Origin of the sequence: Halobacillus sp. SY10 (assembly GCF_045401165.1) — a bacterium.
Classification (GTDB): domain Bacteria; phylum Bacillota; class Bacilli; order Bacillales; family Halobacillaceae; genus Halobacillus; species Halobacillus aidingensis.
The window spans coordinates 3,550,064-3,607,734 of sequence record NZ_CP174345.1 but is presented as its reverse complement, the minus strand read 5'-3'; the positions used below and the strand labels follow the sequence as shown (position 1 = coordinate 3,607,734).

Sequence of the window (57,671 nt, the reverse complement as noted above, 5' to 3'; positions counted from 1 at the left end):
AGAACGGTACATTCAAACCGGATGAAGCGATTACCAGATCTGAAATAGCAGCGATTATTAATAGAGCTTTTGAATTCAGCAATAAAAACAGTTCTTACCGCTTTAAGGATATGGAATCTTCTCACTGGGCCTACGATGATGTTTATGCCTTAGCTTCCAACTCTATCACTTCAGGATATAATGACAATACATTCCGTCCTAACAAGGAAGCAACTAGAGCTGAATTTAGTGCTTTCTTGTATCGTGCTTTGAACTAAACTATCTCACAAAGACCTATAACTCAAATGGTTGATCGGGGGGGGCATTTCCACTTCCGGTCTAGTCATATGGTAAATCCTAAAGTTCATATCAAAATATTAAACATTCCGGTAAAGCCCCCACTTCTTATCACTCAAGAAGTGGGGGCTTTAGTTGTTGAAATCCACTTTTAGCGAGCTGGCGTCCTAATTGAGGGTGCTCACACGCTTGTTAGAAACGCAATTACCTAAAAAAGCAGCTTTAGACAAGCTGCTTTAAGATAAGCTATTTTTTTAAGTTAGGATTTTCTTTTTTGGCTTCTTTTACTTCAGTTTGGCGATACCCACCAGCAATGTCGGCTTGCTTAAATTCTTTTGGATAAATGACTTCCTGTGCGTCTGATGGTTCCTCCCCATTACCTCCTATAGGTTGATACTGTGCTCTTTTGGACATAGTGTTCATCCTTTCTATTGGAATTGGGTTATGTACATAATTTACCCTCTCAAAAGACCTGATAAACACACATTTGTATTGGTCCCAAGTCTATAGAAGAAATGAGCCCATATATGACGTTAGGATAGGTGAAATGGTATATATATGATTGATCGTTTTGATTGATATATGGAAAAAAGCGATCGTTGTCATAAATAATCCGATCATCAGTCCTTTGCCGATCCGCCACTAATAAAACGTTTAGCTTTCGAAACACTAAGAGCGAAGGGAGGGATCACATCATGGCGCAAGGAAATAAAAAACTTTCAAATAAAAATGCACAAATTCATGATCGTAAAGAAGAGAAGCAGCCAAGGCCAAAACGATAATAGGATGAAAATTGACTAGCGGATAGTAAATTTTTTGTTTTAGAAAAAAGAGGGCGGAACACCAGAGGATAGGATCCATGGTGTTCCGCCCTTATGCTTCAATAGAACTGAATGTTAAAGTGATCCGTTATATGGTTAACTGGATTTCTCCAACACCAAATTCTCTTCCTTCGCATTAGCAGTTAGTACACTCACGATACCCATAATGACAAAGGCCGCAGCAGCACTGAAGAACATGGCGATAAAGATATTTCCTATTAAGTTAAGAGACGTAAAGGTGACATACAAGGAAGCCCCCGTAACGACAGCGGCGATGGCGCCATATTGGTTTGCTCGCTTCCAGAAATACCCGAGGGTGATCGGTGCGATGATTCCGGATATGATCGCGGAAAAGCTGAATTGGATCAGAAAGGCCAGGGACTCTGGTCGCTCTAATGAGAAGTAGAGAGACAAGAGTCCGACGACAATCAAGGATCCTTTCGCTACTTTCAATGATTTGTTGTCTAGTTCTTGTGCAGACAGTTTTTTGGATGAAAGGATTGGCGCAACGACACGGTACAGGTCGTTGCCGATACTTGTCGTAATTCCTAAGTACAGGCTGTCAGTACTGGATAAGATCGCAGAGATGATTCCGACGATCATGATGGCTGCGATGACACTTGGGAAAGCCTCGATGACATAGGTCGGAATCGCTGCATCAGCACTTTGCAAGCTTGGGAAGAGCACGCGGGCGGCGAGTCCACCGAGGACCATCAGCGTAGAAATGATGCATAGCACGAGCCCTGCAGATAATGTGAATGGAGCCAGGTCTTCCTCTTTTTCAATCGAAAGGACCTTGTTCAACAGGTGTGGCATTAATACGAAACTGAATAGGAGGAACTGTACAGCCATGATGGCGAGCGCACTGTTATACGGACCGCCGTCGGCAATGGCAGCCGTCAAATTCGGGTCGATGCTATGCAGGCGGTCGGTCAGCACACCGAAGACGTTCCATCCTCCACCGATGGTCCAGAAAAAGGAAACGACGATGAAGATCGAGGTGATCGCCATCAGAATTCCCTGGATGCCGTCGGTAATGATTTGTGCGAAGGCACCGCCAAGGCCGATGTAAAGAATCGTAATAGCAACACCGATGATGATGCCCCAGAAATAGGGGATACCGATGACGGTTTCAAAAATGGTCGCAAGCCCGACATTTTGTCCGACGATATAATAAACATTGAATAAGATCAGTAAAGAGACGATGGCTTGCAGGGCTTTCGAGTTATAACGTTTTCCCAGCCACTCCGGAAGTGTCGACACGTGACCGAATTTTTTCCCGTAACGCCAGAACGTTTTGGCAAAGAGAAGAAGGCCGACCCAGGAAACACCAAAGCAGCCAAGGGTGTACCAGAGTACGGCGGTCCCGTGTTCATAGGCAAGGCCTGGGACTCCGATGAATAGGTTCGCACTGGCGTAGGAGGTGGCAAAACTTGCTCCGACAAGCCAGGGGCTCACCTTTCCACGGGCGGTAGCGAAACCGGACATCGACTGGCTGTGTGCCCGTCCTTTTTTACCCACCCACGTCACAGCGGCAAAGTATACAGTTAATAAAATAATGACGGTCCATAATAATACACTGGAACTTGTAAGCATCGTTTATCGTTCTCCTTTCTTCGTCGTGTAAAAATTCTTCCATATGAATAGGCCGAGTAACCAGAATAAAGCAACAGCGATGAAATAAGTAAGGATCATATTGTTTCCTCCTGTTTTTTGAAAAATGGCAATGGGTGTGGCCCGATTTCACTAATTTCCATTTCGACTTTTAGGTTATGTGTTAAGGCGGCTTTTTCTGCCAATACATGTGTCAAAAGAGAAGGTCCTTCTTCAAGGGCAACGACGCCGACCACATAGGGCGTATGTTCCTGCCAGGCAGGATGTCCGGCCCGATGAATCACGCTCCATGTTTTCAAAATCCCCCGGCCGGAGGCTTTTTTCCATGTTAACGAATCATGAAAACAATGGGGACAGTGTTCGCGAGGGTAGAAGATCCACTGTTCACATTTGTCACATTGCTGAAGGCTGAGGTGTCCGGCTTGGATGCTTTCCCAAAAAGGCTGACTAACGGGTGTAATCGTAGGGCCGGGCAAAGATATGTTTGGTAGTTGGCTCATCTTTCTCCTCCTAACACAAGGGCTGTTGTTTCGCTTAATGTGGCTCCGTTTCCTGTCACAAGGGCCTTTCTGGCATTAGGGATTTGTCGGTTTCCAGCTTCGCCTCTCAATTGATGGACGGCTTCCACGACATGCGACATGCCGCCCGCCAAGTCCGCCTGGCCGAAGCCCAACTGGCCGCCATGCGTGTTCAATGGATAGTCACCGTCATGACCGAAACTGTGGTTTTTGACAAACTCTCCGAATTCCCCGGGCTTACATAGACCCGCACTCTCAAGGGTTGTTGCAACAACACTTGTATAACAGTCGTACAGTGAGAAAAGGTCAATGTCTTCCACGTTCGTCCGCGCTTGTTCAAGCGCTCTCGGGATTGAATAATTGAATGGCAAGGCGTCTATGCTTGGTGCCTGACTGACCGCCCGGTGGGTGATTTTTTCACCAGCTCCTTTCAGATAGACTGGTTTATGCTTCCCTTTTGCAGCTTTCTCCGCAGATGTCACGACGACGGCTGCTCCACCGGCGACAGGCATGACGATCTCAAGCAGGTGAAGCGGATCGGCTATAATTGGAGAGGCGAGAATATCTTCGACTTCAACGGGCTTGTTATAAAAAATTGCATCCGGGTTCAACTGGGCATTTTTTCTGTGCCAGTAGGCGATCCTTGCAAAATCCTCCTGGGTGGAACCGTACTCTTCCATGTGCTGTCTTTTTAAGAGCGCATAGGAAGTATTGGCTCCCGATGCACCGAAAGGCACATCAAACTCGCGGATGGGATTGCGGTTTGGGGATCGTAATGTTTCTCCTTTTTCATTTTTATTGGCTAAAACGCAGACCACTGTTTCGCACATGCCCGCCTGGATGGCTGCGGCGGCTCTCCAGATCATCCCAGGGCCTGTCGCTCCACCGAGATCGACCGTATTGGACATCGTGGGATCGATTCCTAGATATTCGGAAACCGTCGCCGGCACATGCTGCGGGGTATCCCCGACTTGTGGTCCGACGAGGAGGCCATCGACGTCTTCCTTGGAGATGCCGGCGTCCTGTATGGCGAGGCGGACGGATTCTGCAATCAAACTTAAGGTTGTTTTTCCTTCTGAATAACGGACGGGCTTCAGTTCACCGATGCCGATGATCGCCCCTTGGGGTTGGTTGGCCATTACACGAACTTCCTTTCTGGTAGTTGACGAAATGATTGTAGGCATGTTGGGTTACGTAAGGATGCTTCGTTTTTCACTTCATCTCCTAAAGTGGCTGTTTTGGCTGCTCCTTCGACTCTTTTTCCATTGATGGTATGAGGGATTTCCTCCACTTGATAAATCCGTTTCGGTACATGACGGGGAGAAGCTTTGGTCCGGATCTGCCGCCGTATTTCTTTTGCCAAGTCTTCCGTCAGATGTTCCGTAACGACACAAAGGATGATTTCTTCGTCGTTATCTTTCGGTAATCCGAATACAACGCTGTCTTTGATTTCTTTGATATGATCGACGACACCGTAAATTTCAGCCGTCCCGATGCGAACGCCTCCTGGATTTAATGTCGTATCGGCACGTCCATATATGATGAACGATTGGTCAATGGTTTGTTCGGCTAAGTCCCCATGTGTCCAAATCCCTGGTCGTTTGGAAAAATAGCTCTTGCGGTAGCGTTCTTCTCCACCTTCACCGAAAAAGGTGAGCGGCATGCTTGGGAATGGTTGCGTGCAGACAAGGTCGCCCTTTTCTTCGTAAACAGATGCTCCTCGGTCATCCAATACATCCACCGCCATTCCTAACGCTTTACACGCGATTTCGCCTTGCTTCAGAGGGTGAACCGGAGAGCCCATCACAAAGCAGCCGATGATTTCTGTTCCGCCGGAAATGGAAGCAAGGAACAGATCTTGTTTGATTGTTTGGTAGATCCAGTTGTATTGTTCAGGTGCTAAGGGAGCCCCGCAGGATAATAGACTTTTCAAAGAGTCGAGCGAATGACTGTTTTTCAAATCGACTCCTGCTTTCATCAATGTATCTAAATACTTAGGGCTTGTGCCGAAATGGGTGATGCCGACTTCATCGGCAATGTCCCACAAATGGGTGAGGGAATCCTGCCTTACGGGAGAACCGTCATACAATAGAATCGCCGCTTCACTGGCTAACCCTGAAACGAGCCATGGATACATCATCCAGGCGGTATTGGTGTACCAGAACAACACATCATCTTGCTGGACATCGCAATGCAGCTGGTGTTCTTTGACATGTTGCAGGAGCGTCCCGCCGACCGAATGGACGATCGCTTTCGGCAGCCCCGTCGTTCCTGATGTATATAAAATATATAAGGTGTGGTCAAAAGGCACGGGTTCGAACGACGGCTCTACTGCATCATTGTTGCAAAGCTCATCCCAGGAGAGAGACTGGAGTCCTTCTATAGAAGTTTCGCCTCCGAACGTGACGAGTGCAGATAGTCCATCCAAGTGCTCTGTCGTCTGTTTGATTTTGTCCACGATATCGAATGATTTCTGCTTATATTGATAAGAGGTTGCAGCAAATAATACCTTCGGCTTCACCTGACCAATGCGATCGACGATTCCTTTCGTGCCGAAGTCAGGGGAACAGGAGGTCCAGGTTGCCCCGAGTGAAGTGGTTGCAAGTAAAGCGACCAACCCTTGGATATCGTTCGTCGTGACTCCGGCGACACAATCGCCTTTTTGCACACCTAACTGTTTTAACCCTTCCTGGGCTTTAGCTACGGATTGCCTCAATTCTTCTAAAGTAATGCTTCGATGAACCCCTGTCTCATTCGCTTCATAGGCCACGGTCCGATCAAGAGAACCGCGCAGGAGGTTTTCGGAGAAATTCAACCGTGCTTCCGGAAACCATGTACTATCAGGCATCGAAGGTCCAGGGATAAACACACGGTCACCCTTCTCTCCGATAATTCCTGAATAATCCCAAACGGCTGACCAAAATTCAGAAAGGTGGGAAACGGACCAGCGATGGAACCGTTCATATGGAAAAAGCGGCTGACCGGTAGATTCAGCAAAAGCTTTGATATGTGATTGTTCTATTCTTTCGCTCGTTGGTTCCCAAAGATAAGGGGAACGCTGAGCTGTAATCGATGTAGTCATTGGATTTGTCTCCTTTCGAGTCATGAATGAGGAACGTCAATGAAGAGGGCCATGCCCTGTCCGCCACCGCCGCAAAGGGAAGCGATGCCTTTTCCTCCGCCACGTCGTTTGAGTTCATGGGCAAGAGTCAAAACAAGTCGGAATCCAGTGCCACCTAAAGGGTGACCAAGAGCGATCGCACCACCGTTAACATTGACGCGGTCATAATCGATATCAAGATCCCGGCAGCTGGCGATCACCACACTGGCAAACGCTTCATTGATTTCAAACAGATCGATATCGTCCGTCGTCAATTGATGTCTGTCTAATAATTCTTGGATGGCTTGCGATGGTTTCGTTTGTAAACTTGGATCTGGCCCGGCAATTTCGGACCAATCGATGATTTCCGCCAACGGATCCTGACCGAGTGATTCTGCTTTCTCTTTCGTGGTAACGATCCCAACGCTTGCCCCGTCTGTCATTTGAGAAGCATTGCCTGCCGTAATCGTGCCTTCGTTGGAAAAGGCGGGGGAGAGGTTGGATAACTTCTCTACTGTCGTTCCTTTGCGTACGCCTTCATCTTTTTCAAGCAAACATGAAAAAGGAGCGATTTCCGGCTGCAGCCATCCCTTTTCTTGAGCCTCTGTTGCTCGCTGCTGGGAAAGAGCGGCATATTCATCCTGTTCCTCTCGACTGATTTCATAGGAGCGGTTTTTCTCATCGGTAAGTGCACCCATCGATACATCCGTTAAGGCGCACCATAAACCGTCGTTTAGTAAGGTGTCTTTCAGCATGCTATGACCGAGTCCTGAAGAAGCCCGTACAGGAGCGGTGTGAGGTGCGTTCGTCATCGAGTCGAATCCGCCGACGACGTATAATTCTCCTTCATTCAATTGCAGTCTTCGGGAAGCATCTGCGATGGTAGCGATCCCGCCTAAGCAGACATTGTTCAATGTGATGGCAGGTGTATCGATCTCCACCCCTGCCTTATAAGCGACTTGCCTGGCAGGATTTTGGCCGCCCCCAGCCTGGATCACTTGGGCAAGCAGCACACCATCCGCCTGTTTGGCTATCGGATTTTTCTCAATTAACGCGTTTAACGCGTGCGATCCAAGTTCTGTTGCGGATTTCTTTTTCAAGGCCCCTTTCCATTTACCGAACGGGGTTCGAATGCCATCTAAAAGTACGATACTCATCTATGTAGCCACTCCTTTTTTAAAAATAGAAAGAGCCCTCTTCACAAAAATAAGAAGAGGGCTCTTGGCTCTTCTTATCTTCCAGGATCATCTCCTGCAGGAATTAGCACCTTTTCAAGCGGTTGCTTGATGGTTGCCGGGCGTCAACGGGCCAGTCCCTCTGCCTCTCTGGATAAGAAATAAGTATTCAATTGGAAAATATAAAGCCTCTCTATCAGTGATAGAGAGGCTAGAGATTATGTAAATCTCTTATCTTCCTGAGCGTTCACTCAGTAGGATTTGGCACCATGCTATGAATATAGCGGTTGCCGGGTTTCACAGGGCCAGTCCCTCCACCTCTCTGGATAAGATGTTCTTTCGTTATTTGGTTAAGTGCCATGTTAGCAAGGCAAAGCGCAGGTGTCAATAAATTTTGTAGAAAAGTGTGAAAATTTATTTTATTTAGCGTATGCTCTCAAACGTATGAGAAAACAAATAGATAGCTTAACAGCAGTGGTTTTCACTAGTATTTCGTATCTTTTTAGGTTATAAATGTGTTTATGTTTTTGAAGACTTATGTTTTGATTACCACCTAGGTTTACTCATAATTGCAAAGTCGTTTTTTCTAGGAGGAGCAGGAATTTGGATCAATAGTGTAGTAAATATTTAGTACAAGAATTTAACTCTTGTCATCCTCGCTATTACTAACAGTCAAAAGAACCTGACAAGAGAGTTTAGAAGTGAGGAAAGATATCAAATAAGGGGGCATACACATGGCAGAAGTATCTTCGATGAAGCAGGCCGTTGATGTTTTACTTAAAAAGGGATTATCCAAGCGGGACATCCTAACCAATGTAGATAACAGCCATTTCCCGTTTGAAGATGAAGAAGTTGTGATGACCTTTATTGATCTACAAATTGAGTGTTCCTCTGATGATGAATTTGGCAAGTTGGTGGAGTATTTATATGGATTTAATGATAAGCAATAATTGTTTTGTTCGTTCAACTCTTAAATTATATTAACTCTAGGCGGAAAAAAACTAGGAGGAAAGCGCAGCTCTTTTGTTTAGTAAAGAGCTGCGTTATTTTTAGTTAAGTAGTTCTAAGAGATTATTATATGAATAGGTAGATCATCACACTCTTATTAACAAATAATTAGTGATTGAAACGTTACAAGTTGATAACGCGCAAGCCTACGTTTTTATAGCACTTACCTTACGGATTTGATTTAAATTTTTCATACATAAATTGAGATGTTTTGTTATGCTTTTTGGAATTACCATCATATCATTAACTATTTCATAAAAAAGGCAGGTTATCCATTTGTGGATAACCTGCCTTTTTTATAGTTTCAAGCCGCTCCTGCTCTTAAACCGGCGTAATAACGTATGACTTTCTACACGGGTAATTCCTTCTAATGCGTATAATTCATTATTAATAAAAGATTCAAGCTCTTTGAAGTCTTTGACGAGCACATGCATATGTAAGGTGCTTGGTCCTGTCATTTGATAGCAACTGGCGACATAAGGATTGTTCGCGAGGTTTTCGGCTACCTCAACGAGGGATCGGGGCTCACAGTCGACTTCGAAAAAAGCAGAAACTTGTTTACCGACTTTTTCACTGTTGACCACAGCTGTAAACTTTTCAATTATGCCACAGTCAATCAGCTGGTTGACGCGTGAACGAACAGCAACACGGGATAAATCGAGAGTTTTCCCAATCTCCGTATAGGAAAGGCGTCCATCCTCAATCAATAATTCCAGTATTTTTTTATCTACTTCATCAATCTTCATCGAAGCGTCTTCCTGCATAACTTCCACCTCACTTCTCGACTAAAGCTCAGCCTTCAAAAATTTTACCACTAAAATAGTCCCCATTCAAACAAAGCAGGGAGAACCCGTAGAGAAAATAAAAAATTCCAATAATTTTGTCATTTGGGGTTTTAATTTTCTGAATATTGGATTATACTCAACTACAACGAAAAACCGTTTGTTAATTAAAAATCCGTTTTTGATTAACTTTCGAAATCTGTGAATGGTTATTCATTATTTTGCGGAGGGTTTTCGAAGTCGATCGCTTTCAAGTGATTTATTAAAAGAGGAGGGATGAAATGCTTGGTTTAATTGTGAAACGGATACTTCAATTGGTTTTATTACTGTTTGGAATTTCTTTTCTAGTTTTCATGAGTATGCACCTGGCTCCCGGAAATCCAGCGACTATCATAGGAGGGCCGACTGCTACGGAGTCGGATCTTGAAGCAATCCGAGCAGAGCTGGGACTCAATAAACCTGTAATGGTTCAATATTTTGATTACATAAGAGGAGTCTTACAAGGGGACCTGGGATACTCTTTCCAAAACAATCAATCTGTTTCTGAGTCGATTGTTACCCGTTTTCCACAAACGTTGAATCTAGCCGTCGCAAGTATGGTTGTTGCTGTAATCATCGGAGTACCGGCCGGAATCATCTCGGCTATCAAACAAAATTCATGGTTTGACGTCTCCAGCACTACAGTGGCCTTAGCGGGAATATCGATACCAAACTTCTGGTTAGGAGCCATGTTGATTTTGATCTTTTCTGTGGAGCTGCAATGGTTACCGGTTGGAGGACTGAATGCGCCATTTTGGACGATCGAAGGGATGAAGCAATTGATACTTCCTGCAATCACACTAGGTACAGCTTCAGCAGCCATGATTGCAAGAATGAGTCGTTCAGCCATGTTGGAAGTCATACGAGCTGACTATATTAGGACAGCAAGAGCCAAAGGTGTCAAGAAAAATGTGGTCGTATGGGTGCATGCTTTAAGAAATGCGATGATCCCTGTCATAACAGTCATTGGCCTGAATTTTGGATTCTTATTAGGAGGCACCATCATTACAGAGCAGGTCTTTGCCATCAATGGAGTTGGGAGATTGATGATTGATGCTATAGCTGCAAGAGATTTTCCCGTTGTACAAGGGACTGTTCTTTTAGTAGCGACGTTGTTTGTTGTCGTCAACCTGTTAGTCGATATCATTTATGCTTTCGTTGATCCAAGGATCAGTTATGACTAAAGAAAGGGGGGAGTACATTGGCGGAATCAAATGCTGCAGCGAGTGAACAAGTTCTTGTGAATAAGAAAAAAGTGAAGAAAGAGAAAATGGCGGTGAAGACGGCCAAGCGGTTGCTGAAAAATAAACTGGCTGTATTCGGGTTGATCATCATTACGATTCAGGTGATCCTGGCTGTATTTGCTCCTTTGTTTGCTACCTATGATCCTATCAAACAAAATTTAACGAATGCTGAATTAGGGATAGGGTCTGAAGGTCATTGGTTAGGTACCGACAACTACGGCAGGGACGTGTGGTCAAGGATTGTTTTCGGAGCAAGGATTTCCTTATTAGTCGGGATAGGATCCGTTGGGTTGGGGTTAATCGGAGGAATAGCTCTTGGTCTCGTATCCGGGTATTTTAAGAAACTGGATGGAATAATTATGAGGTTTGTAGATTTACTATTCGCTTTTCCCGGCATTTTGTTAGCGATGCTCATTATTGCCATGCTCGGTACAAGCCTTGTTAATGTAGTGATTGCCATCAGCATATGGTCGATTCCTACATGTGCAAGAATCGTAAGAGGGAGCGTCCTTTCAATTAAGAAGCAGGAATACATTCTAGCGATGAAATCTTTGGGGGCGAGCAACACCCGTATTTTGATAAAACACGTCCTTCCCAATTGCACAGCACCGATTATCGTCTTCGCTACGATGCGTATGGCAACGGCCATTCTATCGACCGCTGCCTTGAGCTTCCTGGGGTTAGGCGCACAGCCACCGACAGCAGAGTGGGGAGCCATGATTGCCGCAGGCCAGGACTTTATGTTCACATCTCCGCACCTTACCATCGTTCCCGGTATCGCTATCATGCTTGTTGTTTTTGCTTTTAATGTAGTGGGAGATGGTTTGAGAGATGCGCTTGATCCAAATATGGAGCTAGATCAATAATGAGGAGGAATGACAGTGAAGAAGTTTCGTTTGTTAAGTTTGTCGGTATTCGTTTTAATTATGATGGTGTTGGCCGCGTGCAGCAGTGAGTCCAGTTCGGAAGGCGGGGAAGGCGGATCAGGTGAAGGAGCTCCACAAGAACTCACTTATGCAACAACATCTGATGTCGTAGGTCTGTCGCCGATCGATACCAATGACTCCGTTTCTTCTGCAGTGATTGAACAAGTCTATGAAACTCTTTTTGTACGTGATCCTGAAACGATGGAGATCAAGCCCCATCTTGCAGAATCCTACGAGAATCCAGATGATCTGACATGGGTGATTAAGTTGAAAGAAGATATTACTTTCCATGATGGGACACCTTTCAATGCAGAAGCTGTCAAATATACATTTGAAGAGTTCAAAAGTGAAGAGCGAGCTGCTCCTCGTGCCTCTTTGCTGGAGCCGATTGAGTCCATCGAGGTACAAGATGAGCATACGGTTGTCATCAAGACAGCAGAACCTTATGGACCGCTTTTGGCTGCCCTTTCTCATACGAATGCTTCCATTGTCAGTCCTGAAGCAGACGAGGCTGGAGATTTAAATCAGAACCCAGTCGGAACAGGGCCTTTTGTTTTTGAAGAGTGGGTTCAAGGGGACCATGTCTCTCTTTCAAAGAATGAGGATTACTGGCAGGGAGCCCCTCAGTTAGAGAAGGTGACGATGAAGGTTGTACCAGAGTATTCCACAGCTGTTTCCATGCTTCAAACAGGGGAAGTGCAATTTATCGATGCCATACCAACAGAACAGCTCCCTCGTTTAGAATCTATGGAAAATGTAGAAATTCAGCAGAAAGCAGGGACACCGGTTTATTATTTAGGTTTTAACATGAACAAAGAACCATTCAATGATATAAACTTCCGTAAAGCTGTTTCCCACGCTGTCGACCGTGATGCTTATGTAGAACAATTGAACGGATTAGGTGTACAGAACAACAGTATCATTGGTCCGAAAGTGTTCGGTTATGACGAATCTGCTTCCGAAGAGGGATATAGATATGATCCCGAAAAAGCGAAACAATTGTTTGAAGAAAATGGTTATGAAGGGCAGGAGATTACGCTGCTTGCTGCCAACCGCGATATGTATATGAAGATGGCTGAAATTGTTCAGGCACAGCTGACAGACGCAGGTTTGAATGTGAGCATTGAAACAATGGAATGGGGCACATTTTTAGATACGACTGGGGAAGGAAACTTCGAAATGACCTTCCTGGGATGGTCTAATAGTACCGCAGATGGTAGCGAACTGCTCTACCCGAATCTGCATTCAGACAATATTGGATCCTCCAACCGTATGGCCTATGACAACAGTGAATTTGACCAGCTTGTGAACGAATCCCGGATTACAGTTGATCAGGAAGTTCGCCAGGAGAAGCTGCACGAAGCGAATGTCATGGCCGTGAACGATGGGGTCTGGGTACCGATGCATCATGGTGTGGTTACTGCTGCTTTTGACTCTTCTGTCAAAGGTTTGGAACTTGATCCGACAGGTCAATGGTCTCTTTATAATGTAAGTAGAGAGTAGGTGTAGGATGGAATCTTTATTAGATGTCAAAAACTTAGTCACCTCTTTCCGCACAGCTGATGGGAAACTCCAGGCTGTGCGGGGTGTTTCTTTTTCTGTCCATAAAGGAGAAACGTTGTGTATCGTTGGAGAATCCGGGTGCGGCAAAAGTATTACCACATTATCCGTGATGGGCCTGCTCCCTGATAATGGAGAGATTAGTGAAGGGGTCATCACTTTTAACGGAGAGGACCTGACAAAGAAAAAAGAAGAACAGATGAGAAAACATCGTGGAAACGATATTTCGATGATTTTTCAGGAGCCGATGACAGCTTTGAACCCGGTATTTACGGTAGGCTATCAAATCATGGAACCTTTGCACCTTCACACAAAACTGGGAAAAAGGGACAAGAAAAAAAGGGCCATTGAGCTTTTAAATCAAGTGGGGTTATCCAACCCGGAGAAAGTCCTTAAAAAGTATCCCCATGAATTGAGCGGGGGAATGAGACAGAGGGTCATGATTGCTATTGCTTTGGCTTGCAGTCCCTCTTTATTAATAGCCGATGAGCCTACGACTGCGCTCGATGTAACCATCCAGGCGCAGATCTTAGACTTGATTGACGATTTAAAAGAAGATTTAGGAATGGGCGTTATGATGGTGACCCATGATATGGGAGTTGTCGCAGAAGTGGCCGATCGGGTCATGGTGATGTATGCAGGCGAAGTGGTAGAAACGGGGACGGTCGAGGAGATTTTCGAAAGCCCACAGCACCCTTATACCAAAGGTTTATTAGCTTCTGTACCAAATGTGGACGACGAAAGCCACCATTTGGAGGCTATTCCGGGTACCCTTCCTAATTTGAGTGAGAAAATCTCGGGGTGTCGTTTTCATCCAAGGTGTCCTTATGCCATGGATAAGTGTAAAGAGAACGAACCTCCGCATTTTCAGGTTTCTGACCAACACCAATCCAAATGCTGGTTACACGAGGAGGTAGACACCAATGAGTATCGGAACAAAGCCTATTCTTGAAGTCAATGAAGTGAAAAAGTACTTCCCGATTAAAAGCAGCTTTTTAAAGCGGACCATTTCCAATGTTCAAGCAGTGGAGAACGTATCTGTGGATGTTATGGAAGGGGAGACATTGGGTGTCGTTGGAGAATCAGGGTGTGGCAAGTCAACCTTTGGAAGAACCATTCTTGGCTTGGAAAGTTTGACAGACGGTTCGATTAAATTCCGAGGGGAAGAAATCGGTGGGCTGTCTGAAAGCCAGTTGAAAAAGTATAAAAAAGAGATGCAGATGATTTTTCAAGACCCTTACGCTTCCTTGAACCCGAGACAGCGGATTGGTGATGCCCTGGAGGAAGCTTTTATCATCCATACGAAGCTGAATAAAAAGGAAAGAAGGGAAAGGGTCAAAAGCCTATTGCTGGAAGTTGGCTTGAAAGAAGAGCACGCGGAAAGATACCCTCATGAATTCAGTGGTGGACAGAGACAACGTATTGGAATAGCGAGAGCCGTTTCGCTAAACCCTTCACTGATTGTATGCGATGAAGCCGTATCGGCCCTTGATGTCTCCGTCCAGGCACAAATCATTCAGCTTCTTAAACAGCTGCAGACCTCCCATCAGCTGACTTATCTGTTTATTTCTCACGACTTAGGTGTTGTGAAACATATTTCGGATCGTGTGCTGGTCATGTATTTAGGAGCGACAGCAGAGCTTGCTCCGGCAGAAAAGCTTTTTTCAAATCCGTTACATCCATACACTCGGGCGCTTTTATCAGCGATTCCAAGGCCTGTCGTCGGTAGGAAAAAAGAGCGGATCCGCTTAAAGGGAGAACTCCCGAATGCGGCAGATTATCCAACGGGCTGTCCGTTTCATACACGCTGTCCGCTGGCACATGAACGCTGCCGTCAGGAGCGGCCGGAGTGGAGGGAAGTGGAAGAAGGGCATTATGTCGCCTGTCATGAAGTATAAAAAGATTTGGAAAACAACTTAAAATGGAAAAAGCATGCATGTCCAGGAAAGGAGCACAAGTATGAAGCATTTCGATCATCTTTACAATCCATATGAAACGCCGAGGCACACAACAATGGCCCGGAACGGCATGGTTGCCACATCTCAACCGTTAGCCTCCCAGGCCGGCCTGACCATTCTGCAGAAAGGAGGGAATGCCATTGATGCGGCAATCGCCACTGCTGCTGCATTGACTGTCGTCGAACCGACATCCAACGGCATTGGTGGCGATGCGTTCGCACTCGTCTGGGTGAAAGACAAACTATATGGTCTGAATGGAAGCGGCCGTTCCCCTTCCTCTCTTTCTATGGAGGAATTGAAAAGAAAGGGGCATAAGGAAATTCCGAAATATGGTTTTGTCCCTGTAACCGTCCCGGGTGCGCCAGGTACTTGGGTGGAACTGTCTGACCGCTTCGGAAAACTTCCATTCAAGGAACTGCTTGCTCCGGCCATTCGCTATGCAGAAGAGGGGTATCCAATCACCCCTGTGCTCGGAAAGTTTTGGGCAATGGCGGCTGAGAAGTTCAAAGGGACCTTGACAGGCGAAGAATTTTCTCATTGGTTCGACACTTTTGCTCCAAATGGTCGTGCACCAAAAATCGGGGAGATATGGAAATCTGAAGGTCATGCAGACACTCTAAGGAAAATCGCTGATTCTAAAGGAGAATCTTTTTATAAGGGTGAGCTGGCAGACAGAATCGACAAGTTTTCCAAACAATATGATGGCTACATATCGAAAGAGGACTTAGCAGATTATAACCCTGAATGGGTGGAACCGATTTCCGTGAACTATAAAGGGTACGACGTATGGGAAATCCCTCCGAATGGCCAGGGTATTGTTGCTTTGTCAGCACTCAATATTCTCAAAGGGTTTGAATTCCCGGAAAAAGAAACGAAAGGTACGTACCATAAGCAAATTGAAGCCATGAAGCTTGCATTCTCAGATGGTGAGAAGTATGTGGCGGATGAAGGCTATATGGACGTCAAAGCAGAAGAATTGCTGGATGATGAGTATGCCTCAAAAAGAAGAAAACAAATTGGGGAGTATGCCTGCGTTCCTGAAGCGGGGACACCTCCTAAAGGGGGGACCGTCTATTTAGCCGCAGCTGATTCAGAGGGGAATATGGTTTCCTTCATTCAAAGCAATTATATGGGCTTCGGTTCAGGTTTGGTCGTGCCGGGCACAGGAATCGCCTTACAGAACCGTGGACATAATTTCTCCTTGGACCCTGGCCATGCCAATGCGCTTGAGGGAGGAAAGAAATCTTATCACACCATCATTCCTGGTTTCCTCACAAAAGGAGCCCATCCGGTCGGCCCCTTTGGAGTCATGGGAGGTTTTATGCAGCCTCAAGGTCATGTTCAAGTGGCTATGAATACAATCGATTTTCACTTGCATCCCCAGGCTGCACTGGATGCACCAAGGTGGCAGTGGATGAAAGAAAAAACCGTATGGGTAGAGCCGCATTTCCCTAAGCATGTGGCAGAAGCCTTAGCGAGAAAAGGTCATAACATAGAAGTGCAGTTGGAGTCAGGAGCTTTTGGAAGAGGGCAGATCATCTGGCGCGACCCGGATACAGGGACCTTATATGGGGGAACGGAATCTCGTACGGACGGGACAATCTCTGCTTATTAATGGAAGGAAGATGGGTTAGAAAGGAGTTGAGCACATGCAGCATTGGAATCTCTTTATCGCTTTTTTTAGAGTAGGAATGCTCGGCTACGGTGGAGGACCATCTTCTATTCCGCTTGTCCATAAGGAGGTTGTCGAGAAATATAAATGGCTGGATGATGATGATTTCAGTGATGTTCTCGCTTTAGGTAATTCCCTTCCAGGACCGATCGCTACGAAAATGGCGGGATATATCGGTTATAGAGTTTCAGGAATTGTCGGCATGGTAAATGCCGTATTAGCGACAATCGTGCCGACTATTCTCATTATGATTGTATTAATTACTTCACTCAACAGCTTCCGGGACCAGCCGTGGGTGAACGGAATGACTCAGGCCGTCGTCCCTGTGGTGGGAGTCATGCTGGCCAAGCTGACTTATGATTTTTTCAAAAAGGCGAAAATGAATATAGGGTGGGGCACTACGCTTGTTCTCGGAGGGGTCTCCCTCATTCTTATTGAGTGGGTTGGTGTTCATCCCGGGATCATTATTTTTGTATTGCTTTTGTATGCTCTTCTGAAGCCGCAAAAACAAGAGGAAAGCCCCCCTCTTAAACGTCAGGAGCGATCGTCCTAATGGTATGGAAAATCTTTATCGCTTTTTTTATTCCAGGTATTGTCGGTTACGGCGGGGGGCCTGCTTCCATTCCGTTGGTTGAAAACGAAGTGGTTGATCGGTTTGGTTGGATGTCAGTTACGGAGTTTAGTGAAATGCTCGCAATGGCCAACGCCCTGCCAGGACCTATCGCTACAAAAATGGCTGGGTTTATTGGATATCAGCAAGCGGGTATCTTAGGTGCTGTGGTCGGCGTCTTTGCCACTGTGGCTCCTTCCTTAATATTAATGATCCTATTGATGAGCCTTTTGGCCAAATTCAAGAATTCACCGAAAGTAAAAATAATGACCAACTTAATTCGTCCCGCGATTGCTGTCTTACTTGGACTCATGGCTTTCCAGTTTTTCAAAACCTCTTACGATACAAGTGGATTCTTTCAAATGGGCTTTCTTATCGCTGCAAGCTTTCTTTTTTTAGAGAAAGTGAAAGTCCATCCCGCCTTTGTTATCCTGGGGTCTCTGGTTTATGGAGCTATATTCTTAGGTGGGTGATAGGCCAATCGTATATTAAATGTGTTTCAGGAAGGGAAAAAGCGTAGTATCACTTTCACAGATGATACTACGCTTTTTTTGTTTTTGTTAGGGTGTATCAAGAGCTGATTGTCGTTTAATCAAGTATAAAAGGCTTTTATCATGAGAGGAGATACGGTTAATGAGGAAACTTTTGCTCACAGGCTTTGAACCATTTCTCGATTTTCCCATCAACCCGACCCACCACATCGTGGAAAAACTGAATGGAAAAGAGTTGAATGGATATCAGATAGAAGGACGGATTCTTTCTGTTGATTATAATAAGTCCGGCCGTGAAATTTTAGAACATATCCATGACGTTGAACCTGATGCTGTCCTTTCACTCGGACTTGCTGCCGGACGTTACAAAATTACCCCTGAGCGAATTGCCATCAACTGTAACGAAATCAAGGAAGAAGATAACGAAGGGAACACGCCTGATGGGGATCCAATCCAAGAAGAGGGACCGGATGGGTTGTTTTCTACACTGCCAATAAAGAGCTTTGTTAAAGACTTACAATCAAAAGGGTATCCGGCTGAGGTTTCAAATACTGCCGGGACTTACCTATGTAACCATGTGATGTATCAAGCGCTCTATCATTTCCATGTGAACCATCAACAGGTTCCTTCTGGTTTTGTTCATATTCCTGCGTCTCATGAGCTGGCAGTTCAGCACGGGAAACTTCCAAGCTGGTCCCAGACGGATTTGACCGATGCCGTCAAACATATCATCCAATTGATGCCTTAAGTGTAAGGAAGAGTCTGGTTGAAGACCAGACTCTTTTTTTGAGTATGACTAAGAAACACCGTGAATCTGTATGTAGTGAATATGTAAGAGGTTAATGAGGCCATACTAGCATATGAATCCAGCTTGTTGGATGCATATGCTTTTTTGTGCGTCTTTCATTACTATACTGAACGGGATGTGGGCAAGGGATGGAAAATGTTTTCTGCTATTACAGGAAGTCTATTAATTTTGGAAACTCATGGACTCCAGTCGAGCGCATTGTCCACCAGGATAAAGTGTTGTTTGATTACTGTTCAGCCAATAACTTGAATGTTACCAAAAGGTTGAGTGATTTGGGATATTTAGGTTCACCATTTCAACGCCCTGAATTGATGCAAATTAGAAAAATATTAGAAAAACCGAAGAATAAAGCAGATTTACTTCTTTTTTATAGTATTGCAGGTTTGAGAACAGAGATGAAATCGAACGCTAAGTTGCTTTTAGAAGTAGTGGACATCTTAGGGAAGGTACATTTTTATAGAGAAGGGTTGAGGCTTGATTCCAAAAGGTTTGAACTATACATGAAGGGCGCTGGAAAGAGTGAGGTAGAGATACAAGGACAAGCCTTGACTCCTCCAACAGATAAGAGGGAAGCGTAAAGAAATTCCACATTGGTTTTGTTCTATAAGTAAAAACAACCTGCCCGGAGACAGGTTGTTTCCATTAATATTAGCTTGCTTTCGAGCGCGTGTAGTGCTGCTGATGAATATAATCATTAAAGTAATTGTTCGTCTCTTTCACGATCACTTTATAAAGAAGCAATAAAGCGATTAAGTTGGGAATCATCATCAACGCATTCGCCATGTTGGCAAACGCCCAAACAAGGTCAAGCTGCATGACGGCACCCATGAAGGTTGCAGTAATGTAGATGAAACGATATGAAACGATGTAGCGCAAACCTAAGAGGTATTCGAAACATTTCTCTCCGTACATGTACCATCCGACAATCGTGGAAAAGCCGAAAAAGATGACGGAAAAAGTTACGATGTATTCGCCTATCGTTCCTAGTGCATGTCCGAATGCTGCACTTGTAAGCGCGCCACCGTCGAGGCCAGTCGCGTGGTGAACGCCTGAGATCGCTCCACCGGACGGATCCCAGAATCCGGTCATGATCAAGACAAGCCCTGTCATAGTACAAACAACGATAGTTACGATGAATGTACCTGTCATGGCAACGAGCGCTTGTTTTACCGGATGATCGGTTTTGGCGTTTCCAGCGATCAATGCGGCCGTACCTAAACCAGCTTCGTTTGAGAAAATGCCTCGTGAAACACCGCTTCTGACAGCTTCCATGACGACAACACCGGCAAATCCACCAGCGGCAGAAACTGGACTGAATGCGTATTGGAAGATCATTTCAAAAGCAGGGACAATCGCCTCGTAGTTGGCGATGATAATGAATAAAGCCCCGCCAATATACAAAAAGGCCATGATCGGAACAAAAAATCCTGCCACAGTACTGATTCGCTGGATACCTCCGAAAATAATCAGACCCGTCAAGATCGCAAGAACAGCACCTGTAAACCAGCCATTGATATGAAAGCTTTCCGTCATAACATCAGAGATGGTATTGGATTGAACGCTGTTCCCAATTCCTAAAGCGGCAAAGGCACCGAATAACGCAAATGCGACAGCGAGCCATTTCCACTTCTTGCCGATGCCTCGTTCTACATAATACATCGGTCCACCGGAATATTCACCGTTCTCATTCTTCACTCGATACTTCATTGCAAGGAGAGCTTCGGAGTATTTGGTCGCCATCCCTAACAAGCCGACGATCCACATCCAGAAAATCGCCCCGGGGCCGCCAAGCGTCAAAGCGGTAGCGACACCTGCGATATTTCCGTTTCCGATGGTCGCTGATAGCGCTGTCATTAAAGTTTTAAAATTACTAATATCCCCTTGGGAATCCTGGGACGTTTCTGTCTTATCCTCTTTCGTAAAAGCGAGTTTAAAGGCGTAGAACAGCTTGCTGAACTGCAGCCCCTTTAACATAATGGTCAAAAACAACCCTGTCCCGAACAACAGGATCAAACTGGGGGTTCCCCATAGCACATCATTGATTTGGTTCAATACGTCTAGCATCATTACCCTCCTAATCATGTTGTAACCGTCTATGTAGGGCGGTCTTTGATAATGTCCATGTTCTACCCTATCATGTTTTCGTCCATAAACGTTCGTTGAAACAACAAAATATAAGCGCTTACATTTGTGTGGAATGAACAAAAGAAAAGGGAAGGAAAAGCAAGACCGGTCATTTTAAAACCTTCAGAGTGTTTCGCGTTATAAACCTTGGTAGGAGTGGGAATAGGTTTAAAGGAGGTGGCAGGATGTCGAACCAAAAGTCAGATAAGGAAAAATACGTAGAACTTCACATAGGGAAACACAACATTTTTTTCAAAAAAACGTACGACATTTTTTATACCATCAATGATGTGCTGATTGGGGTCTGTTTTCTGATTGGAAGTATCTTTTTTTATTTCGAACATTTGAAAAACATTGGAGTTACTCTCTTTGTTCTCGCAAGTATCCTAATGCTTATTCGTCCGACAATCCGCCTTGTTCATCATTTTCATATGAAGAAGGTTTATGGAGAGCAGTATGAAAAAACACGCGGTTCTTAACCGTCCATGTTAAGAAATGGAATTGGTGAATCAAGCAAAAGCGCAAAATGACCGGTAATCCGTAGTTGTCTGACTCTGTTCCAAATGAGCGATCGGCATTCTTACAGCAAATGATTCAGGAATTACAATGTTTTCAACACTGAGGGGCTGACACCATAAGTGCTACCCGCTTCTTTCTTTATTTGATTGCAGATTGTTTTAGAAATAGAAAAGCACAGCTGTTCACGTTCGTACGTGGAGGCTGCGCTTATTAATAGATGGAAGAAAGGTCCGGGGGCATAAGTACAGCCCCTGATTACTGACATTAGTTCTTCCTAGAAATATACTCTTTCACAACTTCATAGACATAATCCTGGTTCGCTTCCGCCGTATCCGGATTATATTCACCATCATTCGTTTTATTATTGGATAAAATGCGAACGCCTAGGTAAGGTACATCATAAGCTTTGGCAATCTGTGCGCCAGCGGCTCCTTCCATCTCTTCAACAGAAGTTCCGAAGTTTTCATGGAACCATTGGATGCGGTCGACTTCATTGTTCCAGACGTCTGCAGAACCAATCGTACCCTCTACGACTTTTCCTTCTTCGTGAGTATTCTTGACCGCTTTTGCTGCTTTCAGCAATTCCTTGTCTCCTTCAAAATAACGGATGTTTTCTGCATCAGGATCTTCGCCGGCACTTCCTTCTGATGCCATGAGGTCCATTGGAATCCACTCTTTAGGGGCGATGCCTTCTCCATCTTCTCTATGTCCTGTTTTTAGTGACCCAATGTTGACGGTTCTTTCTCCTAAGACGATATCAAAAACATGCAACTCAGGATCGTGACCACCTGATGTTCCTTGGTTGATGATGGCAGCCGGGTCGAATTTTTCTATAGCGATCGCTGTAGCGGCGGCTGTATTTTCCATGCCTTTACCTGTTTTCATGACAATGACAGGATAATCATCGACTTTCCCTTTATAAAAAACAAAGTTTCCGGATGTTTCTTCTTCTACATCCTCAAGCTTTGCTGCGAAATTTTCTGCTTCAATAGGCATCGGGCCCTGGATAAGGATCGGTTGCTGGTCGTTTTCTTCAGCGGATGCTTCACTTTCCGTGGAACTCTGGCATCCTGCCACGAAGGAAAAAATAAGAGTGATGAATAGTAAGAATGCGATGTTGCGAATGTTTTTCATGAGTAGCTCTCCCTTGATGTAGTACTCAATCACATCGGTGTACATCATTTCTCCCAAATAAAAAAGCCTGAAAAGGAGATGTTCTACCTTTCAGACTACAAAAAGTCAAAGCATGAGTTAGCGGCATCGCTAAAAATAGCTGCTTCTGTCCCGCAGCTTTATTGCTTTAACTCGTAGTCTGGTTCTTTCAGTGGGAACCAGGTAGAGACGCTCAGACCTTATTACTGAGAATATACGAGTACGATATGTAATTGGCTATGTTGCTACTATAACAAACACAATTGAAATGAACAAGAATAAAATGAACATTATATTGACTTTAGTTAAAAATGTTCGTTTTTATTGGTTATTTAGGAGAATTTTAGGTGTTTTTAGAAAAAATATATGTTATAAACGAATATAGGGGTGTGGAGTTTGCTGGGAGAGACTCGTATCCTCTGCCGGAAAATCACCTTCTTTAAGGTGGCAATTCTGTGAGCTGCAGTACTCCTATATGAAAGCGATTTAAAAATATTGATTGACACCGCTTACATAGGTGTGTACAATCAGAGATACAAGTTAAAGATGTGACGGAGATATGGAGACTCACACGGAAACCGGACGTTTATCGTTCGGATATTCAGTGTGGGTCTCTTTTTTTTCGTTCCAATCTTTCTAGAAAATAATAAAGGAGTTTTTTATATGTCAGCATTTGTTGCAGAGCTGATTGGCACGATGATTTTGATCATCTTTGGTGGCGGCGTTGTCGGTGGTGTTGTATTGAAGAATTCAAAAGCCGAAGGGTCCGGCTGGATCGTCATTACGATTGCCTGGGGGCTTGCCGTTACGATGGGTGTTTATGCTGTAGGTGGATTTTCCGGAGCACATCTCAACCCGGCGGTTACCTTAGGTTTTGCCTCTATTGGTGATTTTCCGTGGTCGAAGGTTCCGCTTTATATTACGGCCCAGATGATTGGAGCGTTCATCGGAGCAGGCATTGTTTTTCTTAACTACCTGCCACACTGGAGAGCGACAGAAGACAAAGGGGCTAAACTCGCCGTATTTTCTACAGACCCGGCGATTCGCAGTCCTTTTTCAAACTTAGTCACAGAGATGATCGGAACATTCGTCCTCGTGATGGGGCTGTTATTTATTGGTGCGAATGAATTTACAGAAGGACTGAATCCACTTATCGTCGGGGCTCTCATTGTAGCCATCGGGATGTCCATTGGCGGAACAACCGGTTATGCGATTAACCCGGCACGTGATTTAGGGCCTAGGATCGCCCACGCTTTACTTCCGATTCCCGGAAAAGGCGGATCAGACTGGGGTTATGCCTGGATTCCTGTCGTCGGTCCAGCAGTGGGAGGAATCTACGGAGCCCTCTTTTATCAGGCGATATTCATGCAGGAATTTTCCGTAGCCTTTTGGATTTTATCGATTGTTATTGGAATCGTTATCATAGGAGCAGCAGCTTCAGAATTGAAAAAAGAACAAACCTACAGTGAGAAGTTAGAAGAAAAAATCAGTTAATTCTTATAAGGAGATGATAGATATGCAAAACCAGTACATTCTTTCCATTGATCAGGGGACAACGAGTTCACGGGCGATTCTTTTCGATAAAGCTGGAAAAATCGTCGAAACCGCACAAAAAGAATTCGAACAATTTTTCCCGAAGCCGGGCTGGGTCGAACACGATGCGAATGAAATATGGACATCCGTGTTAGCGTGTATCGCTGATGTGTTAAGAAAATCAGATGTGAGTGCCAATCAAATTGCAGGTATTGGCATTACCAACCAACGCGAAACAGCCGTGGTATGGGATAAAAACACAGGGAAGCCGATTCACAAAGCTGTTGTCTGGCAATCCCGTCAGACGGAAGACATTTGTAAAGAGCTGCGAGCAGCTGGTCACAATGACCTTTTCCGTGAAAAAACCGGTTTGCTGTTAGATCCATACTTCTCTGGAACAAAGGTAAAATGGATGTTAGACAACGTTGAAGGAGCAAGAGAGAAGGCAGAGAATGGGGATCTTTTATTCGGAACGATTGATACATGGCTTGTGTACAAGCTTTCTGGAGGTAAAGCTCATATCACGGACTACTCCAACGCCTCCCGTACGTTGATGTACAACATTTATGACTTGAAGTGGGATGAGGAACTTCTGGACATCCTAGGTGTCCCAGCGTCCATGCTTCCAGAAGTGAAACCATCCTCAGAAATTTATGCTCATACCGTTGATTATCATTTCTTCGGCCAGGAAGTACCGATTGCAGGAATTGCTGGTGACCAGCAGGCTGCTCTATTCGGACAAGGTTGTTTTGAAAAAGGTATGGCGAAAAACACATATGGCACAGGCTGCTTTATGCTAATGAATACAGGTGAAGAAGGTGTCGCTTCTGAACACGGTCTTTTGACAACGCTTGCGTGGGGCATTGATGGAAAAGTGGAATATGCGCTTGAGGGCAGCATCTTTGTAGCGGGATCTGCGATACAATGGCTGCGCGACGGATTGCATATGATTGAAAGCGCTCCAGAAACAGAAGCTTTAGCTACATCCGTAGAGTCCTCAGACGGTGTATATATGGTCCCTGCATTTGTAGGGCTCGGAACACCGTACTGGGATAGCGATGCCAGAGGCGCCATGTTCGGACTGACTCGTGGAACGACCAAGGAGCACTTCGTCCGCGCAACGTTGGAATCCCTCGCATATCAAACGAAAGATGTGCTCGATGCGATGATTGCCGATTCAGAAATAGATTTGAAAGCGCTTCGTGTCGACGGTGGAGCTGTTAAAAACAACTTCCTGATGCAGTTCCAAAGTGATATCCTCGGCGTACCGGTCGAGCGTCCGGTCGTCCAGGAAACCACCGCACTCGGTGCAGCCTTTTTGGCAGGTCTTGCGGTCGGGTATTGGAAAGATAAAGAAGAGATTAAGCAGCAGTCTGAAAATGACCGTACGTTTACGGTGGAGATGAGTGAAGAAGAACAGCAAAGCCTTTACAAAGGCTGGCAGAAAGCTGTTGAAGCAACAAGACAGTTTAAATGATTGTATTAAAGCGCAGGGAGACGGGCTTTCTTTCCCTGCGCTTTTTTGTTTCCTATACACATAGCTCTCCACACGCCCTATATTTTCCCCGGTGTGTGGAGGAAAATATAGGGCGTTCTAGTTGTTATTCGGTTCAGGGTAGAAAGGTTTGCAGGGTCCTGTTTTATAAAATGAGAAGGCGGGGAAGTTAATAGGAAAAAAAGCCTTTGCTCTGCCAAGCAGGCGTCACTTATATTTCATTCCTATTATCATGGTGGCTGGCGTAAACCTTGAGCGCTTCAACCAACCCTTTCCTTTCCGCTTCATCCAAATCCATATTGATCCCATAATTGTACCCAGCGATTTTTTTCTTCCAAACGACAGTCCCGGGTAGGTGGAAAGATCGTTTATTCAGGTGAAAGCTGATAGACAATTTGACCTCATGTCCATCACTATGAGGGAGATCTAAGTTTGTATTCAACTTCATTCCGTTTGGGCTGATATTTATGATCCGGGCCTCACCTTTTGAAGTGTTTACCTCTTTCCTGCCAACTCTATGAATCCGGAAAAAAGCGTTGAGCGGTTCTTTGAACTCATAACGGAAGTAATCTTTTCTCTTATATCTCATACTGATCCCTCCCCGTCTGTTTAGTTCACCATTATATGTTCATCATACGTTCCTGCAATAAGTGTGACAAGGTATGGATGTGGCGTTAAGGTGATGAAAACACGGGTATAGATAAGGGGAAATGGAAGTGATTTAGAAGTGAAACCGTTTATGAGATAATGAAAGAGAACCGTCGATTTGATAGGATATGTTAATACAACCGATATAAAGGAGTTTTCGTAATGGCAAAGTTTGTTGGATATGTTGGAACATATACGAAACAGGATAGTAAAGGTGTATATCAATTCACGCTGGATACAGACAACAAAGCATTGAAAGATGTGAAATTAGCTGCTGAGCTGGGAAACCCGACGTATGTAACCGTGAGTGACGATCAGAAAAACCTATATGCCGTTACAAAAGAAGGAGAAAACGGTGGCGTTACGGCTTTTTCCATTCAAGAGGAAACGGGTGAATTAACAAAATTAAATATCCAAACCGCTGCTGGATCACCGCCGTGTCATGTGAGTGTCGATCATGATAAGAACACGGTGGTAACGGCGAATTATCATACAACGAATATTGTCTCTTACTTAACAAATGAAGATGGATCTTTGAATCCAGCAACTACCGTGGTTGAACACGAGGGGACCGGTCCGCATGAGCGCCAGGAAAAACCTCACATGCATTATGCAGGTTTCACACCAGATGAAAAATACGTGATCGCGATTGACCTTGGAAGTGACCGGGTCATCACTTACGCTGCTGATCAAGGGGATCTAACTCAGGTCCAAGTATTCAACACAGCGCCAGGCAGCGGACCAAGACACATCACATTCCATCCGAATAAAAAGTATGCGTATGTGATGACAGAGCTGAGTTCAGAAGTTCTTGTGCTTCATTATGATGAGAAAGACGGTAGTTTCACAGAACAACAAGCGATTAAAACGATTCCAGAAGACTTTAACGAAACGAATGACGGAAGTGCGATCCATATTTCTTCAGATGGACAATTTGTTTACGCTGGAAATCGCGGACATAATTCCATCGCTGTATATAAGGTGGATCAAGATTCTGGCCAGTTAACGTTTATCGAATGGACTTCAACAGAAGGGAATTGGCCGCGTGACTTTGTATTGGATCCTTCTGAAGAATTTTTGATTGCTACAAACCAGAAATCAAATACGATGACATTGTTTGAAAGAGACAAATCGACAGGGAAGCTGTCTCTCGTTCAATCGGATGTCCATGTTCCGGAACCGGTTTGTGTAAAATTCATCGCGCATACTTAATTCGCTTAAAGGTGAAGTAGGATTCAGCGCTCTTCATAAAAGTCAGCCTTGTTTGTGAAGACAAGGCTGACTTTTTCTTATAAGAAGGTGATCAAACATGATCCTATACATAAGAATTCTCGACCCATTAGGTTGATCCTGATGGGTTTTTTAATGCTTAAGAAACACAACTTCATTAAAAATTCAGAAAAATTGTAGAAATCTGAACAGTTTTATTATAGAATAATTGTATCTTCAGATTGTATACAATCTTTTAAAACAATTGGTGGTAGAAAATATGAGCAAACAAAAGAACGAAGAAATAGCCTATGAAAAAATTAAGCGCGCCATAATGTTAAAACGGCTCGTCCCGGGTCAACGCGTCACGGAAGAGTGGGTCGGTAAGGAGCTGAACATGAGCCGTACGCCGATTCGAGCCGCTTTTAACCGCCTTGAGAATGAAGGGCTGATTCAACTGGTTCCGCATCGAGGGGCTTTTGTCTGTGATCCATCCGATAAGGAGCTTGAAGATGTGTTTAATCTCCGAATTGTGTTGGAAAGCTATGCCGCGGAATTGGCGGTCCATCAAATGACGGAAGAAAACTTTCAGGAGTTGGAGCAACTTTTGAAGGAAGAGGAAAAAGCTTATGAACAGAAGGATTATGAAGAGTTTTTACGGGTCAACGCACAGATTCATGCTTACCCGGCGAAAGTAGCCGAAAATAAATTCCTGCTTCAAGAAATTGAAAAGTTGAACCTATGGTCCGACTGTTATCTCATTTTAAGGGATAACTTTTATTCAACAGAGATGGATCAAGTCCTGTCGATTCCAGAACACCAGGAAGTGATTGCAGCCTTGAAAAAAAGAGATGTGGCGGCAACGAAAAAAGCGATTGAAGCACACATGCTTTCTACACTTAACGATCTTTCTGAACGCACATCCATATTTAATTAAGGAGGATTTGTAATGACAAAACATGCTTCAATACAAACAAATATCCCAGGACCAAAAGCGAGTGACCTGTTGGAGCGTCGGCACCGTATCGTGCCGGATGCCGTCAGTTACGGGCTCCCGACATTCGCTGAAAAAGCGGAAGGAGCAAAAATTACAGATGTGGATGGCAACACGTTCATTGATTTCGCCGGAGCCATCGGGACGATCAATGTCGGTCACTGCCATCCGACAGTAAAGCAGGCCCTGCATGATCAAGTGGATCAATACATTCATACAGGTTTCAATGTGATGATGTATGAGCCTTATGTAGAGCTTGCAGAAAAGCTTGCCGATCTTGCTCCTGGAGCTCATGACAAGAAGGTTTTACTACAGAACAGCGGAGCGGAAGCCGTTGAAAATGCAGTAAAAATAGCAAGAAAATACACAGGCAGACAAGCAATCGTCACTTTTGAAAACGCTTTCCACGGTCGTACTTTAATGACGATGTCGATGACGAGCAAAGTGAAGCCTTATAAATTCGGCTTTGGACCTTTTGCACCGGAGGTTTATAAGGCGCCTTTCCCTTATCCTTACCGCAAACCTGAAGCGATGAGCGAGGAAGAATACTGTGAACATTCCATTGAAGAGTTTAAAAAATTCTTCCTGACAGAAGTAGCTCCAGAGACGATTGCAGCGGTCGTAATGGAACCTGTTCAGGGAGAGGGAGGATTTATCGTTCCTGATCCTCGATTCGTCCAAGCCGTTAAAGTGTTGTGTGAGGAACATGGCATCCTTTTTGTCGCCGATGAAATTCAAACAGGTTTTGGACGGACAGGTAAATATTTCGCTATCGACCATTCTGATGTGGTTCCAGATTTGATTACCGTTTCTAAATCACTTGGAGCAGGGACACCCATCAGTGGTGTAATTGGCAGAAGTGAAGTGATGGATGCTTCGGGTCCTGGCGAATTAGGAGGTACATACAGCGGGAATCCACTTGGCTGTCGGGCGGCCATAGCCGCAATCGATGTCATTGAAAACGAGGGATTAAATGAGCGCGCGGATAAAATCGGCGAAATCGTGAAAGAAAGATTTTATCGATTGTCTGAGAACCTGGACTGCATCGGAGAAGTCCGTGGCCTTGGAGCGATGATTGCCATCGAGATGGTAGAGAATAGAGAAACGAAAACTCCGGACAAATTGCTTACGCAAAAGATCATCGCAGAAGCACAAAGAAATGGATTGCTTGTGTTGGGCGCGGGATTGTACGGAAATGTCATCCGCTTCCTCATGCCCCTTGTCATTACGGATGAAGAATTGGAAGAAGGATTGGATCTTTTAGAAAAAGCAATGAAGAACTGTTACGAACCCCAACATGTGTAAAGGAGGTCTAACCATGAATATTGTCATTGATGGAGAAAGCGTACAAACAGAAAAAACTTTCGATGTTTATAACCCGATCAACCAAGAACGGCTGGATTCCGTACCGGATGCCGGGGAGAAAGAAGCCAAACAATCGGTGGAAGCGGCTCACCAGGCTTTCAACCAATGGAAGCATACCACCTCGGATGAACGGTCAGCCTTTCTCAAGCGATGGTTTCAGTTAATTGAAGATCATACAGATGAGTTGGCAGAAATCATGACAAAGGAACAAGGGAAACCGCTCAAAGAAGCAAGAGGAGAGATAGGTTATGCCAACAGCTATATTTCTTGGTTTGCCGAGGAAGCGAAGCGGATTTATGGTCAAACGATCCCGGCGTCGAAACCGGACAAACGGATTCTCGTCCAGAAACAGCCTGTTGGCGTCGTAGCCGCCATTACACCATGGAATTTCCCTGCAGCGATGATCACAAGAAAAGTGGCCCCGGCCATTGCAGCGGGATGCACGGTGCTGATCAAGCCAGCTGAGCAGACGCCTTTAACAGCGATACGGTTGGTTGAATTAGCCAATGAAGCAGGTGCCCCTCCAGGGTTGATTAATATTTTGACAGGGGATGCGGAAACGATTAGTAATGTTTGGTTGTCGGACTCAAGAGTCAGGAAGCTTTCTTTTACAGGATCGACCGAAGTCGGGAAATTGCTGATGAAAAAGTCGGCAGACACGATGAAGCGGATTTCCTTAGAACTCGGTGGACAGGCTCCTTTTATCGTCCTTCCAGATGCCGACTTGGATAAAGCCGTCGCAGGGGCTGTTGCTTCGAAATTCAGAAATGCGGGCCAGACATGTATTTGTTCCAACCGTTTCTTTGTCCACGAGTCCATCGTTGAACCTTTTATCGAAAAGCTGATAACAGCAGTAAAAGCTTTAAAAGTGGGAGATGGTTTAGATCCCGCAACAGATATCGGTCCTTTAATCGATCAGGGAGCCTATGAAAAAGTCATTCGTCATATCGACGATGCGGTTGAGAACGGAGCAGAGCTAGTGACTGGAGGAGCAGGAGATGCTTCAGATGGAAGCTTCTTCATTCAACCGACCATCTTGAAAAATGTAACGGATTCGATGCTTTGCATGAAGGAAGAAACGTTTGGTCCTGTCGTGCCGATTACTTCTTTTACGGATGAAGAATCAGCTGTCGAACGAGCCAATGATACGCCGTTTGGGTTAGCTGCCTACTTGTTTACGGAGAACATAAGTAAAGCGCTCACGTTATCAGAAGCTCTTGACTATGGCATCGTTGGAATGAATGACGGAGCCCCATCTGCAGCGCAGGCGCCATTCGGAGGTTTTAAAGAGAGCGGGATGGGTCGTGAAGGCGGGCCACAAGGAATTGAGGAATATCTTGAAACGAAATACATTTCGTTGGGACTATAAATTTAACAACTAGAAAAGGAGTTTTTCAGATGTATAAACCAATAGATTCTTCCCTATCTCCACGTTTTTGTGGATTGAGTACATTTATGAGGTTGCAGGCGGTCAGGACGGAGGAAGATGTGGATTTTGCGGTTTTAGGCGTTCCATTTGATACAGCAGCTTCCAACAGGACCGGGCAGAGAGGTGGACCTCAACACATCCGTAAATCCTCTGTATTGCTTCGTCCTTACAATCCGGATCAGGATATTAACATTTTTGATTATGCCTCCGGTGTGGACTATGGCGATATTGATGTCATCCCGGGGAATGTCCATCGCACGTACGACAACATTGTGGAAGGCTTGGAACCGCTCCTCGACAAATCCGTAACTCCTATCATTTTAGGCGGGGACCATTCCATATCATTAGGCAACCTCCGCGCCTTCCATAAGAAATATGGCAAAATGGCTTTTGTTCATTTTGATTCCCATGGAGATACTTGGGACAACTATTATGGAGAGAAGTATATGCACGGGACACCATTCCGAAGAGCTGTAGAGGAAGGCCTTCTGGATATGGATCGTTCGATTCAGATTGGTTTAAGAGGCCCGCTTTATGGACCAGAAGACATTAAAGATGCGGAAGGTTTAGGCTTTGAAGTGTTGACGATGAATGACGTTCGGCGAATGGGTGTAGAAAAAGTACTACAGCGGATTCACGAGAAGATCGGTCCGGATCATCCGGTGTTTGTCAGTTTCGATATTGACTTCGTCGATCCCGCCTATGCACCGGGAACAGGAACACCTGAAGTGGCTGGCCCGACAAGTTATGAAGCGTTGCAATGTGTACGAGGACTTCATGGCCTTAACCTTGTAGGGTTCGATCTAGTAGAAGTCCTGCCGACACATGATGCGGGAGAAATCACTGCAGGTCTAGCTTCTGCGGTCGGTTACGAAATGATCAGTCTTGTAGCGATGAAGAAGAGAGCCGAACAAAAGGCTTTGACCAGATAACCAATTTTGAGAAGGGGGAATTTCTTTGCACTCGCAGGAAAAAGTAGACGACTATCATGTAGAAACGTACTCACCGTCTTTCTCAAAAAAGGATTATATGATGTTTATTGTTCCATCGGTGATTGGTGCTTTGCTTTTCTTAGCACCAATCTACTACGATGGGAAAGTTACAATCGGAGTCGGCATCATGGCCGAATTCTTTCAATCCTTTTTTGAAGGCTATCTTTATATCTTTATGACAATTATTTTGGCGCTGTCTGCCCTTGGGGCCATTTATACAAAAGCTGCTAAACCCGGCTGGATCATGAAATCCGAGTTCCTCCAGTCCTTGTTTAACCTTCATCCTTTTTGGTTGACCATCCGGATCATGGGAGCAGTGTTTGCCGTTTGTACGATCTTCCAATGGGGACCAAGCTGGCTGTATGCCGACATTACAGGCGGAACTGTCCTTTATTCTTTGATTCCTGTGCTTACCACATGGTTCTTATTTGCAGGCTTACTGATGCCGCTCATTTTAGAATTTGGATTAATGGAGTTCATCGGGTCCATTTTCCGTAAAATTATGTATCCACTTTTTAAACTGCCCGGTCGGTCCTCCATTGATGCTTTTGCTTCATGGATGGGAAGCGGAACGGTAGGCGTCCTTATTACAACGAGACAATACGAAGAAGGGTTCTACACGAAACGGGAAGCTTCTGTCATCGCGACAACCTTTTCGGTTGCTTCCATTGCCTTCAGCTTAGTTGTCATCACGTTTATTGGACTTGAACATCTCTTTATTCCGTTCTATGCCACCATCGTCGTCGCAGGTTTTGCCGCCGCTGTCATTTGTCCGCGCATTCCACCTCTATCAAAAAAGAAAGACGAATATTATGAACCTGTTGGAAAGCAGATCAGCGAAGCTGTACCTGAACATACATCAAACTTCCAATGGGGTCTTGAAAAAGCACTCGAAAAAGCACAGAAAGTCCAAGGGTTTAAGCATATCGCTAAAAAAGGTGTCCATAACGTTGTCGATATCTGGTTTGGATTGTTGCCACTTGTGATGGCACTTGGAACTCTTGCTTTGATCCTGGCTGAATTCACATCGGTGTTCACATATCTTTCTTACCCGGTTATATGGCTTTTGAATCTACTGCAGATTCCGGCTGCTGCTGAAACAGCACCGGCGATCCTTGTCGGTTTTGCAGATATGTTCCTGCCTGCCGTTGTCGGTAGTGGGATTGAAAGTGAACTTTCCCGTTTTATTATAGCTGCTGTGTCCGTTACTCAGCTGATTTATATGTCAGAAGTAGGGATTTTGTTAATCAAGTCGAAAATTCCTGTTGGGTTTCTCGACCTTGTCATCATTTTCATTCAACGAACGTTGATTACTTTGCCAATTATTGCTGTTATGGCTCACCTGTTCTTTTTCTAACATTGCAGGAGTGAGGAGAGGATTGAAATGTCAGAAGAGAATCATCTATATATCAATGGAACATGGGAAAAAGGAGAAGGGAAGAAAAGAACCCTTATCAACCCCCATAATGGACAAGTTCTGCGGTCGTTGGCTGATGCCTCAAAGTCCCAGACGGAAAAGGCTTTGCATGCAGCAAAGGAAGCTTTTGATCAAACCGGCTGGGCAACGAATGTTAAGCTGCGGGCAGATTTTTTAAAGAAAGCAGCGGACGAGATTGAAAATAGCGCGAATGAAATTGCTGAGCTGGAAAGTTTGAATACTGGGAAGCCCATGAGAGAGTCGATCATTGATATTGAAGATACGGTGACATGCTTGCGCTTTTACGCAGATTTTGTGGAAGAACAAGATATGAAAGATATCGATATGGAAGACGGTACAACAAGTAGGATATTGCGTGAGCCCATTGGAGTATGTGCTTTGGTTGTTCCCTGGAACTTCCCGCTTTTATTGGGGATGTGGAAGATTGCCCCCGCTCTCGCTGCAGGGAATGCTGTCGTATTCAAACCTTCTGAAGTCACGCCTCTATCCATTCTGAAGGTGGTCGAAATTTTTGACCGGATCGGTCTTCCTGATGGAATTTTCAATATTGTTTTAGGGGACGGAGATCCAGTAGGAGATACACTGATCACCCATCCTTTAACAGATAAAGTATCGTTCACTGGTGGATCGGAGACAGGGAAAAAGATCAATGAAAAATGTGCCCGTGCATTGAAAAGAGTGTCCCTTGAACTCGGAGGAAAGTCCCCATTGATCGTCTTCGATGATGCCGATGTGGAGGTCGCGGTCGAATGGATTTTGTTTGGAGGATTCTTCAATCAAGGGGAAGTTTGTGTAGCCTCCTCCAGAATTCTTGTACAGGACTCCATTTACAACGACGTGTTAGCGAGATTAAAAGACAGAATAAACGAAATCAATGTAGGAGACCCCATGAATGACTCGACAGAAATGGGACCGCTCATCAATCAATCTCACTTTGATAAAGTCACGAGATATCTGGAAAAAGGTGTGGAAGAAGGAGCAACTTTATATGGAGGAGAAATCCTTGACCAAGAAGGGTATTACATACGCCCGGCTGTGTTTGCAGATGTAAAACAGGAGATGAGTATTGTCCAGGAGGAGATCTTTGGCCCCGTCATTACTATTCAGCCATTTAAAGATGAGCAGGAGGCTGTCAATTTAGCTAATGATACAGTTTACGGGTTAGCGGCAGGGGTACTGTCCGTTGATGTAGAACGCGCTGAAAGTGTAGCAGCCCGGTTACAGGCAGGAACGGTATGGGTGAACAATTATCATATTCCATACATTGAAGCTTCATGGGGTGGTTATAAACAGAGCGGCATCGGAAGAGAACTTGGACCGGAAGGATTTTACGCATTCACAGAAGTCAAACATATGAATGTCAATCGAACGTTAGCATCTCCTGAGTGGTACTCCTAACTTTGTCCCGCAGGATTCAGAGTTCCTGCATCCTGCGGGGATTTTAAGAGAGTTCGATATTTTTTTAAGAGTAATTTACTGAAAATTAAAAATAAAAGGTGGTTATATAATGGCTAGTTGGATAGAGAATTTTGGCAATGATAATGTCCGTCCGACCCCGAAGAATGCAAGAACCATGACTTTTTTCAAAACGTTCACCTTATGGCTGGCAGCAAATGTCGTCATTACATCTGTTTTAACAGGAATGCTATTTATCCCAAGTATTTCTTACACGACAGCCATGTGGGCCATTTTATTAGGTTCATTGATTGGAGCGATTCCGCTTGTCCTCACGGGATTAATAGGTACGAGGACGGGATTACCGACAATGGTCATGAGTAGAGCAGCTTTCGGGCAGAGAGGAGCGGTGCTGCCGGCAATCGCCAACTCGATTGTTCTTGTAGGTTGGAGTTGGATTCAGGCTTATATGGCTGGTTTAAGTTTGAATTATGCCGTTGAATACACAACTGGTTATAGCAATATCAACTTATTCGTTATCTTGACCGAACTTTTGGTTGTTGCCATTACGATCTATGGTCACCGTGGTGTGGAGCAGCTTGAAAAATGGGTGTCCATAGCGATGCTGATTCTTTCGTTTGTCGTTTTCACCAAACTGTTTACCACGTATGAAGTAGGTTCTTTGCTGACGATTCCATTGAGTGAAAATCCTGAAGTGACGGCTATCATCGCTTTTGATATCGTTGTTGCGACCGCTTTCTCCTGGATGTCTTCAGTTTGTGACTTCAACCGGAACTGTACATCAGAGAAAAAGGGGATGATTGGCACTTATGCCGGATATATTTTAGCTTCTCTCATCGCTATGGGGCTGGGCGCAACTGTAAGCGGTTTCAGTATTTTGTCTGGTATGGAACAGACATATGATCCTACGATTCTATTGTCACAATATGGATTCGGCCTAGTCGCTGCCATCGTCGTCTTTTTCTCTGTTCTATCAACAAACGTCATGGCCCTTTATAGTGCGACGATGTCCTTTATGACGGTTATTCCAAAGGTAGGTTTCTGGAAGCCTGCTTTAGTGATGGGGATTTTATGTACGCTTGGTGCTTTACTCAAAGATACCTTGATGGCCAACTTTTATAATTTCATCTTGTTGATTGCAACAATGTTCATTCCTGTGTTTTCCATTATTTTAGTGGATTATTTCATCTTGAAGAAAGCCCGCTATGATGCTGAGGATATCTATTCGAATGCTAAAGGGATCTATATGTACACGAAAGGTGTCAATATCGCGGCATTTTCCGCTTATATTCTTGGTGCCGTATTTGCCTATGTGTTTACTTACGTTATGCCACTCGCAATCGGTGCAACTATTTTGACTTTCCTATTTTCAGGTGGACTGTACTGGATATTAATGAAACTCATGTATCAAGGAGTTGGACAGGTGAGAGAAGAAGATGATGTAAAGAACGTAGGAGGACTATAAAAAATGAAGGTTCAAATGGCTTTAAGTCAACGAGAATTTATACCTGGGGATAAAAAAAGCAATATCCAAAGGATGGAGGAAGACATAGAGCTTTGCAAAAGGAAGAAGCCGAGGACCAATCTTGTTGTTTTTCCTGAACTCTCGGCGACCGGTTATTTTTTGGAGCCGGCGCTAAGAGATGTAGCGGAAGAAAGGTTCGGTTCTACTTTTCAACGGATGTCTACTGCAGCAAAGAGGGAAGGCCTCTATCTCCTTTATGGATATGTTGAAAAAGATACATCGGATCATCTCTATAATTCTACGATGTTACTGGACCCGAATGGGCAATGCATTGCCCATTACAGGAAAATTCACCTCACACCTTTTGAAAAAGAATTCTTTAAAGGGGGAGATGCTCCTGTAGTCGTGGACACGCCGATTGGCAGAATCGCATTACTTATCTGCTGGGATTTGGCATTTCCTGAGTACTCCGCCTATTTATCCAAGGAAGGAGTCGAGTTAGTTTTGGCTCCAAGTGCATGGGAGTCTCCTTACGAGGGGCCATTTGCAAGGTTTGCTTCCGCTCGGGCTATAGATACTACAGCATATGTTGCGACTTGTAACCACAAAGGCCAGTCCGGGAATTTATCTTTCTTCGGACAATCCAGAGTTTACAATCCTGATGGAACAAAAGTAGCTTTATTTGAAAATATCCAAGAGAAATGGATGGTATCTACCATCGATTACGATGTAATCAAAAAGTGGAAGCAGCGTTTCTTTACGATGAATGACGACCGAAGAACTGACGTATTTGAAAGGAGGGAAAGCTATGCAAATCAAAAAAATCGTTGACCTTTCCATTCCTGTCACATCCAAAACCCCTGTGTATCCAGGAGATCCTAAACCTCATCTAAGTGCAGCAGCCAATATAGAAGAACATGGGTACAATGTGAGCAAATTGAATATAGGCTCACACACCGGTACACATGTGGATGCCCCCTACCATATCACAAAGGAAGGCAAAAAAATTGATGAAGTGTCTCTGACTCACTTTGCCGGAGAAGGAATTGTTCTGGATGTAACACATAAAAATCCAGCGGAAGGCATTACAATAGAGGACATTCGTGGTGACTTAGAAAAGCTTCGTTCAGGAACAATTGCTTTGTTCCATACGGGGTGGGATGCTCATTTAGAATCTGAACTCTATTATAAACACCCTTACCTAACCATTGAGCTTGTTACCGAACTGCTAAACAGAGGCGTGCGAACGTTTTTTATTGATGCGTTGAATATCGATCCTCCAGATGGAAGCAGCTTTCAAGCTCATGAAGCGATCACCGGCTTGAATGGGATTATCGGCGAGAACTTTACCAACTTTGATCAGATTGATTTTGAACATCCTTTTGTAACCGCCTTTCCATTGAATATGCCCGGGATAGATGGGTCACCTGTTCGGGCAGTCGCAATGGAATTTGAATAGTGCTTAAGCAATTGTTTGTACGAATACTGGTCGCGGTGTATGAAATATGCTTTTATCGATCAAGCGCAACTCATTTTCGAGGTGCGCTTTTTTGAGCTGATTTTGTACTCTTAAAAGATATGTTTTCTATACTTCATAGACAAACGATATTTTTTGTCATTTATTAGGGTGATTTTGGACATTCCCTTATAATTAGCTACTACTATACCGATATAACCAGGAGTAAAGTCTTGGTTGAGAGGAGGTTTATGTGGGTGGAGCATGTGAAAACAACATTATTAAGTTTTCGTCAATGGATTAAAGATACACCTTATTATCCGTTTCTATATAGAGACTTGAATGAAACAATAACCAAACTAGAGGAACCAATTCATGGAGAAGAACGATGAAAGAAGCGAAAACACCTGCAAAAATGAATTATCATTATAATCAAGCGAAGATTGATCCTTGAGAAACCAGGCTTTTGGCCAGAAGAATAATGAAGATGATTTCTGCCATCTCCGTCGGTGTTTGACATTGTTTCGCATGAAAAGAGGTAGAGTTCATATAAATGGTTTTTCCGGAAAGGGAGGGAGTTGAAAATGACGATGCGGCAGATCCTTTTTTTAATCAGTTGGGCCGTCTTTGTTTTGTATGCTGTATTTTTCGCTCCAGAAGGCAACCAAGGGTATCTCGATCAATTATTGACCATGGATGATCCGGATCCTTTTTTATTGATGGTGTTTAGTTTTCTTGGTATTTATCCACTCGTTTTTACTGCCTTGCTTCTACGAGAAGATGATAGCCGCTTGCCGTTATGGCCTTTTGTTCTGGGAATGTTCATGTTCGGAGCCTTCGCCTTAATGCCCTATTTCTTTTTATCAAAAGGAAATCATACAGGAAAAGGAAGGGCTCCAGGGTGGTTATTAAAGGGACTTTATTCCCGCATTTTTTACATGCTTTTGATTACTGGAACCGTTGCTTTATTTTTGTATGGCATGACGCAAGGGAATTTTAAACTCTATCTTGAGGCTTTTCAAATTTCACAATTTGTCCATGTCATGACCATCGATTTTGTTGTGTTGACGATATTGTCTATTTACGTCATGTATTGGAAGGAATGCAGAAATGGGAGGTCGAATCAAAAACATTGGTTCGGTATTGTCCCGATTTTAGGAGCACTCCTCTATATGATGCAGAAAAATGACTAATAGAACCTTTCAAATCTTCACTAAGGTTGTACAAATATGTTTTAACAAGCACTGTAGGGGGTAACTAATTCCTATAAATATATAAAACGTCAAATTTCTACAAATTACTGAAATAATCACGTTCTTATAAAAGGAGGTAGAAATTTATGAGAGAAGATATGCTTAGAGTGTTGGATCAGAGAGATCATCTAGTGAAAGAGAATCAACGACTTCAGGAGGAGCTGGAGCAAGAGCGTATGAAGGTTCTCAAAATGAAACAAGAATTAGAGAAACAACACGAAAAACAAACTCTTTCCACGATGGGAGCATAAATATAAGGATGAGACTCAAACGGATGAAGCTGCAGTACTTCACTGGTTTGAGTTTTTTTATGCGAGTGGGAAGGACCGTACTTTTTAATCACCACTTGGATGAACAAGCTCGTTGTCTATAATTCTATGGGGTCATACCTTTTTAGTACGTCTGTTTTAGTCGGGGACGAGTAAATGTGAATGCGCTATATCTATTGTTTATGTTGAATAATGAGGAGAGGAAGAACATATCGTGTTCTTCCTCTTTTTTTTTACCAAGCGTCATTCTAAATGATATAAGAAACGGTTTTATAATTATGTTAGACTACCAATATATGTTAGGAGGGGGCTTATGGATAAGATAAAAATAATTCTCATCGTCTTAGTTGCCGGCCTTGCCATTTATGCAGGAACATTACATAACAAACTTAAATCATACCAACAGTTTGTGGATTGGGCAGAATTCACACCTGCCTCGATTATGCTTGATGAGAATTACGTATTTTATGAATTAAATTCGATCATTAAAGAATCGATTGAAAAGGAAGAAATGAATAGTGACACGTTCCAAACACTACAAAATACTTATTGGAATATAAGAGACCACCTTGAAACTCTAACTCAAATGGCTAATCAGTTGGAAGGTGAAAATGTCAACTGGAATCATATCTTCGAACAAATTTCTACGGTTATACACACATTGGAAAGAATGGACAAAGAGAACAATGAAAGTGGAAAGTTAAGTGAAGAACAGGCCGATTTTTTGAATGACGTTTTGACCCTGAATGATAGAATGTACAAGGTATTTGGTGAGTATAAATCCATTTCGAATAAGGAGCGGAAGGACCTTGGCCGTGATTATTGGGTGGATTACATCAAAGATATTGAACGGGAAACAAAAGGGATAGTGGTTAAAGGTATTAATCATCATTAAAAACCATTAAGGAAATGAAAGGTATGGTTTGGCATATACTGGTTTGGATTGAATGGTAGAAAACGAGGTAGAATGAGTGATCCAGAACGGATCAGCTATTCAAGGAGTGGAAAAGATGCAGGGTGTAATAGCTATTGTCTTTTTTATGATTTTAATCGTAGGAATCATGGGTCAAAAGAGCGCAAAAGACAAAGAAAAGTATAGGGAGTTAGAAAAGAGAATCGAAAAACTTGAGGAAATAGCTAGGAAATAAAGAGGAGGAAGTCTATGGCGAACTATCCGTCCATCCAACAAATTTACACACACTTGCATGCCCACCCGGAAACGAGTTGGCATGAAGAGAAAACCACCAAATACATAGAAACCTTGTTAGCTGAAACGAGCTTTAACATTCACCGTTTTGATGATTGTACGGGTTTAGTAGCAGAACTTGGTCACGGGAAACCTTGCGTAGCAATCCGTGCAGACATGGACGCTCTCTGGCAGGAAGTGGACGGAGAATTCACAGCTAATCATTCATGTGGTCATGATGCTCACATGTCGATCGTGCTCCATGCTCTTTTTGCATTGGAAGAGAGAAAAGCAGATTGGAAAGGAACGTTACGAGTCATTTTTCAACCTGCGGAGGAAACAATCGAAGGGGCAATTGCCATGGTCGAAAAGGGAGTGGTGGATGATGTTGATTACCTTTTCGGCTTGCACTTGAGACCGATCCAGGAGTTGAGGTCAGGAGAGTTTGCACCAGCCATTCAGCATGGGGCCGTACGGTTCCTCGAGGGACGGATAGAAGGAGAAGATGCTCATGGAGCGAGACCGCATTTAAATAAAAATGCCATTGAGTTAGGCGCAGAATTGGTTCAGTTGCTTAATAACATCCACGTGGATCCTATGGTCCCACACTCGGCAAAAGTGACTTCGTTCCACAGCGGAGGAAAAAGTACAAACATCATTCCAGGTCGTGCGACGTTTTCCATCGATGTAAGAGCCGAGGATAATGAGATCATGGATGAATTGACGGATAAAATAAAATCAGCCTGCCATGCACTATCAAACTTGCATGGTACGGGTGTTCAGGTAGACGAGAAGGCACAAGTTCCTGCGGCTGTGATTAGCGAAGAAGCAGCAGGTTATTTGGAACAAGGTATTCTTAAGGTCAGGGGAGAAGATGCCTTAAAACGAGCCATTCAAACGACCGGAGGAGACGATTTCCACTTTTACACGATCCGAAAGCCGGAGTTGAAGGCTTCGATGCTTGCTGTGGGTTGTGATTTGAAGCCAGGGCTGCATCATCCGCATATGACATTTGATCAAAGCGTCATGGCTGATGCTTCTCGTGTGTTAGTAGAGACACTACTAGACGTACTTAAAGAGTGAGGTGTGAAATAAATGGAGAACGCAAATGATGATCGACATTTTTCTTACCCAAACTTGTATATGAGTCTAGCTGAAAAGACCTTTGAGAGATTAGGGAAGTCTTCTTATTATATACTGACGATAAAAAGATTTCTTGTAAATAAAAGGCAAGGTCCGTATCAATATCAAGTGATTGTATTGGAAAAGGATCAGGAAATTGCTAATGTCGTAATTGAATCCGAGGATAAGAAGCAATTACTTACGAAGAGTAAAAAGACAGGTATAGCTTTATTATTCAAGCGAAGGCCTAAGGTTAAAATTGAGGATGTGTTGATGGTTCATTACAAACAAGACCGTAAGAAATCTACACCATGGGAAAAAGAATCATTGAAAAACCTGTGTAAAGTCTATAATGAGGTGCTGGAAGAAAAGGAATACTAGATTGTTTCTGTTGGAAAGGCATGTGGTAAACACTGTAAGAAGATAATCTTTTCCAAGGGAGAGATGTAAAAGAAATGAAAAAGACACAATTAGGTAAATCTGATTTACAAGTCAACCCGATTGGACTAGGCACAAACGCCGTTGGAGGCCATAACATTTATACCGATTTAGATGAAGAAGCGGGAAAAGACGTGGTCCGCACAGCATTGAATCATGGAATGAATTTCTTGGATACAGCATTCATCTATGGGCCTGAACGTTCCGAAGAACTGGTTGGAGAGGTCATGAAAGAGTATAAAAGGGATGAAATTGTTCTCGCAACGAAGGGAGCGCACCAATTCAAGGAAGAAGATGTCGTTTTTAACAATGAACCTTCCTTTCTGAAAAAATCAGTGGAAGACAGTCTTCAGCGATTGAGCACGGATTATATCGACCTCTACTACATCCATTTTCCTGACGAGGGAACACCGAAGGACGAAGCTGTGGGTGCATTGAAAGAGTTGAAAGATGAAGGGAAAATACGGTCCATTGGTGTTTCGAACTTCTCGGTTGAGCAACTGAAAGAAGCGAACAAAGATGGCTATGTCGATGTCATTCAAGGGGAGTACAACCTGTTCAAGCGCGAAGCGGAAAAGGAAATGCTGCCTTATACAGCGGACAACCAAATCTCATTCGTTCCCTACTTCCCGTTTGCATCCGGTCTTCTCGCTGGGAAATATAATGAGAATACAACATTTGATGATTTTCGTGCGAAGAACCCTCTTTTCCAGGGTGATAACTTTAAACAGAATTTAGCCAAGGTGGATCAATTGCGTCCTATAGCGGAAGAGAAGAGAGTGGAGGTTCCTCATATTGTATTGGCCTGGTACTTGAATCAACCATCTATTGATGCTGTCATTCCAGGAGCGAAGCGTACGGAACAGGTGGTCGATAACTTGAAGACGTTGGATGTGCAATTGACCGATCAAGAAGTTTCAAAAATCAGTGAGATCTTTTCTTAAGTATTGATGACTCCAACAAGGCTGGCATGCTTTGTCTTCACAGGGAATTGAAAATATAAGAAGTTTAAATCAAAGATAGAACCAAACGTCCATCTCTATTTTCAAAGAGGTGGACGTTTTTAAATGAAAAATCATGTGTAATCACACTACTCTTCATATCATAGCCCCATCACCATAAGGAGTGAATTTGGTAAAGAGAGTGTAACGGAAAGGAAAGATAATCGTCTTATTGTATACAGGTATAAAATACCATATCCCATACTGAAAACTTTCCGAATGGGAATGTGGAATTTAACGAGAGGTGATAAAGGTGAAATGGTGGGTGGGACCTTTGATGGTCTTGTTCCTAGTTGTAGGGTGTGCTGCCTTTACCAGTAGTAGTAGTGGTGGTGCTGGTGGTGAATCATCGAATGACATTCCAGACCATATAGGTTCTCCGAACTCGATGGATGTGCCAAACTTTAAAGGATGGTCAACAGAAAAGATCAGTGAGGAATCAGGATATGAACCTTTTACAGGAGAGTTCTTCAAGGGAATCTACCTAACCACAACGTTCTTTATGGTTGAACCCGGAGAGAGTGTTGGGACGTTTGAATCCTTTCCTAACCAGAAAGTGCGCGTCCAACTTGTAGAAAGAACACGTGAATTAGAGAAAGTTGACATGGTAAAGGAAGAGATTTTCAGGAATGGTGAAAAATTGACTGTGGAGCTACCAGAGAAAAAGGGGGCCATTTACACATACAGCCAGGAAGCGCTGAGTGAAAATGATGAAGTGTTAGATACGGACGTATCCCTTTTCTATGTGCCGCGGGAAGAATTCAATGCTCGGATGTACGTGGAGGAAGACTCGTATGGAGTGGACGAAACTATACAAATCAAAGTGGAGAACTGGGGACCGACTCAGTTAACATTTGGTAAAGGCTATTCCTTAGAAAAACAAAGTTTCGGAGGATGGAGAAGTATTAACAAATATGAGGCTTTTGAGGATATTGGTTATTTTCTCGACCCGCATGGTACATCCATACAGGAAATCGATTTGGAAATGCAAGACGTAAAACCGGGTACGTATAGGGTTGTGAAGACTTTTGATGCGGCACATACTGACATTACGGAACAATTAGCTGTTGAATTTAATGTTGAAGAATGATGGAGTGCATGTGGTTGTGTACTCACGGTGGATGAACAGAATAAAGAAGAGTTCCTCCATCGAACTCTTCTCCTGCCGGTGTTTTGATTGCTTGATTCCTGACGTTTTTTAAAAAGTTATCACAGTGAGTTTACGTTGATTTTCTAATGTAGTTCGTACCTCTACTAGCTATTCCGAACACCCACCTTGATCTAAGGTGGGTGTTCGTTATTCTTTGATCATATCCTCGTTATTCTTGATCATCTGAGTGACCGCTTCCTTCGGATCAAAGACCTTCTCCCCTTTCAAAAATTCCAGATGTTCTTTATGGGTAGCAAGGGTCCTTTCAATCCCATCCGGATCCTTGAAATGTACCATTTTTGGACGGATTAATTCATAGATGGTGCGTCCGATTTCCATTGTGAACGGATTTTCTGTTTCCTCTAAAATGGCATAGTGGAATTCTAAATCGATGTCCACAAGCTCCTCTGGAGACAAGTCAGGCGACATACGTTCCACTTGCGAATGATACACCGCTTCAATCTTCTCTAAGTCTTTCTTTTTCTTCGTAATGACCATGTTCATCAACAACATTTCAAAATGCTGGCGGAACTCGATGAGCTGCTCGACATTATGACTATGCATGATCAAGCTGAAGATAAGCGGGTTCATCGTCAGTTTTGAAGAGTTATCTGTGATGAACATTCCTTCTCCGCGTTTGATTTGAATGACACCAATCGATTCCAGGATTTTAATTGCTTCCCGGACAGGTGTCCTGCTCACTCCTAATTGTTCAATCAGTTCCATTTCGGTCGGTAATTTATCTCCAGGTTTCAGCTTCCCCTCAATTAAATAGTCCTTGATTAAAGAAACAATCCCCATCGTCTTTGTTTGATTCGGGTGAATTCTGTTAAATGTAAGATTCAATAAAAACATCCTCATATAAAAGTATTTTAATATTTCAGAATTTTCCACAGAAGGCATTTACATTGAATGAATATTCAGATAATATACTATATAATACATCATACATATGATGTACTCGTCAATAGCTTTTATTTTTCGGTCATGTATGAAGATGATCTTCATTAAAGTTCAGGAAAAATTAAGGAAAGGAGGAGAAAGATGATAGAAGTCATTGAAGCGCTGATTCAAGCCACTTCAGAGGACCGGGTCACAACTAATGAGACGATACTGGCACAGCACGGGAAGGATGAAGCTTACTCAGAACCGAGGAACCCTGATGTGGTCGTCTTTCCGGAAACGAAGGAGGAAGTATCAGCAATCATTAAAATAGCCAATGAATACAAGGTGCCTGTGGTGCCATTTGGCCTGGGTACAAGCCTTGAAGGACATGTCATCCCGTACCATGGTGGCATCAGTCTTGATTTCTCATCAATGAACCGTCACATTGAAGTCAAACCTGATGATTTCCTTGTAACCGTGGATCCTGGTGTAACACGGTCGCAGTTGAATAAGAAGTTAAAGCCTTATGGTCTTTTCTTTTCTGTCGATCCAGGGGCAGATGCCACCCTTGGGGGAATGGCCGCTACGAATGCAAGCGGAACGACGTCTGTGAAATATGGGGTGATGAAAGACCAAGTGAGAAGCTTAGAGGTGGTGCTCCCAAATGGGAAGATCATCCAAACAGGGACACACGCCGCGAAGTCTTCCTCTGGATACCATTTAAGCACCCTCTTTGTAGGGTCAGAAGGAACTCTCGGCTGCATCACAAAACTTACGCTTCAGGTCTACGGAATTCCTGAAACCATCGTAGCTGCCCGTGTATCTTTCAAACATCTGAATCAAGCGGTGGAAGCTGTGATTCAACTGTTATCTGCAGGTATTGAACTTGCAAGGGTGGAGCTTGTTGATGAGGCATCGATCAAACAAGTGAACGAGTCGAATGATAAAAACTTCAAAGAATCCCCGACCTTATTCATCGAATTTCATGGCAATGAAGCCAGTGTCCAGCATGACATTTCTTTTGCTGAAGAGTTATTAGCTGATGCAGAAGGCATGGATATCGAGTTCGAAAAAGATGTGAAAGGCAGAAATGAGCTGTGGGAAGCGCGCCATAACCTCGCTTATTCTTTTGTCCATGGACACCCGGGAAAGAAAATGATGGTCACAGATGTTTGTCTGCCGATCTCGCAGTTAGCGCTTGGCATCCAACATGCACGCGAACAAATGGATGCGCTTTCATTGGATGGTGCTTTACTTGGTCATGTAGGGGATGGAAATTATCATGCGTTACTCATGATTGATCCTGACAATGTGGAAGAGAGACGGAAAGCGGATCTCTTCAATGAAGCGATTGTCCACCATGCCCTTCAAAGAGGAGGAACATGTACGGGAGAACATGGCGTAGGAGTCGGAAAAATGAAATACCAGCAGTTGGAACATGGGGATTCACTTGAGGTGATGCACCAAATCAAACAAGTGCTTGATCCGAATCAAATCATGAACCCTGGGAAGATCTTCGACAGGGTATAGGGGGCTGAGTAATGAAAAAAATTTCGTTCTGGTTGGTTTCTCTTTTGTTCTTGATGGTTTTGGCTGCATGTGGAAGTGATGATGCTTCTTCTGATGGTGGCGAAGAAGCGTACACGCTTCAGGCTGGTCATTCTTTACCAGAGGATCACCCTTATCATTTAGGATTCCTTGAAATGGCAGAAAACGTTGAAGAACGAACAGACGGACGGGTGAAAATCGAAGTGTTCCCGAACAGTGAAATCGGAGCAGAGCGCGAACTTACGGAAGGGATGACACTTGGAACGGTAGACCTTGTTGTTTCATCAACCGCTCCTGTCACGAACTTTGTTCCAGAACTCGGAGTTCTTGATGCTCCTTTTATCTTTAAAAATCGTGACGAGGCGGTCAGCGTCTTAGAAGGGGAAGTGGGAGATACGCTCTTTTCCAAAATGGAAGAGGAAGGAATCATCGGACTTTCCTGGGGGGAAAATGGCTATAGGCATGTGACGAACAGTGTGCGTCCGGTTGAAAAACCTGCCGATCTTGAAGGGCTGAAAATCCGTACCCAGGAAAACGACATTCACTTGGCAGCTTTTGAAGAATTAGGAGCGCAGCCGACACCGATGGCTTGGACAGAGGCATTGACGGCCTTGCAGCAAGGAGTTGTAGATGCCCAGGAAAACCCGGCCATTGTCGCCGACCAGTTCAAACTTTATGAAGCCAACCAGGAATACATGACATTAACCGGCCACGTGTATTCTGTTGCCATTTATATGATGAGTCAGCAAACATACGATGAACTTCCGGAAGACCTCCGCGACATTGTTATGGAGGAAGGTCAGAAGGCCGGGGCGATGGAACGAGACATGATTGTAGAAATGGAAAAAGAGTCTCTTCAAACATTAAAAGATGAAGGGATGCAAATTATTGAAGAAGTCGATACCCAACCATTCCAAGATGCAGTAAAGCCTGTTTATGATCAAATCGAATACCAGGACTTATTGAACCAGATTCTTGATGCACAAGAGTGATGGGGAACTGGGGGAAGAGATCCCTTCCCCTACCTCTTCATCCAGAGAGGAGGAGTTATCATCCAATTATTCTTAAAGTACATAAACCTGGGGATGAAACATTTCCTGAACCTTTTGCTGGCTGTATTGACCGTTTCTGTATTTATGCAAGTGGTTTTCCGTTTTCTTATTGAACAACCGCTCGCATGGACCGAAGAGCTGGCCCGTTACTGCCTCATTTGGATTACCTTCCTGGGGGCGGCTTATGCCATGTCATTACGGGCACATCTAGGGGTGGAGTTTTTCGTGAATTCCTTTCCATTACTAGGTAGAAAAATCATGGCCGTCATTGCATCTGTCGTCAGTCTTTCGTTCTTTTTTATTCTTGTCATCTATGGATTTCAGCTTGTTAGCAAATCGACGAGCCAAACTTCACCTGTTCTAGATTTACCGATGGGCTTTGTATATCTTGTCATTCCAATCAGCGGCATTTTTCTTATCATTAATTTACTTGCCAATACGATTGCAGATGTGTTGAAAAAGGAGGGCGAATCGAATGACGATCCTGCTCTTTAGTATCTTGATCCTCCTTTTTTTAATCAATGTTCCAATTGCTGTCACGCTCGGGATGGCGGCGACAATCGTCTTCCTTATAGAAGGAAACTTATCGATCATTGTCATTGTTCAGCGCATGTTCAATTCGGTCGACTCTTTTCCATTATTAGCGGTACCCTTTTTCATTTTAGCTGGAAAGCTGATGGAAAACGGCGGGATATCCAGACGATTGATCCATTTTGCTAATGTCATCGTCGGCAGAGTCAAAGGTGGATTGGCCATTGTTTCCATTGTTGCCTGTGCTTTTTTCGCGGCTATTTCGGGATCAGCTGCGGCTACTACAGCTGCCGTTGGTTCTTTGTTGATACCGGCGATGGTGAAAAAAGGCTATGACAAAAGCTTTTCGACCGCTTTGCAAGCAGCTGGAGGAACGGTAGGAATCATGATTCCTCCGAGTGTCCCCCTTGTTCTTTACGGGGTGACAGCTGGTGTTTCGATCAGTGATTTGTTCCTTGCGGGTATTGTTCCAGGAGTGTTGGTCGTCGGTTCCTTAATTGTTCTTGTCTTTTTCATTTCTGTAAAAGAGGGATATGGAGGCGGAGAGTCTCATTCCTTCAAAGAGTTTTTGAGAGCATTTGCGGATGCGATCTTAGCTCTGTTGATGCCTGTCATCATCCTTGGTGGCATCTATGGTGGGATTTTCACAGCGACAGAAGCTGCGGTTGTGGCGGTCGTTTACGGGTTGATTGTCGGCGTATTCATTTATAGGGAAATCAAACTTCCGGACTTGACGGAGATTTTCTCTTCTTCTGTTGTCATATCAGCTGTCATCATGTTCATCATCGCGGGAGCTTCTGCTTTCGGCTATTACTTGACGCGTGAACGCATCCCCGCTCAATTGACGGAGGCGATGCTCGGAGTGACCGATAATTGGATCATCGCTCTCTTAATCATCAATCTATTACTCATATTCGTCGGGATCTTTTTGGAGACTTCAGCAGCCATCATTATCCTGACACCGATTCTCGTTCCGATTGCCAACGCGATGGGCATTAACCTTACGCATTTCGGCATCATTATGATCGTCAATTTAGCCATCGGCTTTATTACGCCTCCTGTGGGCGTCAACTTATTCGTCGCTGCGAATATTGCGGGGACCAAATTTGAAAAGCTGGTCCGTGCGATCATTCCGTTCATCATCATTATGATTATCGATGTTCTAATTGTTTCCTTTTTACCATTCTTAAGCCTATGGTTCATTCAATAAAAAGACGAGGAGGGATTATGTGAAAACTTATCGATTAGCTGTACTGCCAGGAGATGGCATTGGTCCTGAAGTCGTGGAGGAAGGAATGAAAGTCTTGGACGCTTTAACCAAAGCAGATTCGTCCTTCCAGTTAGAGACCACATCCTTTGAATGGAATTCGGAATATTATTTGAAGCATAACCGCATGATGCCGGAAGACGGTCTGTCGACTTTGAAAGAGTATGATGCCATCTTCTTTGGAGCCATTGGTGACCGTCGTGTTCCTGAACACATCCCGATCTGGGACCTGATCATGCCGATCCGTAAAAACTTTCATCAATATGTGAACCTCCGCCCGATTAAACAATTGCCTGGAGTTCAGAGTCCCATTCAAGCGGATGGACCTATAGACTTCTACGTCTTCAGAGAGAATGCGGAAGGGGAGTACTCCAACATCGGGGGTCGGTTATATCAGGAAACAACTGATGAACTGGCGATTCAAAATACGGTGATTACGAAAAAAGGGGTTCAACGCCTGGCCCGTTATGCGTTCGACTATGCTCAGAAGAACGATGTTAGAAAGATTGTGAACGCAACGAAATCCAATGCGATTGTCCACTCGATGAGACTGTGGGATGAATCAGTCAAAGAAGTGGCCACGAATTACGAAGGCATAGCTGTCGATGATGTCTATATTGACGCCTTGGTTGCCCATTTAGTCCAGCGTCCGGAATCGTTTGAAGTCATCGTCGCTTCCAATTTATTCGGTGATATTTTGACAGATCTCGGAGCGGCCCTTGTCGGTGGATTAGGGTTATCACCGTCCGCGAACTTGAATCCAGAAGGCGATTTTCCATCCATGTTTGAACCGATCCATGGTTCTGCTCCTGATATTACTGGAAAACAAATCGCCAATCCGATTGCGCAAATATGGTCGGCCGCTTTAATGTTGGAGCATTTAGGAAGGGACGACTTAGCGTCGGTTGTGATGAATGCCATTGAACAAATTATAGAAATGAGGACAGCTTTGACTCCTGACATGGGAGGGAATGCGAAGACGTTTGAAACCGGAGATGCCATCGTCAAACAAATCTACCATCAGATGTAGGAGGAGAATCGATGAATTTTCAAAATAAAAATGTTGTCGTGACAGGGGCCAATGGTGGAATGGGGCAAGTTATTACGAAGCGGTTTTTAGAAGAAGGAGCGAAAGTAGCGGCTTTGGATCTGCGTGTCGATGAGGTGGAGAAGTGGAAAAGCGAATACGGCGATCAATTCGAGGTCATTTCCGCTAACCTTACAGAGGAAATAGAAGTGAGGGAGGCCGTCGAAAAAGCGACGGAATTCCTGGGACCTATCTCCATATTAGTGAATACTTTAGGAATCGCCCAGCCTGCGACACCGATTGATGAAGTGGAAGTCGCTGATTGGAATCGTTTATTGGCTGTGAATACGACTTCTTTATTCCTTATAAGCAAAGAAGTGGTAAAAGGAATGAGAGAGCAACGTGCTGGTGTGATCACCAATGTTGCTTCCATTGCTGCTGAACGTCCCCGACCTGGTTTGAATGCCTATGTCACATCAAAAGGAGGGGCGTTAGCTTTTACGAAAGCGCTCGCCATTGAACTAGCCGAATACAAAATCCGTGTGAATGCGATCAATCCTGGCCCGTCAGATACGAGTATGCTAGGGAAATTCAGCCCTGAAGGCGGAGACGTCGATCAGGTGAAAGAAGATACGTTTAAGAAAAGCGTCCCTCTAGGTGAGTTGGTGACACCTGAAGATATCGCAGAAGCCGCGATGTATTTAAGCTCTGACGGTGCACGGATGGTGACAGGAAGTGTCTTGAACGTTGACGGAGGAAGAGGCCTTTAAAAAGAGGAAGGGGTGAAGGTATGAAGCACATGTATGTAAGTGGTGAATGGGTAGAGAGTGAGGATAAAAGAACGGTAGCCACGAAAGATCCAGCGACACAAGAAGTCATTGCAGAAGTACCAAGAGGCGGCAAAGAGGATGTTCATCGAGCTGTGCTTACCGCAAGGAAGACCTTTGAATCTGACGAATGGCAGAATTTTGCCGATGAAGAGCGCGGAAGGATTCTTTTTGACATGGCAGGGAGAATTAGAGCAGCGTCTGAAGAGTTGGCTCAACTGGAAACGAAGGATACAGGAAAGCCGATTTCTCAAGCCAGAGGTGATGTGGAAGCTGCCGCACGCTACTTTGAATATTATGCAGGCATGGCTGACAAAATTTTTGGTGAAACCATCCCTGTCCAGGCGGATGTATTGGATTACACGGTGAGGGAGCCTGTCGGAGTGACGGCCCATATCATCCCGTGGAACTACCCGATTCAAATCACTTCAAGAAGTACGGCCGCTGCCATTGCCACAGGAAATACTGTCGTCGTAAAACCGGCGGAAGATACGCCTCTCACAGCCTTGAAACTTGCGGAACTTTTTGATGAAACCTCTTTGCCTAAAGGAGTGTTCAATGTCGTTACGGGCTACGGAAAAGAAGCCGGGGATGCGTTGATTCATCATCCCGAGGTCAACCATATCACCTTTACCGGCTCTGTCCAGACGGGAAGGCTCGTCATGGAAGCAGGTTCAAAGAATATCGTTCCTGTCACGTTGGAGCTTGGTGGAAAGTCCCCGAATATCGTCTTTGAAGATGCCAACTTGGATGAGACCGCAAAGTGGATCGTCAAATCGATTGTTCAGAATGCCGGCCAGACGTGTTCGGCTGGGTCACGCCTTCTCATACAAGAAGGGGTAAAGGAAGAATTTTTACAACGAATCCAGAAACAAATGGAAAGCTTAAGTCTTGGGAGAGGGTTGGACGATCCTGACTTGGGACCCGTTTTGTCGCAGAAGCAATACGAGCGGATTGAAATGTTTCTAGACATTGCGAAGAAGGAAAACGCCTCGTTTGTAACAGGAGGCAAGCGTGTCCATGTGGATGGATGTGAAGATGGTCATTTTATTGCTCCGACGATCATTGATGGACTCGATCCCCACAGTGAAGTGGCGCAGGAAGAAATATTCGGACCAGTTCTCAGCGTGTTCACTTTTAAAGAAGAACAAGAAGCCATACAACTTGCCAATGACACCCCTTATGGATTGGTGACAGGTGTGTGGACGGAAAACATCGGACGAGCGCACCGTCTAGCCAGGAAAATAAGAGCCGGACAGGTATTCATCAATAACTATGGAGCTGGCGGAGGCATTCAGATGCCTTTTGGTGGCTACAAAAAAAGTGGCTTTGGCAGAGAGAAGGGGCTTGAAGCTCTGAAAAACTATACGATTTTAAAAAATGTCGCAGTCAAGATGTAATCGCAATTTTCTTTGATCACCCTATGAATCAATGAAAACTTTTATCTTGGAAGTTTTCAACTCTATAAAAAAAGGAGATGGGGTCTTGGAAAAAGAAAGGAAGAAAAAACAGGATGACCGGTTCAGAATTGCCAACAGGGAAGCACTGATTGGAGTCGCTCTTGCTGTGTTCAACTTCATCTGGTGGTTTGCTTTCGCTTACGGTTTAGGAGATCGAACACCTGAAGACTATTCATACGTCTTCGGGTTACCTTCCTGGTTCTTTTACAGTTGTGTTTTAGGATTCATCATCATGGCTTTACTCGTCATTTTTGTTGTGAAGGTCTGGTTTGTGGAAGTTCCTTTCGATGAAGAGGAAGGTGAACGAACATGAACACACCGGTCGTCATTTCACTCGCTATTTTCCTTGTTTTGATTTTTGCCATTGGCTTTTGGTCGAGTCGTTCTCTTAAAAGTGCGACGGGAGATTCTTTCCTTCAGGAGTACTTCCTCGGAGGCAGGCAGCTCGGAGGATTTATCCTCGCCATGACGATGATCGCTACATATGGAAGTGCGAGCAGTTTTATCGGTGGTCCGGGTGTAGCCTATACTCAAGGCTTCGGCTGGGTGCTCCTTTCCATGTCCCAGGTAGCTACCGGTTACTTTGTACTGATGATTCTCGGTAAAAAGTTTGCCATCATGGCCCGTCGATATAAAGCGGTCACGCTCATCGACTATTTGAAAGGTCGCTATCAGAGCAAGTGGGTCGTATTGACCGCTGCTTTCAGTATTATCGTGTTCCTTTTTTCCGCTATGGCTGCCCAGTGGGTCGGCGGAGCGCGTCTGATTGAATCTCTTACTGGTTTGAATTATACGACTGCCTTGTTCATCTTCGCGGTCTCCGTTCTCGTCTATGTCATCATCGGTGGGTTCAAAGCGGTTGCTCTTACCGATACGGTCCAGGGTGTCGTCATGTTTGGGGGCACGCTCATCTTGCTGATTGCGACGATCATGGCAGGTGGTGGAATCGACAACATCATGGCAGACCTTACGGCAGAGAACCCGAACCTCGTCACTCCATACGGTGCCGATGGTGGGTTAAGCCCGACTTATGTATCCTCCTTCTGGATTCTCGTCGGTATCGCTGTTGTCGGTTTGCCGCAAGTAACCGTTCGTGCCATGGCCTATAAAAACTCCCGTTCCATGCACCGCGCGCTTATTATCGGAACAATTGTTGTAGGGTTCATCATGTTGAACATGCACTTGATTGGTGTATTCGCACGTCCGATCCTTCCTGGTATTGAAGTGGGAGACAAAGTGATGCCTTTGATTGCCCAGGAAGTGCTGCCGCCATGGCTTGCCGGTATTGTTTTAGCTGCTCCAATGGCAGCCATCATGTCCACGGTGGATTCCTTGCTGCTCCTTGTCAGCTCTGCTGTTGTGAAAGATGTGTATTTAAATTACATTAAACCGGATGCTTCGCATACACGAGTGAAGCGAATGAGCTTTGGTGTTACAGCCATCCTTGGGATTTTAGTTTTCCTTATGGCTTTAAGCCCTCCGGATTTATTGATTTGGCTGAACCTGTTTGCCTTCGGGGGACTTGAAGCGACCTTTATTTGGCCTGTGGTTCTTGGACTTTATTGGGATGGCGGGAATAAATACGGGGCGCTTGCATCGATGGTCGTCGGGATTGCTTCCTATATCATCGTCGACCAATTTTTCCCGAGTTTATTCGGTATGCATAACGTTGTTGTCCCAATTCTCCTTTCCTTTGTCGCCTTTGTCACCATTAGTTTATTGACCAAATCACTCATTCAAAATCAATCCATTTCTCATGACCAATTAGAGAGGAGCATGTAATTTATGTCCCATACACAAATCGAAACGAGAAAAATTCGTGATCGAAAACGGGTCATTTCTTTAACTCAAGAGCTTGTTCGTATCCCAAGTGTATACAGACCTGGAGTTGAGGGTGGGAATGAGGAAAAAGCGGCTCATTATGTGGCTGACCATCTGAAAAAGCTTGGCATCGAAGTTCATGTGGAGGAAGTGGAACCTGGGCGGCCGAACGTCATCGGGGTGATCGACTCAGGAAAGCCCGGACCGACGCTTTTATTTGAAGGGCACACGGATGTGGTGACGGAAGGAGATCATGAATCCTGGACATACGATCCCTTCGGTGCTGAGATTGTTGGGGAGCGGATGTACGGCCGAGGTACGAATGATACGAAAGGGAACCTCTCCTGCATGATTACGGCTGTCCAATCGCTCCTGGAAGATCAAGAAGAATGGTCCGGGAAAATCATTTTATGCATCCCTTGTGATGAAGAAGGAATGATGATCGGTATCAAACACTTTATCAAGCAAGGCTGGGCCGATGCCGTAGATGGAGCTATTATTTGCGAACCTGAGGAAAACCAAGTGTGCATCGCCCAGCGCGGAGCTATGAGAGTGGTTTTGAATGCGTATGGAAAAATGGCTCATGGAGCGATCTCATGGAGTGGCATTAACCCGAACTGGCGGATGGCAAAAATCATCGTAGAATTAGAGAAACTGGAAAAACGGGAGCAAGAGCGGCTCGGGAAGCACCCGACTTTAGGGTGGCCAAGTATTACGCCAACTATTTTACAATCGCCGGCTAAAGGGGATGCCCAGATCAATGTCATCCCGGAACAATGCATGACAACGCTGGATATCCGCACCGTTCCTGGTCAGGACCATGAGGTATTGAAAGAAGAGCTACAGCAAATATTAGATCGACTTGCCAAGGATGATCCGGATTTCAAAGCAGATTATACGGTCATTGAAGATCGTCCTTGGACATCGACGGAGAAAGATGAACCTGTTGTAACAGCCACCTCAGAAGCGGTACGCACTGTTCTCGGAAAAGAGCCGGTTTATAACGGCGTTCCTGGTGCGACGGACGGTACATTTTTACATGTAGCCGGTGTGCCGATTGTAACGATTGGAGCAGGAGATCGTGAAGTTCCGCATCAGATTGACGAATATGTGGATATCGAGGAACTAGCAGAAACAACGGAAATCTATAGGCAAGCCGCTTTGAATTTTTTAAACTCATAAAAAGTAGAGCCCTGGATTTATTGGATTCAGGGCTCTACTTTTATAAAATATTATGTTGTTTTTATTATTGGATATTAAATTCAGCAGCCAATCCTTCTTCCACTTCGGTGTCGGAAACACCGAGACGCTTGATGATTCGGTGTTTTCCTTTTTCAAGATCGTAGGATTCGAGTTTGACAGTATGGGTAGTTGATTCTTTTGGAAGCAGAATATATTCCATAGCTACGACTGCTTTTGGTCCTTCGACAGTCTTCCATGCCTCATTCTCATAAGATTGAATGATGAACCTAGCCCCATAACTTAACCTGGAAGGACCGAAATTGGTGATTCTGAAATCCATCGTGTCGGTGGGAGAGTAGGAAGTCTTGTCGATAGAAACTCCTGCATTCACTTCAGGCTTGGGTGGTACATAGACAATACCGACATAAGTATCGATGACCTCTCCATTCCCGTTCATCATCTCTGCACTAAGGGAATAAAGTTGGGCTCTTTTTTCCGGGAGGGTGGCGACGAGCCCTTTCTCGCCTTCTTTGTACATCACTTCTTTTACCTTAGCCATTTTCTCTAATTCTTTCGTCCGTTCAATCAGTTCTACTTTGACTGTATGTCCTTCTGGGATCCCTTCTATGTATGTTCCTTGTTCTTCTCCAGGCTGGTTGATTTGAAAATCAGCAATCGGGGCGATCATATTGCTACTGTTAAACCCTTCCCCTGTTTTCGACCCATATCCTGTTTTTTCTAAGATTTCTTCTTCTGTGTAAGGAAAGCGTTCCGTGAACATATACTTACTAGAATCAGGTTCTCCCATTTGACTGGGGATCGCTTCACTATATGGATTGCCCGAGGTTTCTTTGGTCGTCATGCTTTCATAAATCCATAACCCAAATACCGCTATAATACAGATGGTTATGATGCTGAACAGCGTTTTTAGCATTAGACACATCCCCTTGGTTTTCTTCAATTGTATCACATGGAATATATTACTAGATCTGGGGTTTGTGTCGGAACACTTGATCAAATGTTTTCACTAAGAATGGAAGCTTTCATGAAGAATTACTTTGAATTTATTTTTTTATGAGGAAAAATGAGAACTGAAGTTTCAGAAGATGAAAAATTCAGAATTTATCAATCTCTAGAATATCCTCCTATGTTACGATAGATTGAGATAACGTTTTCATAGGTGGAGATGTCATTGAAAGTTTCCCTGCGCACAAAAATTATGGTATTGATTTTATCGTTACTTGTTTTGGTTATCGGACTGTTATCCGGTGTTTTTGCCTATATGGAAAAAAGAGATGTCGAAGATCAAATGGGACAGCTCGCTCTCCAGGTCGCGAGTACCGTCTCTTTTATGCCTTCCATTAAAGAAGCGTTCGAAACAGAGAACCCATCTGAAGTCATTCAGCCAATCGCTTTGAGTGTGCAGGAGGAGTCGGGGGCAGAGTTTGTTGTGATCGGAAATAAGGAGAGCATCCGTTATGCCCATCCGGACGAATGGAAAATCGGCAGGCGTATGGTCGGTGGAGACAACGAACGGGCGCTGAAGAACGGCGAGTATTACATATCAAAAGCAGAAGGTACGCTTGGACCTTCGTTAAGGGGAAAAGCGCCGATCATCGGTGAAAATGGGGATATTATCGGCATCGTCTCGGTCGGTTTTCTGCTTGAGGACGTTCGTTCCATTGTGTGGAATAAGCTTGAGAACGTCTTTGGTGTGGCGGTCCTTGTATTAGTGGTCGGGGCTGTCGGAAGCCTTTTACTGGCGCGGAGTATAAGAAAAGATACGCTTGGCCTTGAGCCTTATGAAATCACTTC

At 44.3% G+C, this 57,671-nt stretch carries 56 protein-coding genes and 3 riboswitches (2 of these 59 running past the window's edge); of the genes, 44 read left to right on the top strand and 12 right to left on the bottom strand.

The features are described from left to right. Nucleotides 1–257: the 3' portion of an S-layer homology domain-containing protein gene (locus tag ACJA3J_RS18380; protein WP_406944902.1), read on the top strand. It extends 715 nt beyond the left edge of the window; only the last 257 of its 972 coding nucleotides appear in the window; its start codon lies off the left edge, out of view; the stop codon is at nucleotides 255–257. Between the two features lie 265 nt (nucleotides 258–522). Here the strand turns inward: ACJA3J_RS18380 and ACJA3J_RS18375 are convergent, their stop codons facing one another. The 6 genes from ACJA3J_RS18375 to ACJA3J_RS18350 form a co-directional block, all read right to left on the bottom strand. Continuing rightward, nucleotides 523–690, bottom strand: a complete 168-nt coding sequence (locus tag ACJA3J_RS18375; RefSeq protein ID WP_406944901.1) for a YfhE family protein — start codon at nucleotides 688–690, stop codon at nucleotides 523–525. A gap of 503 nt (nucleotides 691–1,193) precedes the next feature. Then, nucleotides 1,194–2,693, bottom strand: a complete 1,500-nt coding sequence (locus tag ACJA3J_RS18370; RefSeq protein WP_406944900.1) for a sodium:solute symporter family transporter — start codon at nucleotides 2,691–2,693, stop codon at nucleotides 1,194–1,196. A gap of 95 nt (nucleotides 2,694–2,788) precedes the next feature. Further along, a complete protein-coding gene (locus tag ACJA3J_RS18365) occupies nucleotides 2,789–3,211 on the bottom strand; it encodes a Zn-ribbon domain-containing OB-fold protein (RefSeq protein WP_406944899.1) in 423 nt (140 codons plus the stop codon). After that, nucleotides 3,208–4,368 (bottom strand): thiolase family protein, encoded by a 1,161-nt coding sequence (locus ACJA3J_RS18360; RefSeq protein ID WP_406944898.1) that lies wholly within the window; start codon nucleotides 4,366–4,368, stop codon nucleotides 3,208–3,210. Before ACJA3J_RS18360 ends, ACJA3J_RS18365 begins: the two co-directional genes overlap by 4 nt. After that, the gene (locus tag ACJA3J_RS18355; RefSeq protein ID WP_406944897.1) at nucleotides 4,368–6,311 is read right to left on the bottom strand and encodes an acetoacetate--CoA ligase; all 1,944 of its coding nucleotides are present in this window, start codon (nucleotides 6,309–6,311) and stop codon (nucleotides 4,368–4,370) included. The genes ACJA3J_RS18360 and ACJA3J_RS18355 overlap by 1 nt, the downstream gene beginning before the upstream one ends. A 20-nt stretch (nucleotides 6,312–6,331) precedes the next feature. Further along, entirely contained in the window at nucleotides 6,332–7,486 is a 1,155-nt protein-coding gene (locus tag ACJA3J_RS18350) for an acetyl-CoA C-acyltransferase (RefSeq protein WP_406944896.1), read from the bottom strand. Nucleotides 7,487–7,557: 71 nt separating this feature from the next. Continuing rightward, nucleotides 7,558–7,665: riboswitch (SAM riboswitch) on the bottom strand. Nucleotides 7,666–7,732: 67 nt separating this feature from the next. Further along, nucleotides 7,733–7,837: riboswitch (SAM riboswitch) on the bottom strand. Nucleotides 7,838–8,238: 401 nt separating this feature from the next. On the opposite strand from ACJA3J_RS18350, the gene ACJA3J_RS18345 reads away from it, so the two are divergent. Beyond that, a complete protein-coding gene (locus ACJA3J_RS18345) occupies nucleotides 8,239–8,454 on the top strand; it encodes a hypothetical protein (protein ID WP_406944895.1) in 216 nt (71 codons plus the stop codon). Nucleotides 8,455–8,808: 354 nt separating this feature from the next. Here the strand turns inward: ACJA3J_RS18345 and ACJA3J_RS18340 are convergent, their stop codons facing one another. Then, nucleotides 8,809–9,258: an Lrp/AsnC family transcriptional regulator gene (locus ACJA3J_RS18340; RefSeq protein WP_406944894.1), complete on the bottom strand. Its 450-nt coding sequence runs from the start codon at nucleotides 9,256–9,258 to the stop codon at nucleotides 8,809–8,811. Nucleotides 9,259–9,575: 317 nt separating this feature from the next. Here ACJA3J_RS18340 and nikB point away from each other — a divergent pair, with 317 nt between their 5' ends. From nikB to ACJA3J_RS18290, 10 genes are all read left to right on the top strand, one after another. Beyond that, nucleotides 9,576–10,517 carry a nickel ABC transporter permease gene (gene nikB, locus ACJA3J_RS18335; protein WP_406944893.1) on the top strand — a complete coding sequence of 314 codons (942 nt, stop codon included), beginning with the start codon at nucleotides 9,576–9,578 and terminating at the stop codon, nucleotides 10,515–10,517. A gap of 86 nt (nucleotides 10,518–10,603) precedes the next feature. Continuing rightward, complete coding sequence (locus tag ACJA3J_RS18330; RefSeq protein ID WP_406946325.1) at nucleotides 10,604–11,443, top strand: ABC transporter permease; 840 nt, start codon at nucleotides 10,604–10,606, stop codon at nucleotides 11,441–11,443. A 60-nt stretch (nucleotides 11,444–11,503) separates the two neighbouring features. Further along, complete coding sequence (locus ACJA3J_RS18325; protein ID WP_406946324.1) at nucleotides 11,504–13,006, top strand: glutathione ABC transporter substrate-binding protein; 1,503 nt, start codon at nucleotides 11,504–11,506, stop codon at nucleotides 13,004–13,006. A 7-nt stretch (nucleotides 13,007–13,013) separates the two neighbouring features. Continuing rightward, nucleotides 13,014–14,015 carry an ABC transporter ATP-binding protein gene (locus ACJA3J_RS18320; protein ID WP_406944892.1) on the top strand — a complete coding sequence of 334 codons (1,002 nt, stop codon included), beginning with the start codon at nucleotides 13,014–13,016 and terminating at the stop codon, nucleotides 14,013–14,015. Next, entirely contained in the window at nucleotides 13,987–14,961 is a 975-nt protein-coding gene (locus ACJA3J_RS18315; protein ID WP_406944891.1) for an ABC transporter ATP-binding protein, read from the top strand. Before ACJA3J_RS18320 ends, ACJA3J_RS18315 begins: the two co-directional genes overlap by 29 nt. A 61-nt stretch (nucleotides 14,962–15,022) precedes the next feature. Further along, complete coding sequence (locus ACJA3J_RS18310) at nucleotides 15,023–16,636, top strand: gamma-glutamyltransferase family protein (RefSeq protein ID WP_406944890.1); 1,614 nt, start codon at nucleotides 15,023–15,025, stop codon at nucleotides 16,634–16,636. Nucleotides 16,637–16,670: 34 nt separating this feature from the next. Then, nucleotides 16,671–17,246, top strand: a complete 576-nt coding sequence (locus ACJA3J_RS18305) for a chromate transporter (protein WP_406944889.1) — start codon at nucleotides 16,671–16,673, stop codon at nucleotides 17,244–17,246. After that, nucleotides 17,246–17,776: a chromate transporter gene (locus tag ACJA3J_RS18300; RefSeq protein ID WP_406944888.1), complete on the top strand. Its 531-nt coding sequence runs from the start codon at nucleotides 17,246–17,248 to the stop codon at nucleotides 17,774–17,776. The genes ACJA3J_RS18305 and ACJA3J_RS18300 overlap by 1 nt, the downstream gene beginning before the upstream one ends. A gap of 160 nt (nucleotides 17,777–17,936) precedes the next feature. Further along, entirely contained in the window at nucleotides 17,937–18,542 is a 606-nt protein-coding gene (locus ACJA3J_RS18295; protein WP_406944887.1) for a pyroglutamyl-peptidase I, read from the top strand. A gap of 188 nt (nucleotides 18,543–18,730) precedes the next feature. Next, entirely contained in the window at nucleotides 18,731–19,180 is a 450-nt protein-coding gene (locus tag ACJA3J_RS18290; protein ID WP_406944886.1) for a hypothetical protein, read from the top strand. Nucleotides 19,181–19,250: 70 nt separating this feature from the next. On the opposite strand, the gene ACJA3J_RS18285 is transcribed toward ACJA3J_RS18290, so the two are convergent. Next, nucleotides 19,251–20,666, bottom strand: coding sequence for an alanine/glycine:cation symporter family protein (locus tag ACJA3J_RS18285; RefSeq protein ID WP_406944885.1), 1,416 nt, complete (start codon nucleotides 20,664–20,666; stop codon nucleotides 19,251–19,253). Nucleotides 20,667–20,911: 245 nt separating this feature from the next. On the opposite strand from ACJA3J_RS18285, the gene ACJA3J_RS18280 reads away from it, so the two are divergent. Continuing rightward, nucleotides 20,912–21,205: a YrhK family protein gene (locus tag ACJA3J_RS18280; RefSeq protein ID WP_406944884.1), complete on the top strand. Its 294-nt coding sequence runs from the start codon at nucleotides 20,912–20,914 to the stop codon at nucleotides 21,203–21,205. A 304-nt stretch (nucleotides 21,206–21,509) separates the two neighbouring features. Here ACJA3J_RS18280 and ACJA3J_RS18275 read toward each other — a convergent pair whose 3' ends face one another. After that, on the bottom strand, nucleotides 21,510–22,379 hold the full coding sequence (locus ACJA3J_RS18275; protein WP_406944883.1) for a 5'-methylthioadenosine/S-adenosylhomocysteine nucleosidase: 870 nt from the start codon (nucleotides 22,377–22,379) through the stop codon (nucleotides 21,510–21,512). A gap of 154 nt (nucleotides 22,380–22,533) precedes the next feature. Continuing rightward, nucleotides 22,534–22,637, bottom strand: a riboswitch (purine riboswitch). 423 nt (nucleotides 22,638–23,060) lie between these two features. On the opposite strand from ACJA3J_RS18275, the gene ACJA3J_RS18270 reads away from it, so the two are divergent. Beyond that, nucleotides 23,061–23,891, top strand: coding sequence for an MIP/aquaporin family protein (locus tag ACJA3J_RS18270; RefSeq protein ID WP_406944882.1), 831 nt, complete (start codon nucleotides 23,061–23,063; stop codon nucleotides 23,889–23,891). Between the two features lie 22 nt (nucleotides 23,892–23,913). Further along, nucleotides 23,914–25,407 carry a glycerol kinase GlpK gene (gene glpK / locus ACJA3J_RS18265; RefSeq protein ID WP_406944881.1) on the top strand — a complete coding sequence of 498 codons (1,494 nt, stop codon included), beginning with the start codon at nucleotides 23,914–23,916 and terminating at the stop codon, nucleotides 25,405–25,407. A 229-nt stretch (nucleotides 25,408–25,636) separates the two neighbouring features. On the opposite strand, the gene ACJA3J_RS18260 is transcribed toward glpK, so the two are convergent. Further along, nucleotides 25,637–26,014: a PilZ domain-containing protein gene (locus ACJA3J_RS18260; RefSeq protein WP_406944880.1), complete on the bottom strand. Its 378-nt coding sequence runs from the start codon at nucleotides 26,012–26,014 to the stop codon at nucleotides 25,637–25,639. Between the two features lie 221 nt (nucleotides 26,015–26,235). On the opposite strand from ACJA3J_RS18260, the gene ACJA3J_RS18255 reads away from it, so the two are divergent. From ACJA3J_RS18255 to ACJA3J_RS18170, 18 genes are all read left to right on the top strand, one after another. After that, nucleotides 26,236–27,285: a lactonase family protein gene (locus ACJA3J_RS18255; protein ID WP_406944879.1), complete on the top strand. Its 1,050-nt coding sequence runs from the start codon at nucleotides 26,236–26,238 to the stop codon at nucleotides 27,283–27,285. A gap of 277 nt (nucleotides 27,286–27,562) precedes the next feature. Continuing rightward, nucleotides 27,563–28,219, top strand: coding sequence for a GntR family transcriptional regulator (locus tag ACJA3J_RS18250; RefSeq protein WP_406944878.1), 657 nt, complete (start codon nucleotides 27,563–27,565; stop codon nucleotides 28,217–28,219). Between the two features lie 12 nt (nucleotides 28,220–28,231). Then, entirely contained in the window at nucleotides 28,232–29,581 is a 1,350-nt protein-coding gene (gabT, locus tag ACJA3J_RS18245; RefSeq protein ID WP_406944877.1) for a 4-aminobutyrate--2-oxoglutarate transaminase, read from the top strand. A gap of 13 nt (nucleotides 29,582–29,594) precedes the next feature. Further along, nucleotides 29,595–31,010, top strand: a complete 1,416-nt coding sequence (locus ACJA3J_RS18240; RefSeq protein ID WP_406944876.1) for an NAD-dependent succinate-semialdehyde dehydrogenase — start codon at nucleotides 29,595–29,597, stop codon at nucleotides 31,008–31,010. Between the two features lie 29 nt (nucleotides 31,011–31,039). Beyond that, on the top strand, nucleotides 31,040–32,002 hold the full coding sequence (speB, locus tag ACJA3J_RS18235) for an agmatinase (protein ID WP_406944875.1): 963 nt from the start codon (nucleotides 31,040–31,042) through the stop codon (nucleotides 32,000–32,002). A gap of 97 nt (nucleotides 32,003–32,099) precedes the next feature. Continuing rightward, nucleotides 32,100–33,419, top strand: a complete 1,320-nt coding sequence (locus ACJA3J_RS18230; RefSeq protein ID WP_406946323.1) for a YjiH family protein — start codon at nucleotides 32,100–32,102, stop codon at nucleotides 33,417–33,419. A gap of 27 nt (nucleotides 33,420–33,446) precedes the next feature. Continuing rightward, nucleotides 33,447–34,898 (top strand): aldehyde dehydrogenase family protein, encoded by a 1,452-nt coding sequence (locus ACJA3J_RS18225; RefSeq protein WP_406944874.1) that lies wholly within the window; start codon nucleotides 33,447–33,449, stop codon nucleotides 34,896–34,898. Nucleotides 34,899–35,007: 109 nt separating this feature from the next. Next, nucleotides 35,008–36,381, top strand: a complete 1,374-nt coding sequence (locus ACJA3J_RS18220) for a purine-cytosine permease family protein (RefSeq protein ID WP_406944873.1) — start codon at nucleotides 35,008–35,010, stop codon at nucleotides 36,379–36,381. A 3-nt stretch (nucleotides 36,382–36,384) separates the two neighbouring features. Continuing rightward, nucleotides 36,385–37,212, top strand: a complete 828-nt coding sequence (locus tag ACJA3J_RS18215; RefSeq protein ID WP_406944872.1) for a carbon-nitrogen hydrolase family protein — start codon at nucleotides 36,385–36,387, stop codon at nucleotides 37,210–37,212. Beyond that, a complete protein-coding gene (locus ACJA3J_RS18210; protein ID WP_406944871.1) occupies nucleotides 37,190–37,840 on the top strand; it encodes a cyclase family protein in 651 nt (216 codons plus the stop codon). The genes ACJA3J_RS18215 and ACJA3J_RS18210 overlap by 23 nt, the downstream gene beginning before the upstream one ends. Nucleotides 37,841–38,421: 581 nt before the next feature. Next, a complete protein-coding gene (locus ACJA3J_RS18205) occupies nucleotides 38,422–39,030 on the top strand; it encodes a hypothetical protein (protein ID WP_406944870.1) in 609 nt (202 codons plus the stop codon). 146 nt (nucleotides 39,031–39,176) lie between these two features. Further along, nucleotides 39,177–39,341, top strand: a complete 165-nt coding sequence (locus ACJA3J_RS18200; protein ID WP_406944869.1) for a hypothetical protein — start codon at nucleotides 39,177–39,179, stop codon at nucleotides 39,339–39,341. Between the two features lie 331 nt (nucleotides 39,342–39,672). Next, nucleotides 39,673–40,254, top strand: a complete 582-nt coding sequence (locus ACJA3J_RS18195) for a hypothetical protein (protein WP_406944868.1) — start codon at nucleotides 39,673–39,675, stop codon at nucleotides 40,252–40,254. Nucleotides 40,255–40,369: 115 nt separating this feature from the next. After that, nucleotides 40,370–40,507, top strand: a complete 138-nt coding sequence (locus ACJA3J_RS18190) for a hypothetical protein (protein WP_406944867.1) — start codon at nucleotides 40,370–40,372, stop codon at nucleotides 40,505–40,507. A gap of 14 nt (nucleotides 40,508–40,521) precedes the next feature. Beyond that, nucleotides 40,522–41,628: a M20 peptidase aminoacylase family protein gene (locus ACJA3J_RS18185; protein ID WP_406944866.1), complete on the top strand. Its 1,107-nt coding sequence runs from the start codon at nucleotides 40,522–40,524 to the stop codon at nucleotides 41,626–41,628. A gap of 12 nt (nucleotides 41,629–41,640) precedes the next feature. Continuing rightward, nucleotides 41,641–42,048 (top strand): hypothetical protein, encoded by a 408-nt coding sequence (locus ACJA3J_RS18180; protein WP_406944865.1) that lies wholly within the window; start codon nucleotides 41,641–41,643, stop codon nucleotides 42,046–42,048. Between the two features lie 74 nt (nucleotides 42,049–42,122). After that, nucleotides 42,123–43,049, top strand: coding sequence for an aldo/keto reductase (locus tag ACJA3J_RS18175; RefSeq protein WP_406944864.1), 927 nt, complete (start codon nucleotides 42,123–42,125; stop codon nucleotides 43,047–43,049). 310 nt (nucleotides 43,050–43,359) lie between these two features. Continuing rightward, nucleotides 43,360–44,196 carry an immunoglobulin-like domain-containing protein gene (locus ACJA3J_RS18170; protein WP_406944863.1) on the top strand — a complete coding sequence of 279 codons (837 nt, stop codon included), beginning with the start codon at nucleotides 43,360–43,362 and terminating at the stop codon, nucleotides 44,194–44,196. Between the two features lie 207 nt (nucleotides 44,197–44,403). On the opposite strand, the gene ACJA3J_RS18165 is transcribed toward ACJA3J_RS18170, so the two are convergent. Continuing rightward, nucleotides 44,404–45,111, bottom strand: a complete 708-nt coding sequence (locus tag ACJA3J_RS18165; protein ID WP_406944862.1) for a FadR/GntR family transcriptional regulator — start codon at nucleotides 45,109–45,111, stop codon at nucleotides 44,404–44,406. Between the two features lie 189 nt (nucleotides 45,112–45,300). On the opposite strand from ACJA3J_RS18165, the gene ACJA3J_RS18160 reads away from it, so the two are divergent. From ACJA3J_RS18160 to ACJA3J_RS18115, 10 genes are all read left to right on the top strand, one after another. Next, entirely contained in the window at nucleotides 45,301–46,671 is a 1,371-nt protein-coding gene (locus tag ACJA3J_RS18160; protein WP_406944861.1) for an FAD-binding oxidoreductase, read from the top strand. Between the two features lie 11 nt (nucleotides 46,672–46,682). Further along, nucleotides 46,683–47,681, top strand: a complete 999-nt coding sequence (locus tag ACJA3J_RS18155) for a TRAP transporter substrate-binding protein (protein ID WP_406944860.1) — start codon at nucleotides 46,683–46,685, stop codon at nucleotides 47,679–47,681. Nucleotides 47,682–47,774: 93 nt separating this feature from the next. After that, a complete protein-coding gene (locus tag ACJA3J_RS18150; protein WP_406944859.1) occupies nucleotides 47,775–48,236 on the top strand; it encodes a TRAP transporter small permease in 462 nt (153 codons plus the stop codon). Continuing rightward, nucleotides 48,217–49,482 (top strand): TRAP transporter large permease, encoded by a 1,266-nt coding sequence (locus ACJA3J_RS18145; RefSeq protein WP_406944858.1) that lies wholly within the window; start codon nucleotides 48,217–48,219, stop codon nucleotides 49,480–49,482. Before ACJA3J_RS18150 ends, ACJA3J_RS18145 begins: the two co-directional genes overlap by 20 nt. A 19-nt stretch (nucleotides 49,483–49,501) precedes the next feature. Further along, nucleotides 49,502–50,569, top strand: a complete 1,068-nt coding sequence (locus ACJA3J_RS18140; protein ID WP_406944857.1) for a tartrate dehydrogenase — start codon at nucleotides 49,502–49,504, stop codon at nucleotides 50,567–50,569. 11 nt (nucleotides 50,570–50,580) lie between these two features. After that, nucleotides 50,581–51,336 (top strand): SDR family NAD(P)-dependent oxidoreductase, encoded by a 756-nt coding sequence (locus tag ACJA3J_RS18135; protein ID WP_089651177.1) that lies wholly within the window; start codon nucleotides 50,581–50,583, stop codon nucleotides 51,334–51,336. A 20-nt stretch (nucleotides 51,337–51,356) separates the two neighbouring features. After that, the gene (locus tag ACJA3J_RS18130) at nucleotides 51,357–52,793 is read left to right on the top strand and encodes an aldehyde dehydrogenase family protein (RefSeq protein ID WP_406944856.1); all 1,437 of its coding nucleotides are present in this window, start codon (nucleotides 51,357–51,359) and stop codon (nucleotides 52,791–52,793) included. Between the two features lie 85 nt (nucleotides 52,794–52,878). Beyond that, nucleotides 52,879–53,166: a YhdT family protein gene (locus ACJA3J_RS18125; protein ID WP_406944855.1), complete on the top strand. Its 288-nt coding sequence runs from the start codon at nucleotides 52,879–52,881 to the stop codon at nucleotides 53,164–53,166. Beyond that, nucleotides 53,163–54,635 (top strand): sodium/pantothenate symporter, encoded by a 1,473-nt coding sequence (gene panF, locus ACJA3J_RS18120; RefSeq protein ID WP_406944854.1) that lies wholly within the window; start codon nucleotides 53,163–53,165, stop codon nucleotides 54,633–54,635. The genes ACJA3J_RS18125 and panF overlap by 4 nt, the downstream gene beginning before the upstream one ends. Before the next feature lie 3 nt (nucleotides 54,636–54,638). Then, nucleotides 54,639–55,856 (top strand): M20 family metallopeptidase, encoded by a 1,218-nt coding sequence (locus tag ACJA3J_RS18115; protein ID WP_406944853.1) that lies wholly within the window; start codon nucleotides 54,639–54,641, stop codon nucleotides 55,854–55,856. A gap of 64 nt (nucleotides 55,857–55,920) precedes the next feature. Here ACJA3J_RS18115 and ACJA3J_RS18110 read toward each other — a convergent pair whose 3' ends face one another. Beyond that, nucleotides 55,921–56,790, bottom strand: a complete 870-nt coding sequence (locus ACJA3J_RS18110; RefSeq protein ID WP_406944852.1) for an immunoglobulin-like domain-containing protein — start codon at nucleotides 56,788–56,790, stop codon at nucleotides 55,921–55,923. Nucleotides 56,791–57,042: 252 nt separating this feature from the next. Between ACJA3J_RS18110 and ACJA3J_RS18105 the strand changes: the two genes are divergently transcribed. After that, nucleotides 57,043–57,671, top strand: partial view of an ATP-binding protein gene (locus tag ACJA3J_RS18105; RefSeq protein ID WP_406944851.1) — the start only. Its footprint extends 982 nt past the window's final position; 629 of the gene's 1,611 nt are visible here — the first part of the coding sequence; it begins with the start codon at nucleotides 57,043–57,045; the stop codon falls past the right edge of the window.

Bases quoted from the DNA above. Each gene is read 5' to 3' on its own strand.
- ACJA3J_RS18175 (WP_406944864.1), top strand. From the start codon at position 42,123: ATGAAAAAGACACAATTAGGTAAATCTGATTTACAAGTCAACCCGATT.
- ACJA3J_RS18350 (WP_406944896.1), bottom strand. From the start codon at position 7,486: ATGAGTATCGTACTTTTAGATGGCATTCGAACCCCGTTCGGTAAATGG.
- ACJA3J_RS18315 (WP_406944891.1), top strand. From the start codon at position 13,987: ATGAGTATCGGAACAAAGCCTATTCTTGAAGTCAATGAAGTGAAAAAG.
- ACJA3J_RS18320 (WP_406944892.1), top strand. From the start codon at position 13,014: ATGGAATCTTTATTAGATGTCAAAAACTTAGTCACCTCTTTCCGCACA.
- ACJA3J_RS18330 (WP_406946325.1), top strand. From the start codon at position 10,604: ATGGCGGTGAAGACGGCCAAGCGGTTGCTGAAAAATAAACTGGCTGTA.
- ACJA3J_RS18190 (WP_406944867.1), top strand. From the start codon at position 40,370: ATGCAGGGTGTAATAGCTATTGTCTTTTTTATGATTTTAATCGTAGGA.
- ACJA3J_RS18365 (WP_406944899.1), bottom strand. From the start codon at position 3,211: ATGAGCCAACTACCAAACATATCTTTGCCCGGCCCTACGATTACACCC.
- ACJA3J_RS18215 (WP_406944872.1), top strand. From the start codon at position 36,385: ATGAAGGTTCAAATGGCTTTAAGTCAACGAGAATTTATACCTGGGGAT.
- ACJA3J_RS18375 (WP_406944901.1), bottom strand. From the start codon at position 690: ATGTCCAAAAGAGCACAGTATCAACCTATAGGAGGTAATGGGGAGGAA.
- ACJA3J_RS18255 (WP_406944879.1), top strand. From the start codon at position 26,236: ATGGCAAAGTTTGTTGGATATGTTGGAACATATACGAAACAGGATAGT.
- ACJA3J_RS18310 (WP_406944890.1), top strand. From the start codon at position 15,023: ATGAAGCATTTCGATCATCTTTACAATCCATATGAAACGCCGAGGCAC.
- ACJA3J_RS18270 (WP_406944882.1), top strand. From the start codon at position 23,061: ATGTCAGCATTTGTTGCAGAGCTGATTGGCACGATGATTTTGATCATC.
- ACJA3J_RS18180 (WP_406944865.1), top strand. From the start codon at position 41,641: ATGGAGAACGCAAATGATGATCGACATTTTTCTTACCCAAACTTGTAT.
- ACJA3J_RS18150 (WP_406944859.1), top strand. From the start codon at position 47,775: ATGAAACATTTCCTGAACCTTTTGCTGGCTGTATTGACCGTTTCTGTA.
- ACJA3J_RS18260 (WP_406944880.1), bottom strand. From the start codon at position 26,014: ATGAGATATAAGAGAAAAGATTACTTCCGTTATGAGTTCAAAGAACCG.
- ACJA3J_RS18360 (WP_406944898.1), bottom strand. From the start codon at position 4,368: ATGGCCAACCAACCCCAAGGGGCGATCATCGGCATCGGTGAACTGAAG.
- ACJA3J_RS18325 (WP_406946324.1), top strand. From the start codon at position 11,504: ATGATGGTGTTGGCCGCGTGCAGCAGTGAGTCCAGTTCGGAAGGCGGG.
- ACJA3J_RS18370 (WP_406944900.1), bottom strand. From the start codon at position 2,693: ATGCTTACAAGTTCCAGTGTATTATTATGGACCGTCATTATTTTATTA.
- ACJA3J_RS18290 (WP_406944886.1), top strand. From the start codon at position 18,731: ATGGAAAATGTTTTCTGCTATTACAGGAAGTCTATTAATTTTGGAAAC.
- gabT (WP_406944877.1), top strand. From the start codon at position 28,232: ATGACAAAACATGCTTCAATACAAACAAATATCCCAGGACCAAAAGCG.
- ACJA3J_RS18225 (WP_406944874.1), top strand. From the start codon at position 33,447: ATGTCAGAAGAGAATCATCTATATATCAATGGAACATGGGAAAAAGGA.
- ACJA3J_RS18155 (WP_406944860.1), top strand. From the start codon at position 46,683: ATGAAAAAAATTTCGTTCTGGTTGGTTTCTCTTTTGTTCTTGATGGTT.
- panF (WP_406944854.1), top strand. From the start codon at position 53,163: ATGAACACACCGGTCGTCATTTCACTCGCTATTTTCCTTGTTTTGATT.
- ACJA3J_RS18240 (WP_406944876.1), top strand. From the start codon at position 29,595: ATGAATATTGTCATTGATGGAGAAAGCGTACAAACAGAAAAAACTTTC.
- ACJA3J_RS18340 (WP_406944894.1), bottom strand. From the start codon at position 9,258: ATGAAGATTGATGAAGTAGATAAAAAAATACTGGAATTATTGATTGAG.
- ACJA3J_RS18135 (WP_089651177.1), top strand. From the start codon at position 50,581: ATGAATTTTCAAAATAAAAATGTTGTCGTGACAGGGGCCAATGGTGGA.
- ACJA3J_RS18220 (WP_406944873.1), top strand. From the start codon at position 35,008: ATGGCTAGTTGGATAGAGAATTTTGGCAATGATAATGTCCGTCCGACC.
- ACJA3J_RS18145 (WP_406944858.1), top strand. From the start codon at position 48,217: ATGACGATCCTGCTCTTTAGTATCTTGATCCTCCTTTTTTTAATCAAT.
- ACJA3J_RS18115 (WP_406944853.1), top strand. From the start codon at position 54,639: ATGTCCCATACACAAATCGAAACGAGAAAAATTCGTGATCGAAAACGG.
- ACJA3J_RS18200 (WP_406944869.1), top strand. From the start codon at position 39,177: ATGAGAGAAGATATGCTTAGAGTGTTGGATCAGAGAGATCATCTAGTG.
- ACJA3J_RS18210 (WP_406944871.1), top strand. From the start codon at position 37,190: ATGCAAATCAAAAAAATCGTTGACCTTTCCATTCCTGTCACATCCAAA.
- ACJA3J_RS18275 (WP_406944883.1), bottom strand. From the start codon at position 22,379: ATGAAAAACATTCGCAACATCGCATTCTTACTATTCATCACTCTTATT.
- ACJA3J_RS18230 (WP_406946323.1), top strand. From the start codon at position 32,100: ATGATGTTTATTGTTCCATCGGTGATTGGTGCTTTGCTTTTCTTAGCA.
- glpK (WP_406944881.1), top strand. From the start codon at position 23,914: ATGCAAAACCAGTACATTCTTTCCATTGATCAGGGGACAACGAGTTCA.
- ACJA3J_RS18300 (WP_406944888.1), top strand. From the start codon at position 17,246: ATGGTATGGAAAATCTTTATCGCTTTTTTTATTCCAGGTATTGTCGGT.
- ACJA3J_RS18280 (WP_406944884.1), top strand. From the start codon at position 20,912: ATGTCGAACCAAAAGTCAGATAAGGAAAAATACGTAGAACTTCACATA.
- nikB (WP_406944893.1), top strand. From the start codon at position 9,576: ATGCTTGGTTTAATTGTGAAACGGATACTTCAATTGGTTTTATTACTG.
- ACJA3J_RS18205 (WP_406944870.1), top strand. From the start codon at position 38,422: ATGACGATGCGGCAGATCCTTTTTTTAATCAGTTGGGCCGTCTTTGTT.
- speB (WP_406944875.1), top strand. From the start codon at position 31,040: ATGTATAAACCAATAGATTCTTCCCTATCTCCACGTTTTTGTGGATTG.
- ACJA3J_RS18250 (WP_406944878.1), top strand. From the start codon at position 27,563: ATGAGCAAACAAAAGAACGAAGAAATAGCCTATGAAAAAATTAAGCGC.
- ACJA3J_RS18130 (WP_406944856.1), top strand. From the start codon at position 51,357: ATGAAGCACATGTATGTAAGTGGTGAATGGGTAGAGAGTGAGGATAAA.
- ACJA3J_RS18355 (WP_406944897.1), bottom strand. From the start codon at position 6,311: ATGACTACATCGATTACAGCTCAGCGTTCCCCTTATCTTTGGGAACCA.
- ACJA3J_RS18295 (WP_406944887.1), top strand. From the start codon at position 17,937: ATGAGGAAACTTTTGCTCACAGGCTTTGAACCATTTCTCGATTTTCCC.
- ACJA3J_RS18345 (WP_406944895.1), top strand. From the start codon at position 8,239: ATGGCAGAAGTATCTTCGATGAAGCAGGCCGTTGATGTTTTACTTAAA.
- ACJA3J_RS18195 (WP_406944868.1), top strand. From the start codon at position 39,673: ATGGATAAGATAAAAATAATTCTCATCGTCTTAGTTGCCGGCCTTGCC.
- ACJA3J_RS18165 (WP_406944862.1), bottom strand. From the start codon at position 45,111: ATGTTTTTATTGAATCTTACATTTAACAGAATTCACCCGAATCAAACA.
- ACJA3J_RS18185 (WP_406944866.1), top strand. From the start codon at position 40,522: ATGGCGAACTATCCGTCCATCCAACAAATTTACACACACTTGCATGCC.
- ACJA3J_RS18305 (WP_406944889.1), top strand. From the start codon at position 16,671: ATGCAGCATTGGAATCTCTTTATCGCTTTTTTTAGAGTAGGAATGCTC.
- ACJA3J_RS18160 (WP_406944861.1), top strand. From the start codon at position 45,301: ATGATAGAAGTCATTGAAGCGCTGATTCAAGCCACTTCAGAGGACCGG.
- ACJA3J_RS18110 (WP_406944852.1), bottom strand. From the start codon at position 56,790: ATGCTAAAAACGCTGTTCAGCATCATAACCATCTGTATTATAGCGGTA.
- ACJA3J_RS18285 (WP_406944885.1), bottom strand. From the start codon at position 20,666: ATGCTAGACGTATTGAACCAAATCAATGATGTGCTATGGGGAACCCCC.